This is a genomic window from Collinsella sp. LCP19S3_H3 (assembly GCF_052119145.1).
Classification (GTDB): Bacteria; Actinomycetota; Coriobacteriia; order Coriobacteriales; family Coriobacteriaceae; genus Collinsella.
Genome location: NZ_JBQKFW010000005.1, coordinates 115,344 through 165,768 on the forward strand (window position 1 = coordinate 115,344; position 50,425 = coordinate 165,768).

At 57.9% G+C, this 50,425-nt stretch carries 46 protein-coding genes and 1 pseudogene; 24 read left to right on the forward strand and 23 right to left on the reverse strand.

Features of this window, described 5'->3' with window-relative positions:
- Positions 1–364 precede the first annotated feature (364 nt).
- From ACTQZF_RS04160 to ACTQZF_RS04180, 5 genes are all read left to right on the forward strand, one after another.
- Positions 365–745: a GntR family transcriptional regulator gene (locus tag ACTQZF_RS04160; protein WP_370450620.1), complete on the forward strand. Its 381-nt coding sequence runs from the start codon at positions 365–367 to the stop codon at positions 743–745.
- A 23-nt stretch (positions 746–768) separates the two neighbouring features.
- A complete protein-coding gene (locus ACTQZF_RS04165) occupies positions 769–1,650 on the forward strand; it encodes an ABC transporter ATP-binding protein (protein ID WP_441554616.1) in 882 nt (293 codons plus the stop codon).
- Positions 1,647–2,345, forward strand: coding sequence for an ABC-2 transporter permease (locus ACTQZF_RS04170; protein ID WP_441554617.1), 699 nt, complete (start codon positions 1,647–1,649; stop codon positions 2,343–2,345). Before ACTQZF_RS04165 ends, ACTQZF_RS04170 begins: the two co-directional genes overlap by 4 nt.
- A gap of 450 nt (positions 2,346–2,795) precedes the next feature.
- Positions 2,796–3,671, forward strand: coding sequence for an EamA family transporter (locus ACTQZF_RS04175; protein ID WP_441554618.1), 876 nt, complete (start codon positions 2,796–2,798; stop codon positions 3,669–3,671).
- Positions 3,672–4,000: 329 nt separating this feature from the next.
- Complete coding sequence (locus tag ACTQZF_RS04180; protein ID WP_441554619.1) at positions 4,001–4,666, forward strand: SAM-dependent methyltransferase; 666 nt, start codon at positions 4,001–4,003, stop codon at positions 4,664–4,666.
- 83 nt (positions 4,667–4,749) lie between these two features.
- Here the strand turns inward: ACTQZF_RS04180 and ACTQZF_RS04185 are convergent, their stop codons facing one another.
- The 3 genes from ACTQZF_RS04185 to ACTQZF_RS04195 form a co-directional block, all read right to left on the reverse strand.
- Positions 4,750–6,054: a chloride channel protein gene (locus tag ACTQZF_RS04185; protein ID WP_441554620.1), complete on the reverse strand. Its 1,305-nt coding sequence runs from the start codon at positions 6,052–6,054 to the stop codon at positions 4,750–4,752.
- Positions 6,055–6,179: 125 nt separating this feature from the next.
- A complete protein-coding gene (locus ACTQZF_RS04190; RefSeq protein ID WP_427719368.1) occupies positions 6,180–6,713 on the reverse strand; it encodes a TIGR00730 family Rossman fold protein in 534 nt (177 codons plus the stop codon).
- 36 nt (positions 6,714–6,749) lie between these two features.
- Entirely contained in the window at positions 6,750–7,175 is a 426-nt protein-coding gene (locus ACTQZF_RS04195) for a potassium channel family protein (protein ID WP_154516963.1), read from the reverse strand.
- 255 nt (positions 7,176–7,430) lie between these two features.
- On the opposite strand from ACTQZF_RS04195, the gene ACTQZF_RS04200 reads away from it, so the two are divergent.
- Entirely contained in the window at positions 7,431–7,910 is a 480-nt protein-coding gene (locus tag ACTQZF_RS04200; protein WP_154516961.1) for a pyridoxamine 5'-phosphate oxidase family protein, read from the forward strand.
- Between the two features lie 96 nt (positions 7,911–8,006).
- Here ACTQZF_RS04200 and ACTQZF_RS04205 read toward each other — a convergent pair whose 3' ends face one another.
- Positions 8,007–9,218, reverse strand: a complete 1,212-nt coding sequence (locus ACTQZF_RS04205) for a MalY/PatB family protein (RefSeq protein ID WP_441554621.1) — start codon at positions 9,216–9,218, stop codon at positions 8,007–8,009.
- 112 nt (positions 9,219–9,330) lie between these two features.
- On the reverse strand, positions 9,331–10,068 hold the full coding sequence (tsaA, locus tag ACTQZF_RS04210) for a tRNA (N6-threonylcarbamoyladenosine(37)-N6)-methyltransferase TrmO (RefSeq protein ID WP_441041803.1): 738 nt from the start codon (positions 10,066–10,068) through the stop codon (positions 9,331–9,333).
- 141 nt (positions 10,069–10,209) lie between these two features.
- On the opposite strand from tsaA, the gene ACTQZF_RS04215 reads away from it, so the two are divergent.
- Positions 10,210–11,037 carry a TipAS antibiotic-recognition domain-containing protein gene (locus ACTQZF_RS04215; RefSeq protein ID WP_441041801.1) on the forward strand — a complete coding sequence of 276 codons (828 nt, stop codon included), beginning with the start codon at positions 10,210–10,212 and terminating at the stop codon, positions 11,035–11,037.
- 51 nt (positions 11,038–11,088) lie between these two features.
- Positions 11,089–11,334, forward strand: a complete 246-nt coding sequence (locus tag ACTQZF_RS04220) for a glutaredoxin family protein (RefSeq protein ID WP_441554622.1) — start codon at positions 11,089–11,091, stop codon at positions 11,332–11,334.
- 258 nt (positions 11,335–11,592) lie between these two features.
- Here the strand turns inward: ACTQZF_RS04220 and ACTQZF_RS04225 are convergent, their stop codons facing one another.
- On the reverse strand, positions 11,593–13,590 hold the full coding sequence (locus ACTQZF_RS04225; protein WP_441554623.1) for an InlB B-repeat-containing protein: 1,998 nt from the start codon (positions 13,588–13,590) through the stop codon (positions 11,593–11,595).
- Between the two features lie 264 nt (positions 13,591–13,854).
- On the reverse strand, positions 13,855–14,808 hold the full coding sequence (locus ACTQZF_RS04230) for a tRNA dihydrouridine synthase (RefSeq protein ID WP_441554624.1): 954 nt from the start codon (positions 14,806–14,808) through the stop codon (positions 13,855–13,857).
- A 264-nt stretch (positions 14,809–15,072) separates the two neighbouring features.
- On the opposite strand from ACTQZF_RS04230, the gene ACTQZF_RS04235 reads away from it, so the two are divergent.
- Positions 15,073–15,981, forward strand: coding sequence for a hypothetical protein (locus ACTQZF_RS04235; protein ID WP_441554625.1), 909 nt, complete (start codon positions 15,073–15,075; stop codon positions 15,979–15,981).
- Between the two features lie 273 nt (positions 15,982–16,254).
- Here the strand turns inward: ACTQZF_RS04235 and ACTQZF_RS04240 are convergent, their stop codons facing one another.
- Both ACTQZF_RS04240 and ACTQZF_RS04245 read right to left on the reverse strand, forming a co-directional pair.
- The gene (locus ACTQZF_RS04240; protein ID WP_441554626.1) at positions 16,255–19,509 is read right to left on the reverse strand and encodes an ABC transporter ATP-binding protein/permease; all 3,255 of its coding nucleotides are present in this window, start codon (positions 19,507–19,509) and stop codon (positions 16,255–16,257) included.
- Positions 19,510–19,719: 210 nt separating this feature from the next.
- Positions 19,720–19,890: a hypothetical protein gene (locus tag ACTQZF_RS04245; protein ID WP_195838573.1), complete on the reverse strand. Its 171-nt coding sequence runs from the start codon at positions 19,888–19,890 to the stop codon at positions 19,720–19,722.
- A gap of 159 nt (positions 19,891–20,049) precedes the next feature.
- On the opposite strand from ACTQZF_RS04245, the gene ACTQZF_RS04250 reads away from it, so the two are divergent.
- Together ACTQZF_RS04250 and ACTQZF_RS04255 are read left to right on the forward strand one after the other, a co-directional pair.
- A complete protein-coding gene (locus tag ACTQZF_RS04250) occupies positions 20,050–20,670 on the forward strand; it encodes a hypothetical protein (RefSeq protein ID WP_441554627.1) in 621 nt (206 codons plus the stop codon).
- 93 nt (positions 20,671–20,763) lie between these two features.
- Positions 20,764–21,660 (forward strand): tetratricopeptide repeat protein, encoded by an 897-nt coding sequence (locus ACTQZF_RS04255; RefSeq protein ID WP_441554628.1) that lies wholly within the window; start codon positions 20,764–20,766, stop codon positions 21,658–21,660.
- 68 nt (positions 21,661–21,728) lie between these two features.
- On the opposite strand, the gene ACTQZF_RS04260 is transcribed toward ACTQZF_RS04255, so the two are convergent.
- Entirely contained in the window at positions 21,729–22,061 is a 333-nt protein-coding gene (locus ACTQZF_RS04260; protein WP_427719385.1) for a hypothetical protein, read from the reverse strand.
- Between the two features lie 29 nt (positions 22,062–22,090).
- Positions 22,091–22,240 (reverse strand): hypothetical protein, encoded by a 150-nt coding sequence (locus ACTQZF_RS04265; protein ID WP_441554649.1) that lies wholly within the window; start codon positions 22,238–22,240, stop codon positions 22,091–22,093.
- Positions 22,241–22,400: 160 nt separating this feature from the next.
- On the opposite strand from ACTQZF_RS04265, the gene ACTQZF_RS04270 reads away from it, so the two are divergent.
- Positions 22,401–22,865, forward strand: a complete 465-nt coding sequence (locus ACTQZF_RS04270; RefSeq protein WP_441554629.1) for a response regulator transcription factor — start codon at positions 22,401–22,403, stop codon at positions 22,863–22,865.
- A 59-nt stretch (positions 22,866–22,924) separates the two neighbouring features.
- Positions 22,925–23,398, forward strand: a complete 474-nt coding sequence (locus ACTQZF_RS04275) for a flavodoxin family protein (protein WP_370450617.1) — start codon at positions 22,925–22,927, stop codon at positions 23,396–23,398.
- A gap of 102 nt (positions 23,399–23,500) precedes the next feature.
- Here the strand turns inward: ACTQZF_RS04275 and ACTQZF_RS04280 are convergent, their stop codons facing one another.
- The gene (locus ACTQZF_RS04280) at positions 23,501–24,121 is read right to left on the reverse strand and encodes a DUF5714 domain-containing protein (RefSeq protein WP_441554630.1); all 621 of its coding nucleotides are present in this window, start codon (positions 24,119–24,121) and stop codon (positions 23,501–23,503) included.
- A 279-nt stretch (positions 24,122–24,400) separates the two neighbouring features.
- Positions 24,401–25,381 carry a glutamine-hydrolyzing GMP synthase gene (gene guaA / locus ACTQZF_RS04285; RefSeq protein WP_427794284.1) on the reverse strand — a complete coding sequence of 327 codons (981 nt, stop codon included), beginning with the start codon at positions 25,379–25,381 and terminating at the stop codon, positions 24,401–24,403.
- A 297-nt stretch (positions 25,382–25,678) separates the two neighbouring features.
- Between guaA and ACTQZF_RS04290 the strand changes: the two genes are divergently transcribed.
- From ACTQZF_RS04290 to ACTQZF_RS04310, 5 genes are all read left to right on the forward strand, one after another.
- Complete coding sequence (locus ACTQZF_RS04290) at positions 25,679–26,683, forward strand: helix-turn-helix transcriptional regulator (RefSeq protein ID WP_441554631.1); 1,005 nt, start codon at positions 25,679–25,681, stop codon at positions 26,681–26,683.
- 154 nt (positions 26,684–26,837) lie between these two features.
- A complete protein-coding gene (locus ACTQZF_RS04295) occupies positions 26,838–31,205 on the forward strand; it encodes a hypothetical protein (protein WP_441554632.1) in 4,368 nt (1,455 codons plus the stop codon).
- Positions 31,206–31,459: 254 nt separating this feature from the next.
- On the forward strand, positions 31,460–33,457 hold the full coding sequence (locus tag ACTQZF_RS04300) for a DNA gyrase/topoisomerase IV subunit B (RefSeq protein WP_441554633.1): 1,998 nt from the start codon (positions 31,460–31,462) through the stop codon (positions 33,455–33,457).
- Positions 33,458–33,502: 45 nt separating this feature from the next.
- On the forward strand, positions 33,503–35,743 hold the full coding sequence (locus ACTQZF_RS04305) for a DNA gyrase subunit A (RefSeq protein WP_441016473.1): 2,241 nt from the start codon (positions 33,503–33,505) through the stop codon (positions 35,741–35,743).
- Positions 35,744–36,719: 976 nt separating this feature from the next.
- Positions 36,720–37,139, forward strand: a complete 420-nt coding sequence (locus ACTQZF_RS04310) for a YjdF family protein (protein WP_441554634.1) — start codon at positions 36,720–36,722, stop codon at positions 37,137–37,139.
- Here ACTQZF_RS04310 and ACTQZF_RS04315 read toward each other — a convergent pair.
- The gene (locus tag ACTQZF_RS04315) at positions 37,061–37,885 is read right to left on the reverse strand and encodes an ATP-binding protein (protein WP_441554635.1); all 825 of its coding nucleotides are present in this window, start codon (positions 37,883–37,885) and stop codon (positions 37,061–37,063) included. The genes ACTQZF_RS04310 and ACTQZF_RS04315 overlap by 79 nt on opposite strands.
- Between ACTQZF_RS04315 and ACTQZF_RS04320 the strand changes: the two genes are divergently transcribed.
- Together ACTQZF_RS04320 and ACTQZF_RS04325 are read left to right on the forward strand one after the other, a co-directional pair.
- On the forward strand, positions 37,880–38,092 hold the full coding sequence (locus tag ACTQZF_RS04320; protein WP_441554636.1) for a hypothetical protein: 213 nt from the start codon (positions 37,880–37,882) through the stop codon (positions 38,090–38,092). The two genes, ACTQZF_RS04315 and ACTQZF_RS04320, sit on opposite strands and share 6 nt — an antisense overlap.
- A gap of 217 nt (positions 38,093–38,309) precedes the next feature.
- Positions 38,310–38,888 carry a hypothetical protein gene (locus ACTQZF_RS04325; RefSeq protein ID WP_441554637.1) on the forward strand — a complete coding sequence of 193 codons (579 nt, stop codon included), beginning with the start codon at positions 38,310–38,312 and terminating at the stop codon, positions 38,886–38,888.
- On the opposite strand, the gene ACTQZF_RS04330 is transcribed toward ACTQZF_RS04325, so the two are convergent.
- Positions 38,854–39,123, reverse strand: a complete 270-nt coding sequence (locus ACTQZF_RS04330; RefSeq protein ID WP_427729255.1) for a hypothetical protein — start codon at positions 39,121–39,123, stop codon at positions 38,854–38,856. The two genes, ACTQZF_RS04325 and ACTQZF_RS04330, sit on opposite strands and share 35 nt — an antisense overlap.
- A 177-nt stretch (positions 39,124–39,300) precedes the next feature.
- Between ACTQZF_RS04330 and ACTQZF_RS04335 the strand changes: the two genes are divergently transcribed.
- Positions 39,301–40,092: a hypothetical protein gene (locus ACTQZF_RS04335; protein ID WP_441554638.1), complete on the forward strand. Its 792-nt coding sequence runs from the start codon at positions 39,301–39,303 to the stop codon at positions 40,090–40,092.
- 240 nt (positions 40,093–40,332) lie between these two features.
- Positions 40,333–40,746, forward strand: coding sequence for a helix-turn-helix domain-containing protein (locus ACTQZF_RS04340; RefSeq protein WP_441554639.1), 414 nt, complete (start codon positions 40,333–40,335; stop codon positions 40,744–40,746).
- Positions 40,747–40,932: 186 nt separating this feature from the next.
- Here ACTQZF_RS04340 and ACTQZF_RS04345 read toward each other — a convergent pair whose 3' ends face one another.
- On the reverse strand, positions 40,933–41,958 hold the full coding sequence (locus tag ACTQZF_RS04345) for an alpha/beta hydrolase (RefSeq protein WP_441554640.1): 1,026 nt from the start codon (positions 41,956–41,958) through the stop codon (positions 40,933–40,935).
- Between the two features lie 2 nt (positions 41,959–41,960).
- Positions 41,961–42,725: a carboxymuconolactone decarboxylase family protein gene (locus tag ACTQZF_RS04350; protein WP_441554641.1), complete on the reverse strand. Its 765-nt coding sequence runs from the start codon at positions 42,723–42,725 to the stop codon at positions 41,961–41,963.
- A 354-nt stretch (positions 42,726–43,079) separates the two neighbouring features.
- Here ACTQZF_RS04350 and ACTQZF_RS04355 point away from each other — a divergent pair, with 354 nt between their 5' ends.
- Positions 43,080–43,520, forward strand: a complete 441-nt coding sequence (locus ACTQZF_RS04355; RefSeq protein WP_441554642.1) for a MerR family transcriptional regulator — start codon at positions 43,080–43,082, stop codon at positions 43,518–43,520.
- Positions 43,521–43,604: 84 nt separating this feature from the next.
- Here the strand turns inward: ACTQZF_RS04355 and ACTQZF_RS04360 are convergent.
- From ACTQZF_RS04360 to ACTQZF_RS04375, 4 genes and pseudogenes are all read right to left on the reverse strand, one after another.
- A pseudogene (locus tag ACTQZF_RS04360) lies at positions 43,605–43,727 on the reverse strand (transposase-like zinc-binding domain-containing protein); the annotation flags it as partial.
- A 191-nt stretch (positions 43,728–43,918) separates the two neighbouring features.
- On the reverse strand, positions 43,919–45,301 hold the full coding sequence (locus ACTQZF_RS04365) for an MATE family efflux transporter (protein WP_441554643.1): 1,383 nt from the start codon (positions 45,299–45,301) through the stop codon (positions 43,919–43,921).
- A gap of 39 nt (positions 45,302–45,340) precedes the next feature.
- Entirely contained in the window at positions 45,341–46,969 is a 1,629-nt protein-coding gene (locus ACTQZF_RS04370) for an amidohydrolase (protein ID WP_441554644.1), read from the reverse strand.
- 305 nt (positions 46,970–47,274) lie between these two features.
- Complete coding sequence (locus ACTQZF_RS04375) at positions 47,275–48,267, reverse strand: helix-turn-helix transcriptional regulator (RefSeq protein WP_441554645.1); 993 nt, start codon at positions 48,265–48,267, stop codon at positions 47,275–47,277.
- A 90-nt stretch (positions 48,268–48,357) separates the two neighbouring features.
- On the opposite strand from ACTQZF_RS04375, the gene ACTQZF_RS04380 reads away from it, so the two are divergent.
- Positions 48,358–48,549, forward strand: a complete 192-nt coding sequence (locus ACTQZF_RS04380; RefSeq protein ID WP_441554646.1) for a hypothetical protein — start codon at positions 48,358–48,360, stop codon at positions 48,547–48,549.
- A 99-nt stretch (positions 48,550–48,648) separates the two neighbouring features.
- Here ACTQZF_RS04380 and ACTQZF_RS04385 read toward each other — a convergent pair whose 3' ends face one another.
- On the reverse strand, positions 48,649–50,040 hold the full coding sequence (locus ACTQZF_RS04385) for an APC family permease (RefSeq protein WP_441554647.1): 1,392 nt from the start codon (positions 50,038–50,040) through the stop codon (positions 48,649–48,651).
- Positions 50,030–50,269, reverse strand: a complete 240-nt coding sequence (locus ACTQZF_RS04390) for a hypothetical protein (RefSeq protein ID WP_441554648.1) — start codon at positions 50,267–50,269, stop codon at positions 50,030–50,032. Before ACTQZF_RS04390 ends, ACTQZF_RS04385 begins: the two co-directional genes overlap by 11 nt.
- Positions 50,270–50,425: the final 156 nt, after the last annotated feature.

The window sequence follows — 50,425 nt, forward strand, 5'->3', positions numbered from 1 at the left end:
TGTGTAGCAGTCGATGACGGCACTCCGCAGCAGTTTGTCTCGATCAGTAACATCTAGACGGTTTTTGAACCTCTACCTGTTACAGATTTAGACAAACAGGTGGGCGTCCCAGAAAGATCTCGATCTGTAACATCTAGCAGCCAAAAACTTCTCCAGTTGTTACAGATTGAGACAACCAGGTGGGGCCCACCAGCAAAATCTCAATCTGTAACAGGTAGCCGTCCAAATCGGTTCCAGATGTTACAGATTGAGATGAATGAACGAGCGGACAATCCCTATTTACCTCTTGCATAACTGTGCATAGTGTATATATACTGTGCTTACCGGTTATATACACGTGTAGCCCAACAGCTAAGGAGCCACTGTGGACATCATCCTATCCAATTCGAGCGACAAGCCCATCTACGAGCAGATAACCTCGCAAGTCAAAGCTCAGATCTTATCGGGCACGCTCGCTGCGGGAGCCAAACTCCCCAGCATCCGTGCACTCGCGAGCGACCTGGGTGTGAGCGTCATCACCACCAAGCGCGCCTACGCCGACCTAGAGCAACTCGGGTTTATCTGCACCGTGCAGGGCAAGGGCTGTTTTGTCGCCGAGGGCAACCAGGAGCTCTTGCGCGAAAACCAGCTATGCCATATCGAAGACCTGCTTGCGAAAGCGGCGAGCCAAGCCGAAGCCTTGGGCGTCACGCGCGACAAACTGCACGAAATGCTCGACCTGGTAGCCCCCGAAACCATGCAGTAGCCATCTGCAAGAAAGGCTATACCATGCAAAACTTGCTTGAACTCAAAGGCATCTCACGCGCTGTAAGCGACCGCTTTTCACTACGCGATGTCACGCTCGCCGTGGAGCCCGGCCAGATTGTTGGCTTTGTGGGCGCAAACGGCGCCGGCAAGACAACGACCATTCGCGCCGCGCTCGGGCTTATAAAGCTCGATGCCGGCGAGGTGCACCTGTTTGGGCAGTGCTGTGGCGCCGACGTACCCGGTGAAGTGCAGCGCTGCTTGCGCACCCGTATCGGCCTCGTGCTGGACACGTGTCCTTTCCCTTCCACACTCAAGGTGACCGAAGTTGAGGCACTCGTAAGCCCGGCGTACCCCACCTGGAGCCACGACACCTTCGCCAGCCTCATCGACCGATTTGGCCTTGATCCCAAGGCAAAGGTCAAGGACCTCTCCCGCGGCATGGGCATGAAGCTGCAGCTTGCCTGTGCGCTCAGTCACAAGGCCAAGCTGCTCGTTTTGGACGAAGCCACCGCGGGTCTTGATCCCATGGCACGCGAGGAGCTGCTCGATGAGCTGCTCGTCTTTGTTTCTGACGGCCAGCGCAGCGTGCTGCTCTCGAGTCACATTACGTCCGACCTCGATCGCGCTGCCGACCGCATCATTTGCATCGATAACGGCTCGATTGTGTTTGACCTGCCGCGCGAGGACATTACCGACCGCGCCGGCATCGCCCACTGTACCCAAGCGCAGGCCGCCGAGCTTATGGCTTGCGTCGAAGGCGCCCGTGCCGCCCACCACGCTTACAGCGTGGACGTGCTCGTGCCCAACCGTCGCGAAACGCTCGAGGCCTTCCCCGAGATTCCCTGCGATCGGGCAACCATTGACGATTATCTACGCCTCACGCTGAAAGGGGCTTCGAAATGAAACGCGCCTTTATGTCCGAGCTCGCCATCGTTCGCACGCTTGTCCCAAGCATAGCGGGCGTCGGCCTGTTCATATTCGTTGTGCTGACCCTCGCCAACACGTCAGGTGGCGACTCCGGCATGAGTGCCGGCGCCTGCGCGCTCAGCGCCATGTCGCCTATCATGGTCATGAGCTCGCTGGCAGGCTTCGACAATCAAAACGGATGGGAGCGTTATCGGGCAACGCTGCCCCTCACGCGCAAAGACATCATCTGCGCACGCTACCTGAGCATCGTTGTCTTCTCGGCCGTCATGACGTGCGCCGCCACGCTTTTGAGTATCGTCGCCATCCCGCTCTTCAACAGCGCGGGCATCCCTTCGACGGGACAGACGGTCTTTGAAATCGCAATCGCCTCGGCAGCATCGATGCTCATCTCCCTCATGATGGTGTTTTTGGCGCAGCCGCTGTTCTTTCGATTTGGACACATGGAGGCGCTGCGCCTATCCGTTGGCCTGTTTGCCCTGCTTGGATGCCTTGCCATGGCCACGTTGAGCTCCTCCAACCCCATCAGCAACTGGCTTATGTCGATTGCCGGGGCGAATCCCGATCCCACCGTCCTTGGCTGTCTGTGCGCAGGAACTGCAGTACTGGCGCTCGCACTATGTGTAATCAGCTGCGCTGTCAGCACCAAGGTTTATCGAGTACGCGATCTGTAATCGACGGCTAAAAAAGCTTAGGTGGTACCCCGCTTATTTTTTCAATGAAACGAGGCGGCATAGCGTCACCACCGCCCTTCACAGCAGGCCGTCTAGTTCTTGGCAACCAAAAAGACACCGTCAGCATATCGAAGGTGAATACTTTTCCGAGAAGTGAACGAGTAAAAACAGTGCCCTGTAGCATCGACATTTTTAAGGACTCAATTCCTGCGGTTTTTGTCTAAGAATCCTGCAGTTTTGTTCGAAAAAAGTGTGCATGTTCCAGGGGTCCAGATTTACTCGTTCACTTCGCGGAAAACCATTCACCTTCGATTCGAGCCTTAACCAAATGCCCTCTCGAACTATGGCCCCTGTCTCACCACAGCGATATCAAAGCTTCATGGCGGGACGGTATCATCGGACGAGCGCCGTAAATCTGGCGCGGTCGTTCTTTGGGGAGGCATTTCACCCGTGTCGTGGGTCGCAGCAGCATTTGTGTCGGCTTTCTTTGCCGGCGTCACATCAGTCCTGGCCAAATGCGGCATCAAGCAGACCGACTCCGATGTCGCGACGGCCATTCGCACCTGCGTGGTGCTCGTTTTCGCCTGGGCAATGGCGGGCATTTCTGGATCCATTGGAGCCATCGGCAGCATCGAACCCAGATCTTGGCACTTTCTCGTCCTCTCGGGACTCGCTACCGGTGCTTCGTGGATCTGTTACTTTAAGGCGTTGGGCATCGGAGACGTCAATAAGGTCGTACCGGTCGACAAGATGAGCACCGTACTCGCTGCACTGATCGCCATCGTGCTTTTTGGCGAGACGAGCAACCTTGCGGTTAAGCTCGTGGGAACCGCTGTCATCACCCTCGGTACGTTTTTAATGATCGAGAAGAAGCAGTTTGCCGGACCCGAGCGGCAGCAAGACCGGACCTGGCTCGCTTACGCCCTCGGCGCCGCCGTGTTCGCGGCGCTCACGTCCATCCTTGCCAAGGTTGGCATCGAAGGTGTCGAGTCCAACCTGGCCACGGCAATCCGTACCTGTGTGGTACTGGTTATGGCATGGGCAATCGTGGCAGCTAAAGGCAAGATGGGACAAGCCGTGCACGTAGACCGCTACGAACTCGTATTTCTCGCGGCATCGGGCATTGCGACTGGCGCATCGTGGCTGCTGTGCTACTACGCCATCGCCACAGGCCAGGTGAGCGTCGTGGTGCAGATCGACAAACTATCGATTGTCGTATCGGTACTATTTGCGCGCCTGGCATTCAACGAAAAACTCTCACGGCGCAGCGCCATCGGTCTCGCCTTCATCGTCCTGGGCACCGCCGCGCTCGCGATTTGGAAATAGCGCCGATGCCAAGCGAGATCTAGACGCTCGCAAATCCGTGACAAACGGCATATCCCGGCACGCCCGTGACGTTTTACAATATAAACGTCACGGGCCTCGGCTCAGTCTCGGTCATCCAAGGGGATGTCTTTTTGGTCATTGTTCTTTAGGGAACGGTCAATCGCATAGAACCACGAAAACGGCCGTCCAACGGCCGTGGTTTGTTGCGCCGTTCCGCCTCCGTCATCTGCCATTTTTGCACCTGATAGGAAAGAACAATGCAAACCCAGGAATCTCAATCCTTCCCAAAAGCAACTAGCTTCGGCGCGACACTCGTACGCTCTAAGATTATGGGCCCCAATCCCCTCAAGCTCTGCGAAGAGCTGCTTCGCGATGTGCATATCCCCTGCGGCGTCCGCATTTGCGACCTTGGATCGGGCACCGGTATCACCAGCGCCCTACTCGCCCGCGAATACGGGTTTGACACCTACGCTGTCGATCTGTGGAGCGACCCCGTCGAAAACCGTGCGTTCTTCGATTCGCTCGGTATCTCGCGCGACACGATTCACCCTGTTAAGGCAGACGCCTCGCAGGGGCTGCCGTTTGAGCACGACTATTTTGATGCGGTCGTAAGTATCGACTCGTACAACTACTACGGCCGTGACCCACACTATCTGGGTGAGCGCCTACTCCCCTACGTAAAGCAAGGCGGGATGCTCTACTTAAGCATCCCCGGCATGGTTCGCGACTGCCACGACAACCTGCCCGTTTGCCTGCTCAAATCCTGGACACCCGAGCAGCTCGACTATATGCACGACATAGCCTGGTGGCGCGCCATGATCGAGCCGACCCCCGGCGTCGAGATTGTCTCGATGCAGCCTATGCTCTGCACGGATGAAGCATGGAAAGACTGGCTCGCCTGCGACAACGAGTACGCAGCAGGCGACCGCGCTGCCGTTGAAGCCGGCGCACTCGAATACCTCAACACCATCGCCATTGTGCTGAGGAAGCTCTAAACATTAGCCGCGCGAGGCCGTAAACAAATGGCCTCGCGCGGCTTCTTCAAAACGAGTTCTGAACAAACGCAAAGCGCAATATGCTACTTGCGCAGCGGCTTGGGCAGCGGAATGCCGGCGGCGATGGCTGCGGCGATGATCATGCAGACGATGCCCTTGAGCGGGAAGCACATGAGCAGCAGGCCCACAACCATGACAGGCTGGCGCATGACGGCGCCCATCGTCGATGCCGTGCAGACGGCGACGCAAAAGACCGGATCGGCGCCGGTGAGGATGGCAAGGCCATAGCCCAGGCTTACGCCCGAGAAGATAACCGGGGAGAAGTGACCGCCACGCCAGCCCATATTGATGAGGGCGGGGGTCAGCATAGCCTTGACAAGACCGGTCGCGATAAGCACGCCGGCGGGAATGGTCAGATAGGTTTCCATGAGCACATCGGCCTGGGTCTCGCCGGCAAACATGGTGTAGGGCAGGAGCGTGCCACAGATGGCGAGCGCCAGACCGGCCATCATGGCCTTGACGACAGGACGCTCCCCTATTGCATGGGACAGCGCCTCGCTCGCGTGCTCGGAGACAAAGTACAGCCAGCCGCAAACGGTGCCGAGCAACGCCAGCGGAATGAGCCAGGCAAGCTCCAGGTTGCCCACCTCGGCGGACTCGAACCTGGGCATGCCCATGCCGCCGCCCACGAGCTGGCCAAGCAACAGGTAAGTGCCCAGACCGCCGGCAATCGCAATGCCATAGACCACGGTCTTTTGCGCCTTGGGCAGCTTGATGGTGATCTCGTCGGACGCGGACTCATCGTCGGCATCTTCGCCCTGGCCGTCGGCGCTACCGGCGAGCGGCGCCACAAAGCCAAAGACAGGCGCGGTAAAGAGCGCCGTCAGGGCAGCCTGGGTACCCAGCAGCGTGAGCTCCCTAAACTCGGCGCCAAAGCGACGCATGCGGTCGCCGACCCAGCTGCACAGGCCCGCGATAACGCCGGTCAGGCCGGCCTCCGGTCCAATACTTCCGCCAAACAGCAGCGGCAGCAATGCCGCAAGCGAAAGCTTGCCCAGATTGTCGTACGGGTAGCGCCCATCTTGCTTGACCTTAGCCATCACCTGATTGAGGTTATCGGTCTTGGTGTCTGTCATCTTTTCGTACAGACCGATTAACAGGCCGCCCAGCAGGCAAACAAAAAACGGGTACGGCAGAAAGCCAAACGGGCCGCTGGCGAGCTCGGGCGAAGCGACGCCCAGTGCGTGCGGAATCTCGGTCCATAGATAGTCGATGCCGTGCTCCATCACAAAAAAGAACAGCCAGACCGCGGCACCTGCGAACGCACCGGTCACGGCAACGCTAACTAAAAACAGCGCGCGGTTTGTGGGTTTAGCGAGCTTATCCATCGGGTCCTCCCGCGGTCAAAGTCGACATAGATACGTTTTATTGTAGAGCGAGTGTGGCCCAGACGAGCCAACCGTCTGCGCTGCAAACGGAGCCACCGGGGGCCGCAGCGGGACAGGCTCAAGGCTTATCCGTTGATAATTGATGCGATTTCGTACAGATCCTCGGCAAAGTAAATGCCTTGCTGGCGCCGTGGGCTTGATAAACCCTTATCAATCATATGTCCGAGCAGCGCCTTGAGGTCGTTGTAGTAACCGTCCAGGTTATACAGGATGCACGGAGCACTCAGGTGCCCCAACGACACCGCGGACATAACCTCGGCAATCTCCTCGAGCGTGCCCGTCCCACCGGGAAAGGCAATGAACGCATCGCCGAGCTCGATCATCTTTGCCTTACGCTCCGCCATATCGCTCGTCACGATGAGGTCGTCGATACCGTCATGTTGAAACTCGGCCTCGATAAAAAAGCTCGGCTCCACACCCGTCACGTGCCCGCCGGCATTAAGCACGCTATCGGCGAGCGCACCCATCAGGCCCGATTTGGATCCGCCGTACACGAGCGCGTGCCCGTTGGCGCCAATCCAGTTGCCCAGCTCCTGCACCGCAGGCAGAAACGCCGGGTCATTGCCGATACTGGCACCCAGATACACGGTGATATTCAAATTCAGTCCCCCTCATGGTGACGCGCGGCGCCCGTTTTAGCGCTGGCGCCGGCGATATTCGCGCACGCGGCGCGACAGATCGGCGAGCTCGTCACGATCGAGCTCTTCCAAATGCTCAAGATCATCCATAAAGCGCGCCATAGTGTCCTTTTGATGCATCTTGATGAGCATATTGCAGTAGCTCACCGCCACGCCCGTGAGCATGGCAATGTAAAAAATGCTGATAACGCTTAGGACGACCGTGATGACACGGGCGACCGGCGTCTCGGCCGGAATGTCGCCAAAGCCGATCGTCGATACGGTCTCAAAGCTAAACCAAAGGCCATCGCCAAACGTAAGAGTTGTTGGCTCAGAGAGCCAAACAGCCATTGAACACAGAAGATAAAAGACAAGAAAAAGGCCCGTGATGCGCACGAAACCGGCTTGACGCAACACATCGGCCAGCGTCCTCAGCTTTTTCATCGAGACCCCCTTTTTTCAGGACAAGCAATCGCTTTTGGTCGGCATTGTCCCACGCCTCCCCCGCAAACGGAACCAGCCATCGAGAATGCCCCTAGACGACGAGTTGTGAGGGACAATCCTTCCACAACAAAAAGTGCGTTTCAATCTGCGACAAATAGGATGTTCCCGTCGGCCTCGCAGCCTGAACTAGTATCTTGATATAGACATACCACCCACCGCCGTGCACGCAGCACGCGGAAAGAAAGGAAACCCACGATGTTTAGACCTCTTCGTAGAAAGAAGCGTGCTATCACCGATCAAGAGGCACGAGAGCTACTTGTTAATTGCAAACGCGGCATTTTTGCCGTCAACGGAGACGACGGCTATCCTTACGCCATTCCCGTTAACTACTACTTTGACCCCGAGCACGACAAAATTTACTTTCATGGAGCCAAGGCGGGGCATAAGGTCGATGCACTCAAACGCAGCGACAAAGTCTGCTTTACCGTCTATGGCAACGATTGGTACAAAGACGACGACTGGGCACCCTATGTTCAGAGCACTGTGGTTTTCGGCCGTTGCCGCCTCGTGAACGATGACCCGGCGTTTGTCGAAGACAAAGTCCGACAGTTTGCCCTCAAGTACTATCCTTCTGCCGAAGAGGTCGAAGAGGAGATCAAGCAAAGTATCAGGGGCGTCCAGCTGTATGAAATTACGGTTGAACACCTTTGCGGCAAGCAAATTCAAGAAAAGTAGCAAACGTGGAAAACGCGCTCGCAACCCTCTGCGCCCTATGCGCCCACGCACGTTGACGACACGGGCGCAAGCCGCAGTACCCGAATCGTGCGACCCCTATGCCCCAAAAACGTAACGGTCTAGGCGGTCGCACGCTTCCCTTGCGCGCGAAAGCGGCAGCGCCAGATTCACGCGAATGTGGCAGGGGCCATGGAACGGACGTCCATCCTGATACCCCACGCCCACGCGTGTCCCCTCGTCGAGCAACCACTGAATATCACGGCCATGCTCGCGGCACCACTCGGTGCAGTCCAGAAACACCATGTACGTGCCCTGCGGACGCGAATAGGACACGCCCTCAAAATGCTCGTCCACGTAATCGCAGAAGTACTCGATATTGTCGGCAAGCACCTGGTTGAGTTCGTCCACCCACTCGTAGCCCTGCGGTTGGTAGGCACCGATAAGCGCATGCATCGAAAGGACATTCATCTCGTTGTAATGGGTCTTGTTAGACACAGCGCACATGCGGTCGCGCAGCGTCTCGTTGTAGACAATGTGGTAGCTGCCGACCAGACCCGCCAGGTTAAACGTCTTGCTCGGCGCATAGAGGGCAACCGTGCGCATGCGGGCATCCTCGCTCACCGACTGCGTCGGGATGTGCTTGTGTCCCGGCAGAATGATATCGGACCAAATCTCGTCCGAGATCACCACGCAATCGTGCTCGCGATAAATGTCCATGGCGCGCTCGATCTCGTCGCGCTCCCATACGCGGCCGCAGGGATTGTGCGGTGAGCAGAACACTGCGGCATGGATGTGGTTTTGGGCGAGTTTGCGCTCCATGTCCTCAAAGTCCATGCGCCACACGCTCTGGTCGTCGAGCTGAAGCGGGCTGTGGACAATGCGATAGCCCGCGGCCTCGATGGACTTGGTGAAGCCGATGTAGGTGGGGCTGTGGACCAACACCGCATCGCCCGGCTGGACATACGCGCGCAGCGTCGACACGACACCGCCCAGCACGCCGTTTTCGTAGCCGATATGCTCAGGCGCCAGGCCCTCGACGCCATTACGGCGGCTCTGCCATTCGATGATACGGTCGAAGTACTCGGAACGCGGATTGAAGTAACCAAACATGGGGTGCTGGGCGCGCTGAACGATGTGCTCCTGGACTGTAGGCACCGTGGCGAAGTTCATGTCCGCCACCCACATGGGAATGCGGTCGAAGCCCTCGTCGGGTGCGTTCGGAGCCATACCGGGGATCTCACCCCAAGAGTCAACGGCGATGGAGTCCATGCCGTGGCGGTCGATGATTGAAGTGAAGTCGTATTTCATGCTGAGCCCCCGTGCAGAGCGGAATGATTCGGTAAGCGTTATTGTCCACCAGCGTAGGCGATTTTGGCATGGGGTTTGGCGCTTAATTTGATGGGTGCGGACGAATGGCTGGCTAGTCTCGCGCGTCGTTGATTGCGGTTACCGTCAACCTGGCCCCGTCAACCGTAAACGATATGTCGAGTCCGGCGTAAGCCAAGTGGTAAACGCGGTTTGGCTCGTGCTTGCTGCCCGCGCGGCGCGGATCTTGGCGAAGAACCTCGACCAGGCCGGGGAGCTTTGCGGGCGGGACCATGTCTTGAAGCGCTTGCGGGAACTCAACATCGAGCTTTTGCCACGGAGCACCCTCAATCCAGCCGCCGGTCGCATCCGGGTGGCAGTCCGCAAACGGGATGTAGGGCTTAATGTCGTAGATGGGCGTGCCGTCACGCAGGTCGGCCCCCAGTATATGGATGATGGGGCCGTCGTCGGTGCGCTCAACGCGGCTGAGCTTGACGCAGGTAAGACCGATGGGATTGGGGCGAAACGGGCTGCGTGTGGCATACACGCCCACGCGCTCGGCTCCACCCAGACGCGGCGGGCGCACAGTCTTCGACCACTTGACGTTGGTGCCGGACCTGTCCTGCGTCTTGGCATCGGCAGCTATATCCTTAGCTGTGCCGCCGGGCGTTCCGTTTTCGAAGCGCCACAGCAGCCATAGGTGAGAGAAGGAGTCCAGACCCTCAACTGCTGCGTTGGAGGCAAATTCCGGCTCAAAGACGATGCGTCCCTGCAGGTGGGGCGCCAAAAAGCTGTTGCGCGGAATGCCGAACTTCTGCGGCAGGTCGGTATGTATGTGTGCGATAGGTTCCATGCCGGTCATTGTACGGCATGGAGGTGTGGGGTGCAGCGCGCAATTCTTCGCCGCGGTCTCCCGTCGTGCAACCAACGGTTGCTTGGAAGGGCGCCGGCCGCCGCGTATGCTTAAGCCATCAACCAGCAGAAAGGAGTCGCTATGGCCTTTGCAGAAAAGCTCATTGCCATTCGCCGCGCCCATCACCTTACCCAAGAGCAGCTCGCCGCCAAGCTCTTCGTCACACGCCAAGCCGTCAGCCGTTGGGAACGCGGCGAAGTCACCCCGGGCATCGACATGATGAAGCTCATTGCCGCCGTAACCGGAGAACCGCTGTCCCACCTGCTCGAAATGCCCGAGCACTATTGCCAGAGCTGCGGCATGATACTCACACCCGACGACTGCGGCACCGATGCTGTGGGCACCACAACCGACCATTACTGCAAGTGGTGCTACGACCACGGCCAGTACACCTACGACACCACCATGGAGGCGATGATCGAGGATTGTGCCCCGCGGCTGGCGCAAAACACCGGCATGTCGCTCGACGAAGCCGTCTCGCTCATGGGCGCCGTCCTGCCGCAACTGGAGCGCTGGCGCTCCGTGCAGGAAAACGAGGAGCGCTACGGTGCCGAGGCGCGGGCGCGCTATGGCGACGAGGCGATCGACGCAGCAAACGAAGCACTGCTGGACATGGACCCCGAGACATGGAACGACATGAAGGAACTTGAACGCGCTATTCTGGGCCAGCTTTCGATTGCCATGGGCGACGGCGATGCGGATGGAAGCGAGGCCCGCAAACTTGTCGCGATGCACCGTCGATGGATTGGCCTTAACTGGGGGCACAAGCCCCAAGACGAAGCATACCTGGGCCTCGTCCACGGCTATCTTGCTGACCAGCGCTTTATCGACTACTACGACAAGCCCTGCGGCACCGGAGCCACGGCGTTTCTGGTACAGGCCATCGAGTCATCGTCAGCTCATGCATAGACCGCGGCGGCTTTGGGTATTTCAATCAAAACCTCAACCGATTGGAGACCTATGGCTACTAATCATGAGCTCACGCTGTACGTTATGACCGGCTGCCCGTATTGTATGAAGGTCAAGCGTTTCCTTGCCGATAACGGTGTGACCATCCCTGAGCGCAACATCTCGACCGACCCCGATGCCGAGCAGACGCTCATCGCCGACGGCGGAAAACACCAGGTTCCCTGTCTGTTCATCGACGGCAAACCACTCTACGAATCGAGCGACATCATCGCATGGGTACAGGAGAACCTGCTCTAGCACGCACATTGCAACCGGCCCACCCCAACCCATACGGCACAAACATGTACACCAGCATCCAAAGTCGACACTTTTCGACATCTTTGGATGCTGGTGTACAGCTTTTTTGCATGAGCCCGGCACAGGTGATCCGTTTTTCTCCGCCCTGAGGGGTCAAACGAAAAGGCGTGGGTGGCTCGCTCTAGCCACCCACGCCCTAAATTGAACAAATGCGCTTAGCGATGTAGCCCACCGTCAGCGTGACCTGCCAACCATCAACTACCTATTGGAATTGGCCCTGCGACGAATCGCCTCGCCAAAGCCGAGCACCGCAGTGCCAACACCGGCGAGAGCGGCAGTCATCACGGCGCTGCTTTTATCACCGGTCGAAGGGAGTGACTTGGTGCTCTTGGTCTTCTTGGCAATCTCCGTCTTGGATTTATCAATCGGCTGAACAGGCTTCTTCGTCCACTTACCGTAGAGCGTCATCGAACCCATCAGCGAATCGCCGTCGTTCCACAGGACCGTGCAGCCCTCGTCGGTATACCAACCATCGAACGTCCAACCATCGACAGCCTTCTGCTCCTTGGCGGCATACGCAGAACCAACCTCAAGGCCCTTATCGGCATCGGGGAACTTTGCCTTCTCGGGGACTTCGCCGACATACTGGTAATCGACGCTCACCAGGCCATGGGCAGCCTTGAATGCAACAGGGGCTTCTTTTGCCTCGTAAGTACCAGGTTGAGCAGCCTCTACATATTTGGCCTCGCCATGGGCGGACCAGCGAGAGTCCTTCCCGTCAACGTACCAGCCGTCGATCGTGTGATCGCAGTCATCAAGGATCCAGTCAGCGCCAACATTGCCAAACTCAGTGACGCCAGCACCGGTGCTGTAGATGTCATCGCCGGCGTTCGCGGCGTGGTTGTTGTAGATAACAACCGACGGATCGAGCTTCATAGTGCCCACGTTATAGACGCCGCCACCCATGTCGGCGCCAATGCCGTCCTTGTTGCAGGCGCCAGTGCCGTTATTGGTAATGGTCGCGGAGCCGATGATCAGGTTGCAGGCCTTTTGAGCAGTGTAGATACCGGAACCAGCGTTGTTCGTAACGGTGACGTTCGCGCCCTTCTCAATCACGCTTGCGTATTTGCCGTTGCCCTGGAAGAAAATGCCGCCGTTGGTATTCGCGGCGAATCCCTTTGTACCGTTTCCCTCGACGTCAACCAGGCAAGAAGAATCAACGTTAAGCACGCGAGTCCAGATGCCACTATATCCGTTGTTGTTCGCGTGGAGCTTCGAACCGTTGCTCATATCGATGCGCCAGGCGGAAATACCCCAGGCGCCGCTGTTCTCGAACGTAACGTCAGAGCCGTTCTTGATAGTGTAGTACGTGCCGTTCGAGCCGTTGCCCTTGCTGTTAAGAACCTTGACCGTCGACGAATCGATAGTGGCATAGAACGTGCCCGTAAAGCCGGAGCGGTTGCGGTCGGAGATATAGGTGGAACCACCTTCAATATTCACGTTGTAGCCACCGTCACCACCATCCCACTCAAGAGCGTCCTGCTTGTAGTTCGCAATGGTTAGGTTGGAGCCATTCTTCAGGTTAAGCTTGTTGTTGCTGCCGAAATAAATGGCATGCGTGTTGTCAGCGGTTCCCGCACCGTCCATGGTGAGCGTAGCGCCGTCGAGCGTAAGGGAAGCGCCCTTGCTTGCGCTCACAGACATCCAATTCCACTCGGTGGTATACGGGGTGGAGCGGATGCCGTTCATAGTCACGGTAACGTTCTTGAACGTCAGCGCCTTACCCCAAAGGGCAATGCCCTTGTCGGTGAAGTTCAGCGCGTGGCCATTGCCGTCGATGGTGAGGTCCTTTCTCAGCTCGAGACCAGCGGTCTTGGCATCGGCAAGGAGCTTGATGGTCGCGCCGTCAGTTTTCTTGGCGGCATCAAGCGCTTCATCAAAGGTCGCGTACTGGGTCCCGTTAAACTCTGCGACAGAAGCACCGTTCCTTGCGCCCGCAGAAGCACTTGCGGCAACAGGAGCCGAGGAGGGAGTGGTCGCAGCAGATTCGGCAGAAGAGGCGACAGGCGTGCCAGATTCGTTCGCAGACGCGGCATCGACTTGGGGCTTGGCAACCGTGCTCACCGAAGACGCCTCAACGGCAGGCTCGGAAACAGAAGCAAAACCGCCATCCGCAAAAGCCTGAGGCGCAAGAAAGCAGAGGGATGTCATAAGCCCTGCTGTTACCGCAAGAACGGCATGGGAGCGTTTTTTCATGGAATGCCTTTCCTTTCGTATCGAGCCCGACAGAACGCCGGCACAGCTTTCTTACGCCACTATTCTTATGGCATAAGCGAAATGTTCTTTATGGTATAGCTCAAGCTTGTATAGCTCAATCGTTATCGCATTGCAAACATTTTAAATAGTCATAACATCATCACATTTTGGCAAGTTTCTTGCACAACTTTTGGTGCCAGTCCCAAGCCTCTGGGAGTTGGCACCAACAAGACGATTTGCTTCCCTCGTCCCCCTACAGATCAGTTATCCGTGGAAACGAGCGGTAGGCGCAAGTGGCTGCTCGCGAAAGACGCGCTCGACGGCGGCGCGGTATTCGTCGACCTTTTTAGTCTTGCGTACGAGTTTGTGAACGGTAGCAGGATCGGCGAAGGCGCATTTAGCGTAGAACCACCACTCCTTCATGCGAAAGACCGCGTTGCCGCCAATCTCTTCTGCATATGCCGCAAACAGCGTGTCGTGGAAGCGCTGCAGTTCGGCTGCCGTGGCAGCAGGGCCGCCCTTGACCATGCGAGCCAGCGCGGGGTTCGCAAGCAAGCCACGCCCCAGCATCACATGGCGTGTACCGGGATAGGCCTCCACCAGCGCCTCCATGTCCTCAAGATCAAAAATATCGCCGTTGTATGCCACCGGAAACGGTGCCCGCTCCAACGTCTCGCCATAAAACCCTTTGCGCGGCGAGCCCGTATAGCGATCCTTCTGTACGCGCGGATGCACGATCAGTTCTGCCAACGGCATGCGACAGTACAGATCGAGCACGCGCTCATATTCGTCGTCGCTCTCCAGCCCCAGCCTGGTTTTTACCGATACCGGCAACGGCGATCGCTCGCACACATCAAGCAAGAACACCTCGAGCTCATCCAAGTTGCGCAAAAAGCCCGATCCTTTACCCTTGGCAACAACCGTACCCGAGGGGCAGCCAAGGTTGAGATTAACCTCGCGGTAGCCCATGTCGGCGAGCACGCGCGCCGCCCACACAAACTCATCCGCGTTCTTGGACATCAGCTGAGGCACCACGTTAAGCCCTTGGTTGTTAGCCGGATCGATTTCCTTAAACGCCTTGCCGCCAAAGCGGTTGCCCACCCGCGGCGGCGGCAAAAACGGCGTGTAATAGCAGTCGAGCGCACCGAAGCACTCCGCATGCACGCGACGGAACACATGCCCGGTAATCCCCTCCATGGGGGCCAACGATAGAATCATCAACATCTACTCTCAAATCAATGCGGCAAAGGGACTGCCCCTTTGTCACATGCATTATGCCTTGTCCCCAAGGCGGCCCACAAGGCGGAGGCGGTTGCTTGACACCAACCAGCCCTCCGACCATCCCTGTGCAACGAAGGTGAATGGCGCCCGCAAACAGCAAGCAGGGCCGCCCCACAGCAGCTCCCTCACTCGCCACTTTTTCCTTGTCCAAAAGAGGACGTTCGCGATCAATCGATCACCAACAGCACGCTGCTGACCGCCATGTCTGAACAACAGACACCCTCCACTCATATACTCAAGAGCGTATGCGCATCGCCCTCGAAAAACGATGAGAGTCGAGGCCGCATGCAGCTGCTCACCGAGCAAGAAAAGAAACGCATCCAGCGGTACTGCACGTACCCCAAGATCGCAGCGACCGCACTCGTCATGTCGTTCGTAGCATGCCTGTTGATGTTGCCGCTCCAAATGATCAACGATATCGCGTTCCACCAAAAGGAATTCCAACCCGCGGGCATATATACCGCCATTGCACTCACCGCAATCGAACTCATCATCTTTTGCTATTGCGCTCTTGCGCCACGCTTTGGAATGCAGGGCAAACAGTGGAAGGAGCTACAGAGCAGGCTTGCGGTAGCCCAAACCAACAAAGACCGCTCCGCGGAGGTCGCCGGCGTGCTCGCCGCGCAAGATGCCTTGGAGCCCGTGTGCAAACGCGTCGCGGCAGACGACCCATACGAGTCGTATCACGACTACGGCTACCGCATTATCGGCTATCTGCGTGATAATGACCTCGGCGCTCAAGCAGCCTATGTCTACCTTTCTTTCGATGCAGATGGCATGCTCACGGACGTCGATTACACCAGTCAGATCGACCCCGAGGCAAGCCTTGCAGACAACCTCGCCTGCACCGAGCAGGATATCGCGACACTATGCGCCCCGCTCAACGGGTTGGACATTTCCGTTGCCACACCGGGCCTCCTCACGCCATGCAGCCTGTCGGATGAATTTAAACAGGCATTTTTAGCCGGATCCCTATATGAAGAAATCAGCATCAAGACGGAGGACGAATCTATCAAGTCGTACTACACCTTTGGCACCGAGCCCAAAGAAGAGTTCGACAAGTACACCCATCCGGTAATTAGCCTCATGCTCTCCGCAGAGGAGGACTAGCAACTTACGCTCTAATTGACGCTCGCAAACGCCGTCTATATCTCAAGGTCTAATACTTTTCCCGAGAAGTGAACGGCTATATTTGGACCCCCGAAGCATCGACATTTTTAGACGCCAAACCCGCAGGATTTGGCTGGCAAAACCGCAGGAAACCGCCTTCAATAAGTGTTGATGCTTCGGGGGTCCATTTTGACTCGTTCACTTCTCGGGAAAAGTATTAGACCTCGATTTACATGTCACTCAATGTGACAAAAGGACAGTCCATTTGTCACATTATTCGGAGCGCAGTGCTTCCACGGGGTCTTTTTTGGATGCACTGCGGGCCGGCAGCAGGCCGGCAACGACCGTCAGCAGCACCGAAATTGCAATGAGCGCCAGCGCATCCTGCACGGGCAGGCTCATCAGATTGGGGACCTGTTTGACCGCAAGCGCCCAAGCATTAACCGGAAAACTCACGAGCACCACAACGACAATGGCAAAGACACCGGCGATGAGGCCCTCGATAAAGGTCTCGGCGTTGAACACGTTTGCCACGTTGCGCTTCGACGCGCCGATCGCGCGCAGGATGCCAATCTCCTTTTTGCGCTCCAGCACGCTGATGTAGGTGATGATGCCGATCATGATGGAGCTCACGACCAGGCTGATGCTCACGAACGCGATGAGCACTAAGCTGATGGTATTCACGATATCAGTCACCGAGCCCATGATGATGCCCATGTAGTCGGTGTACGAAATTGCCTGTTCATCATGGCCAGCAGCTTTGACCTGCTTGTTGTACGCATCGATATGGTCGAGTACGCGCTCCTTGGCCTCAAAGTCGCGCGGGAAAATCTTGACCGAGATGGGGTCTGCCTCATCCGCGTAGCCCAACGTGGTCAGATTGTTGTCGTAGGTGAGCTTCGACGCCTTGGCATAGCTCATCATGAGCGAGCTCAGGTCCTCGGCGTCCATGTTGAAGTGGATGGCACGAGCAAAGGCACTCGCATCCACGCGCATGGCGCTCGCCAGGTTGGCAAAACTCGAAGACATCTGCGTCACCATCTGCTCCATGAGCCCTGCCGCGCCGGCCTTGAGCTGGGTCGACAGGATCGTTGCCACCTGCTCGCTGATCGCCTTCATCACCTGATCCATAGCCTGCTGCAGATACGGAGCCAACTGATTTTGGACATAGTCGGTCATCGCCTGTTGCAGGCGCTCGGCCAGGGCATCGCCGCCGAGCGCCTTGAGCTGCGCCAGGCACTGCTGCGCCACAACATCGTTCTCGAGATACGCCGAGAATGCGGCAGCAAGCTTTGACGCGTCTTTGAGATCTTCGGGTGACAGCGCCCTAAACTGATCAGACTGCAAAAAGCCCTCAAATAGTTGGTTGGCAAGCGTTCCCACCTGTTGCATTTGCTCGGGCGTGAGCTCCAGACCGTCAAAGATGCCCGAGAAATCGGGGGTCGGCGCTTTGGCCATGATGTCGCTTAAGTCGATGTCTTTGCCAACGCCCGAAAGATCAATATCCAGGCCCGACAAATCGATGCCCGAAAGATCCATGCCACCGGCAGCACCCGAGAGTGCAGACGCATCGAACGAGAACGCGCTCTTGAGCGCCGCCTCGTCCACGCTGAACATACTGCCCAGATCCACGCCTTGCTTGGCCTCGCCTTGCAGTTCGTCGAAAGTTTTGCCCGTAAAGACATCCGTCTCGGGATGGGCAAGTTGCTCTTGCACGATCTGCGAATCGGCGGCGCGCTCCATAAGCTGGCGAGTCAATGCATGCGTATAGGCAATGCCCGGAGACAACGCGCTCGCATTGGCCGTCTCGTTAGGTCGCACCACGCCCACAATGTGCACGTCAATACCGTCGGCAACCTTGGCCGTCATAAAGTCGGCGTCGCCGGACATGTCAGTCCACATGCCGGTCTCTTCGTTTTTGCGATAAGCATCGGCCGGCGACAACACCTTAAACGTCGTGGACAGCGCATCGTCGTAAGTAAAGTCGGCGCCGCTCTCAGGCGTCTCAATCTTACCGTCGGCGGCCATGGCACTGTTCACCAGGTCGTTGAGCTCATCGATATCCAGCGCACCGATGCTGTAAAGCGTATAGTCGCCCACCGTTCCACGGCTCGAAAGCACCATTACGGCTTCGTGAGCAGACGTAGGCCAATGGCCGGCGACGACATCGTACTGGCTGTCGAGCAGACTCTGATCGTCGATCATCTCGTTAAAGACCGAGGTTCCCATGGAGTCCATGCTCACCGTTGCCGCCGAGCTCGCACCACCGCTCATGGCCTCGGTCATAGCGTTGGGCACCAGCCGGACAGGCTTCTCATCGCCCTTGCCGGCACGATAGACAACCGGCGTCACGCCGTAACCGTACTGGATGGCGTTGACCTCTTTGTCGATACCGTCGCCGCCGCCGTCAAGCCATGCCTTAAAGCTCGTCATATCGTTGGACTTAACACTTGCGAACATATCCTTTACGGCCGTGACCACGGGAATCTTTTTGGTTCCCTGAGCCTTGCCGTCGGTGCCGTCGTCGGACGAACCCTCGTTCTTGGACGTATCGTCATCCGTGGCCCCCTGTTCGCCCATCATGGACGACAGGTCGTAATCCTGCTTGGAAATGGTAAGCGGGTAGCTCGAAAGCGTATCCTCCTCGACCTTTTTGATGTAGCCGTTTACGCCATTGGACAGCGCCAAAATCGCCGCGATGCCAATAATGCCAATCGAGCCCGCAAAGGCCGTCATGGCCGTACGGCCCTTCTTGGTCATAAGGTTTCGGGCAGAAAGCCCCAGCGCCGTCACAAAGCTCATCGAGGTTTTGCGCGTAGGCTTGGCCTCGCGGCGCGTGGCGTCAGCGACATCGAAAGGATCAGAATCGTCGGTAATCTTGCCGTCCGCCAGGTTGACGATGCGCGTGGCGTACTCGTACGCCAGATCGGGATTATGCGTGACCATGATAACCAGACGGTCGCGCGCGACGTCCTTGAGCAAGTCCATGACCTGCACGGACGTTGTGGAATCCAAGGCGCCGGTCGGCTCGTCTGCCAGCACAATCTCGGGATCATTAATCAGGGCGCGGGCGATGGCCACGCGCTGCATCTGTCCACCCGAAAGCTGACTCGGGCGCTTGTTCACGTGCTCGCCCAGACCAACGGCCTCGAGCGCCTTGCGCGCACGCTGGCGGCGCTCGGCGTGCCCCACGCCCGTGAGCGCAAGCGCCAGCTCCACGTTTTCCAAAATGGTCTGATGTGGAATGAGGTTATAGCTTTGGAACACAAAGCCGATGCGGTTGTTGCGATAGGCATCCCAATCGCGATCGTGAAAGTCCTTGGTCGAAATACCGTCGATCAGCAGGTCACCCGAGTCAAAGTGGTCGAGTCCGCCGATAACGTTGAGCATCGTGGTCTTACCCGAACCCGAGGGCCCCAGAATGGCCACGAACTCGTTATCCCGAAAAGACAGGCTCACGCTGTCGAGCGCCACCTGCGTAAACGACTGCGTAACGTACCTTTTGCAAATTCCTTTGAGCTCCAGCATGGACGGCAACCTCTCCTGCGCAGGCACCTTGCCCGCTCTCCCCCGCCGTTCGTATTCGACGCGTTTGTCCTACTCTATCCCCATTTTTTACCAGCGCAAGTGAGGAATGTAACGAAGCGCGCCAAAAAACGAGCAGGACGGCACATCGCGTGACGTACCATCCCGCGCATACCGCCGATAATGTGACAAAGGAACTGTCACTTTGTCACATTAGTCAATTGTGAGTGCATCCCCTGGAGCGATATCCGAAACCTCGCTGCCCAGCGCCAGCACGCCGTGCCAGCCTTCCTGTAAGCCACCTTTCTCGAGGATAAGATCCGAGCTGTCGATCGTACTGACGGCGGGCAGTGGTTTGCCAAGAATCGCGTTGGAAACATCCACCACTTCAAGAGTCCCGTGGCGGCGCGGTTGATGAGAACCTTTGCCGAATGGCGCAAGCCGCCGTGATAATCAAAAAGATGTCCACACGGATTGATATGCTCGCCGATAAAGAGCAGCCATGCCGCAATCTTCTCCGCGGCAACAATACGGAAGGCGACCATGAACGATTGCGGCCAAACAGGCACGCCTAAGGACAGCGCCAGTGCGAAGGATTATAAAAGTGCCCTCGATTACATGCTGTCCGGGCTGAATACCTATGTACGAGACACCGATCTTTCACCTCAGGTCGCCGCGCTCTACAAGCCCGGCACAATCTTTCGCAGCAAGAACCCCGCTGACATATCGTCCCACATTGGCGGCATGAGCACATCGCATCGTCTTCTCATCCTGTTGAACCGCATCATCGATCTAACCGAATTGGAGCAAGACGCCGATCGAGGACACTGTGCGACCCCGTCGGAGTCTCGTTTTTTAGTGCTCGATGCGTACGAATACCACGGAAAGACACAAATTACGCTGCTGCATCTTTTGGACGACGAATGCTGGCGTTACTTTATCGATGCGGTGCCGGCAGCACCCGAACTTGAAATTGATGTCATACGCATCAATTTCAGTGCCGTATGCGAACAGCAGCCCATCAGCGATTTAGCATCCGAAGAATGGCTCGATTGTTGCTCAGACCCCATCGGCGTAAACCCCCAAGGAGAACTGTATTCACCCGAGCCTAAGCCTGCGGAGGCACTTTGGCCCGTCTTTGTGGGTGAGCTTGAAAAGCGGTAAGCGCTCTGACCTGCCGTACAGCGAAATGGAAATTCCGCGGTCTCCATCACTTGATACGATACAAAACAGTAGACAATCCGAAAGGAGCAAACGATGGACCTTAATCCCAACAACGCATATGGAGTCGAAAAGGAAGACGTCGCGCGCATGGCAGAACTTGCCGGCATGGAGTTTGTCGACCATGGCGAGGACGAATACAACGAGGGTTTTCCTTCCGAAGATCTTATCTATGGGCCCGAGCAGGAAAAAGACCTCCTCGCCGAGATGGCAAACGTTGCATTCTCCACGCCTGGCGATGATTATGCCCAGTATATCTGCGAAAACAGAGAGCGCGTCTACCGTGCGGCCCGTATGTCTTCAGCAGTTAGGGAAATGCTCGTCTTGGGCTACAGGCTGGGAGTTTCGTCCGGCAGCGGAGCCTGTATGAACGATTTAGGCGCCCTCTACTATATGGGAGACCTTGTTGAGCAGGACTACGCCAAGGCCGCGGAACTCTACGAAATGGCGGCCGATGCAGGTTGCTTCCAGAGCATCATCAACCTCGGCTATATCTACGAGTACGGAAGGACTGGCAAGCCCGACCATGCCAAAGCCTATCAGTGGTATTCGCTTGCCGCAGCGCTTGCGCCCTCCAGCGAGGCGGTGTACAAACTCGGCGACATGTTCAGCCGCGGTCGCGCCGTGCCGCAAGATAGGTCAAAAGCATACCGCCTGTACGAACGCAGTCTTGAGCTTGCCCGCGACGATGCAGAGTTCGCCCAGCCCGCCATTCGCATAGCCTCTATGCTCATTGACCCCGACGCCCCCTCTTGTGGCATCGACCGTAATCCCCTGCGCGCGTTGGCGCTCTATCAACGCGCCGAAATCGGTCTGCGCATCGACATCGCCAATGGCATGACATATTACGCCAAGCGTCTCCGCGAGGCCATCGAAGGTCAGGAGAAGGCTCGTGAGCTCGTCGAGATGGACAATTTTGTGATTGACCGCTAAGTGCCACTTTCGCGCGTCTTATCAACATCAATGATCTGATCCTGCCATGGAGTCCCTCCATGGCAGGATCAGATGTTTACCTTGGCGCCGTCGATGGTCTTGAGCAGGAAATCGCCGTAATTGCTGCCGTCCTCAATCATCGGCATATCTTTATTGGCGGCAAGAAACACCTTTTCCCACAGTGCGCTATCGCTCGAAAGGATATCGTTCTCCTTTTGCATGAGCTTCGCATACAGCTCGGCGGCCTCGTCGGCATTGGTCGGCTCCTGCGCGATGAGCTCCGCGATCTTAGGGTCGGAGCTCGTAGATTCGCTCGCGTTGCCACCGGGCGCCGAACATGCCACAAGACACAAGGCCAGCACCGGCACCATAAACAAGGCCGCAATCTTAGAAAGCTTCATGGTCATTCCTCCGTTTTGTCGAAGCTTGTTTACTTTTTATCGGCGGTCAAAGGGAGCTTTGCTGCCGACACATCCAGGCCATAGCGATAGCTGATGGCATCGACGGGATAGGCCCCGATGTACTTTCCGCACCGGATACATTCGGCATGATTGGACGCGCGGACCACATCGATGTCCATCTGACAAACCTTTGAACACTTGCCGCACGAGACACATTTGCATGCGTCAACCCGAATCCCCAGTAGGGACACCTTATTCATGAGCGCATAGAATGCGCCGAGTGAACAAATCCATTTGCAGAAGGGGCGGTAGAACAAAACGCTCAGCTCTACCACGGCAATGAGAACGACAAGTTTCCAGATAAAGAGCCACCCCAGCGCAGATCAAATACCGGCGTTGGCAATGGCCAGCGGAATGGCGCCCTCGAGCACACCCTGCGGACAGACGTATTTGCCCGACTGCGAGACCAAGGTACTGATTCTGTCCGCGCGTGGTGAAGTATCCGTTAAAGTCTCCGGACTCGATGCCGGCGCCAACGATTACCTCACCAAGCCGTTTCATCTGGACGAGCTTGCGGCAAGGATCCGCAGCCTTACCCTCAGACGCTTTACACAAAGCGACATAGTTTTACCCTGCGGAAAGCTCAGCTTTGACACCAAGGCGCGCATCGCTTCCGTGGACAGTGAGGCTCTATCTCTTACGCGCAAGGAAACGGGAATCATGGAATACCTGATGCTTAATCAGGGGCGTCCGGTAAGCCAAGAGGAGCTTAACGAGCACGTTGCGCGGGAATGTGACGAATAACTGCCCCTTTCGCGCACACAAAAGCAAGGGGCCCCTGCGCACAGAACCAACGCCATGCCGTGCGCGCGGTGCTGCCCGGTATGAGGGCCCGCCGCTCCGGCCACGTGTTCAACGTGAGCAGCTTGGGCGCTTACAACGTCGGACCGCTCTCGGGCGTGTACTGTGCCACCAAGCGCGCGGTAAAGGCGATCTCCGAGACGCTCGCCCAGGAGCTCGTGGTGGGTACGCCGGTCTACTTTGCAGGGGCAAACGGCGCGTTGCTCGCGCTGCTCGACCGCGCGTTTTACGCCGCGAGCGTGCACGGAAGACGGTTCGCCGGCAAGCCGGCATGCGCGGTGACGACGCTTTGGCGGGCGGGGTCCACCTCAACACTGGATGAACTGAACCGCTGCTTTACATTCAGTGGCATGCCAGTGGCCTCGTCGACCTACTGGAACATGATGTTTAACAGCGGCGACGACCCCTTTGGCGAGGACATGCTGCGCCAGCTCGGGGAAAACATGGCCCATCTGGTGAGGACGACAAGGGTCTAATGCCCCGATAATCCCATCTACATTTGATTAACTTAGCGGACGCCTACTCGACAGCGGGTGTCCGTTGCATATGGGCGCCAACTTGTGGCGCCGCAAGGTCGGTCATTCTGGCTTCGTCGCTTGTGCCTTCAATCTCTCCTCAGCGCTCAGCATCGCAGGATGATACGGACACTTTTCGCCCATGCACACTGTATTGACCGCATAGCTATCGCAGGCTGGCGTCTTCTCCCATGCTTTAAGCTGTGGTCCGCCGAGCGCGTTAAAAAACGAAACGGCCTCACGAATCGCCACGCGCGCATCTCGCTTGCAGCACCGTGGGCTTCCCGAGCGCGCGATGGCGGCAAGCAGCTCCGAAACCATAAGCTGCCCCTCCTGCCAGCCTTCACTGCGCAGCGGCGCATTGCCGCGCACGATTGCATATGCCATGCCCGCAGACGCAGCTGCCCCGCACACGCCCCAACGGGCACACGTCGCCCCCGGCACGCAATCCGACCGAGACATCAAATCGGCAAGATCGTCTTTGAGCATCGCATCTCGCTCCCCAGATGCTTCGGCGTTGCGCCAGCACGCAAGCAGCACCGCGCCCACAATAAAATGGTGGATGGGGCCAAAAGCCACGCAGCGCTCATCTGCCATAACCTCTTCCAAAAGAGCCGCGGGCGCCACCGACACACTGGCCATGAGCATCTCAACAATCCAGCCTGTTTGTTCGTCTTTTGCCATGCGGCATCCTCCTCTAAAACAAATTGTGCGCACACTCCATTATGGCCTTCTTCTGCCCGGCGCGCTCAATGCGAAACAACCTACTTCGCTCGTGCCGCCAACAAGCCCTGCTAGTTCTCGTCGCAAACCAGCCCTGCTCAGGAGCAACACCAGAGGCGATGGCAAGCACGATGGACAGTGGCAACACCACGACGGCAGCTCTTTTCGAAAAAGAAGGCCCCGCGCAATCGCGCGAGGCCTCCCCATTCATGGAACTATGATCAAAGCAGCCCAAAAAGCTTACTCCCACTCAACGGTGCCGACGGGCTTGGGCGTGAGGTCGTAGCACACACGGCAGATGCCGGGAACCTCGGCTGTGACGCGAGCGGTAATACGCTTGAGCAGTGCCCAGTCGAGCTCAGGCACCTCGGCGGTCATCACGTCGACGGTGTTGATGCAGCGGATGATGCAGGGCCAGTCGTAGGCGCGCTTGCCCTCGCGCACTCCGGTGGCACGGAAGTCGGGCACCACGGCGAAGTACTGCCAGATGGTCAGACCTGCCTTGTCGATCTCCTCGCGCACGATGGCGTCGGCTTCGCGCAGCGCCTCAAGACGGTCGCGGGTAATGGCGCCAAGGCAGCGGACGCCCAGGCCGGGACCGGGGAACGGCTGACGCTCGACCATGTTCTCGGGCAGACCGAGCTCGCGGCCCACGACGCGGACCTCGTCCTTGTACAGCAGCTTGACGGGCTCGCAAAGCTCAAACTGCAGGTCCTCGGGCAGGCCACCCACGTTGTGGTGGGCCTTCACGCCATCCTGGGACTCCAGGATGTCGGGGTAGATGGTGCCCTGGGCGAGGAAGCTGACCTCGTCGCCAACCTTGCGGGCCTCCTCCTCGAACACGCGAATGAACTCGGCGCCGATGATTTTGCGCTTGGCCTCGGGCTCCTCGACGTCCACGAGCTTATCCAAGAAGCGATCGGTCGCGTCCACATAGACCAGGTTGGCGTCCATCTGGTTCTTGAAGACGTCGACGACTTGCTCGCTCTCGCCCTTACGCATCAGGCCGTGATTCACGTGCACGCAGATAAGCTGCTTGCCGATGGCCTTGATGAGCAGGGCCGCGACAACCGAACTGTCGACACCACCGGAAAGGGCCAGCAGGACCTTCTTGTCGCCGATCTGCTCGCGGATTGCAGCGACCTGCTCATCGATGAACACCTGGGCAAGTTCGGAAGTGGTGATACGCACCATGTCGTCGGGACGCTTGTTGGAATCCATGCAAAGCTCCTTTTCGGTTCGATGGGAATGCGTCACACGTATGCAAACGCACCGTCATATGACCTCATTATATGCAGAACAAGATGTGTTTCCCATCGCTGCGACAAAGCTTTTTGCAGGGGTGGCAATTTTTCCTACTGTCGAGGTCAGCTAGGCTTCGGTAGCCACCTTGGCAGCATCGCCAATAGACTCTTCCTTTATACGTTCTGCGCAATCGTATGCCATACCCGCAAATTCCAGTCCCGAGTAACAGGAGTACAATTGCTGCTATTGTTGCCAGCTGTTGGGAGATGGAAGATGGACTGCGATGGCTACCCTTGCGTTCCCATGCCGTTGATGTGCACCGCCTTTGTGCCGGGGCAGATTGACGCTGCGGTTGCAGGCATTTCCGACCCCGATTCGCGCGCCATTGCCACGGCAGAAGCGCTGTACTTTCGCGGACAGGCCACCCTCGCTGCCAAGACGGCGCGCCCCTATCTTGACGCCACCGACCCCGCACTGCGCTATTCCGCATGCTTTATCTGCGGATACGCCAGTCTGTCGCTCAACCGTATCGCCGATGCCCGCCGGTGCCTTACTGGCATCCTCGATACGCCGGCCGACGAGGAATCGCCTGCCGTCCACGCCATGCACATCCTGTTCGCCTCGGCCGCGAGCGTCCTGCTGCACTTGCCTTCGCCGTATTCCGCCGAAGAGTTTTATCCGCTTGCGTCGCATTTGCCCGAAGGCCTGCGCCTGTTCGCCAGCTACGTGATGGCGCACGCCTTGTATCTGCGCGGCGAATACGGCCGCAGCCTGGGCATGGTGGAAAATGCCCTGATCATGAAACAGGGAAGCTATCCCATCTCGGAACTGTTCCTGCACCTGGCGGCTTCCATGGCATGCATGAGCCTCAAGGACATCGACGCCGCAAAGGCACATTTCGGAGCCGCTTGGGACATTGCGCGCCCCGACGGCCTCATCGAGCTCATTGGCGAGCACCACGGCCTTTTACAGGGGCTCATCGATGCGTGCCTAAAAGCGCAATACCCTGACGATTTCGCACGAATCATCGAGGTTACGTATCGATTCAGCTACGGCTGGCGGCGCATCCACAACCCCGATTCGGGCGAGGACGTGGCCGACGATTTAACGACCACGGAGTTCACCATGGCCATGCTCGCCTGCCGCGGATGGACCAACGCCGAAATCGCACGCCACATGGAAGTATCGCCGGGCACTGTTAAAAACCGCCTATCAGGAGTGTATGCCAAGCTTGGTATCGGAACTCGCGCCGAGCTGGTCGCGCATATGTTGCGTTAGCGACCGGGCTGCCAAGCGCATCGAACGCGTTCCGGAACCCGGCGCTTCGCTCGATCAATTTGGACATTTTGACCCTTGAACGGCACTACCGCCACGGGGCACCTTCTCGCAAAATAGGATTATTTCCTCCGTTATTTGCGGGATGGGAGCCAAAATGCTTGATCGTCGTTCGCTACTTATCGCCGGAGCATCCTCGCTGGCAGGCATCATGCTGCCTCGCGTGCCGAGCAGCGCAAACGCCTTCATACTGCCATTCGCCCCCACCGAGGCCTATGCCGACGAAGAAGACCCCTTCAAGGTGCTCGTTCTCTCGCGCACCATGTTTGGTGTGGTCGTGGTCGACGTCGCCAACAAGAATATGCCCATCAAGGGAGCCCAGGTCACGCTCGCGTCGCGTTATGCCGCGGGCAAGCAGATCTCCGCCACTACCGACGACGAGGGCACGGCCATCTTTGAGGTCGCGCCGCTTTCGGAAGGCTACGTGGACCAGGCAACGCTTCTCGACGCGTACGACTTTAACGGTGGCATCTCCATCAGCATGGCGGGCTACCGTGATGTCGAGATCCCCCTCACGCGCATCCAGGGCGGCACCGCCATTACCGCGCCCACACGTCCGCTTTCCGACGGTGAGCCGTACTTTCGCCAGCTTACGTTCGACGAGTGGGACATCCAGTACGCCGACGCCACGTTCATGGCACTGCCGAAGGACGACGCCGGAAACGACCAACCCGACACGCACGCCTTTACCGTGCAGGCACATCTGCCACAGGGTGGACAGGCAACGCTGTGCATCAACAAGGTAATGCCCGCCACGAGCAGCTCATCCGAAACCGTCACGCAAATTGGCCAAGTCAAGGCCAGTGCATCGGGTTCGGATAATCTGGCAACGTTCACACTCGAAGACACGTTCCTCGATGCAGCTTCGGGCCTTCTGGAGGAAGGATGCAAGCTGCGCTTTGTCCTCGACTATCAGGGCAAGACCTATACACTCTCCTCCCCCATGGCCGTTGTCACCGCGCCGGCCGCAAAGGCAGAATCGGGCTCGACCACTATCGTCCCCACCACCATGGACCAAGAGATTACTCCGTTTGATTTCCCGGCGGCGTTTCCCGGCATCGGCGGCAATAAGTTCACGTGCTGGATGCCCTCGTTCCCCATTTTGTTCGATTTCTCTTTTGCCGGATACGTGCTGTTTGGCGGAGGATACAAACCGGTCGGCTACATAAACGATTCGGGCAATCCGGATCCGGAGTACTGGAAGAAGTCACCGCGCGAGTCGGGCGCCAAGCAGGCAAACCGCTACCTCGACGAGATGGAGGGGAAGTGGAATCAGTACAAAAGTATGAGTGCCGGTTCGGGCACCGATCCAAGGAACACTAAGCTGCTTCGTCACCACTGCACGCCGCGTTTTACGATGGATATCGCCACACAGCTGTACGGATCGCTCGCCTACGACTGGGTGGGCAAAACCTGGGGTGACAACAACGACCCCGCATTTGGCAATATTAAGGCCCTCTTCCAGGTAAGAACCGACCTCAATTGGACCGAGCAGTTTACCCTAGGACCGGTGCCGTTTTTCCTAAACGTCAACCCCTGGGTGCTGGCGAAGCTGGCGCTCGCCGTGGGTGCCCACACGCACGGCAGCGGCGCGGCGTTTTTTAAAAACATTTCGCTCGACTATTCAAACACCTCGGGTTCGTTCACCATCCAGATTGGGCTTGCCGTCACCTTTGGCGCCGGCGTTGCAGGCGTCGCGTCGTCTGCCGTGCGCGGCGCCGCATCCCTCACGCTGTTCATTGGGTACGAGAAGGCAGATGGACACCAGCTTCCGCGACTGCGCGTAGGTGCAGACGTCGATGTCGATGTGATACTCCAGTTCGTAATGTTCAAGTGGACCACCAAGGCTTGGTCGGGGTCGTGGCCCACACTCCTCGATTCGTGGAATATGTCGGTGAACAATGGCAACCAGTATGTGCTCCAGCGCTCTGAGCTCGCATTGGGTGGAGATACGCCTTACACGTTGGATGCCCGCTTCGGCACGGCCGGCAACGCCGAGGCAGGCGGCGTGCCGCAATTTATCGCATCGGCCACCATCGTCACCAACGCCGAGCTGCTCGCACGCGCCGAGGTTAAGGCCACTGCCGTAAACGTCGCGCCTGTCGTGCGCGATTGGGATCAAGCGGTCACGCGCATTGAGCTCGAGGCGGATGCAGAAAGCGACGACACGGGACAGATCGAGCATTTCGTCCATACACTGATAGAGAACGACGAAAAAGCCGCGCCGATGTATGAGTACACCTATATCGGGCAGGCGACGAACGCCGTTGCGGACCCCAACGCCAATTCTGCTGGTGTATCGGAGGACGAGCGTGGCGGCATAAAACCCTCGAGCGACAACGTGCTGTTTGCTGGCGTGCTCAGCGAAGCTCACATGAAGCTGGCAATGATTGCCGGCGTAGAATGCCAGTTCCGTATCGCCTCGGTGCGCTACGGCGACAATGGCCGCTCGCGCCTGGTGGTGCACACAAAGGCAAACGGCACGTGGTCCGCTCCCACTCCCGTGGACTTTCCCCTTGGGTTTGGCGAGGGCGACGTGGAGCGCGACGGCATATTCGATTACGATTTCGACGTGGTGGAATATACGGACGGAAGAGGAAACCAGGACGCCTACGTGCTGCTGATCTCGGGCGAGCGCCCCGCCGGTGACAACACCCTTTTCGATACGGCAAGCACAGCCGGCATACTGTCCGTCGTGCGCCTGCGCATAAGTAATAGCGAAGTTCGCGTGGTGTCGCATACGTCGTGGCGCAGCATCTCGCGCGGCCGCCTTCAGGAGGATGGCTACCATTGTCTGCAGTGCCCGCGTATCACGGTGGGCAAGACGCTCGTCGACGGGCGCCTGTCGGGTGCCTACCTCCACCGCCGCGGAACCACCGCAGAAAAGGCGCTCGGCAGCGAGGCCGAGGTTGCGCTGGAATGCTTTACCTTGTGGTCGGATGATTTGGGCGACAGTCTCACGTTCCGTCAGGTCCTCCGCTTTCCGCAAGCACCGTCGAGTATCGAGCTGGGCAAGCCCGAGAATATCAACGGCAAAATGGTGGTGTCCGTTGCGTACGAGACCGCAGACGGTTGCGGCTGCGCATCGTACGCCGTGATCGGCCAGTCCATTGCGTGCTGGGACGTTATGTCACCAGACGCCACGGTACCTCATGCGGTGCCATGGCCACAACATTCGGGCTTTTTGGCAACCGTCAACGAGCAACTGCAGCATATTACTTGGACGCGAGGCGCATCGGCATTTGCAACGCAGCCCGTGGGTGCCGCAGGCTGTGGCCCGGCATCGTTTAGCGTAAGCAACAACGGCAGGTGCGTGCTCTATGTAGAGAACACCGATGGCAAGGTGGGACAAACCTACGACGAAGAAGGCAACCCGGTAGCAGTGATGGGCAAGCACTTCCGCATCTTCGCCAGCACCTTGGCAGGCGATCTGTTCACGGAGCCGTTCGTGATGTGCGAGCTGGACCATCCCGTCGATCAGATAACGACATTTTTGACGTCGGGAGGCATGCTCTCCGCACTCGCCACGCACATTGTGAGCGCGGAGAAGAGCGAGGCAGAGCTGCACGGCATCGAAGTGCCCTTGGTGGCGTGTGCCACTCCGACGGGCGCGGTCGCTACCTCGGGCGCGGTGGTACCCGGAGCAGCAGGCGAATCCTTCATGGTCACGGTGCGAAACGACGGCAACACCTTGCTGACCGCCGGCACGATCGATCTGTACCGAGAGGGCTCCAGCCAGCCGTTCTCCAGCGCATCCATCGGATTCGGACTGAACGCACGCATGGTTTCGATCTACGATCCAGAGCTTGCCGAGGATGCTTCGGCCAAAGACATGGCACACGTGAAGTACGCGCTCGAGACGCTGGGCGCACGTTTTGCAACGCACCCGCTGGTAGCCGACAACGGCAACGCCGTGCTGGCACCGGGTTGCACGGCACAGTTCCGCATGAGCTTCGCCATCCCCGAGAGTTGGAGCGACGAAGTGGGCAAACGCGTAACGCTGTATGCGAAGGCGCATAATCTGGTGGCGCTCGATCCCGTAACGCTCGAGGAAATTCGGCCGGGTGCAAACTCGGCGCTGGGTGCCGTACTGCACGAGCTTCATGTGCCCGACGCGGCATGCGAACGCTCCGAAGTTCAGGTCGGCTTATGCGACAGCGCGGATACGACGGGGCTTCACGATGCACCGATGACGGCGGACGACGGTGGCGGCTCGAGTGGCGGCGGTACTGACAAGGGCGGCGGCTCCGGCGGAAGCAGCTCCAGCAGCGGCAAGGACCACAACAATAGCAAGCGCCCCGGAAAAGCGGGCGCGCTTGCGGGCACGGGCGATACATGCGCTCCCCTTACGGCAGCCGCTGCAGCACTCGCCGCGGCAGGCGCCGGCCTCGTCGCCTACAGCGCCCGCCGCACGGCGCTCGAAGCCGATACCGCCAATGAGGTCAATTCGGATAGGCCCCGCTAGCTCCTAGTTACTTTTGTGAGAGACGCCGACTCGGCTCATTCGTCATCGCTATGCGGGCATTACAACTTCGGTTCGCTATTCAAACTTACTCGTACAATACCGACTCGGTTTTGTGCGAGCAAACGAATCCCCATCGAACTCCGAACGATTGTTCGATGGATTTCGTGTTGGTTGGAATCGCCCAAGGGCTGGGCTATGCTACCTTGACTATCTATATGACTAAAACGCGGCAAAGGAGCATCGAGAGAGCGAGCATGGCAAAGAACACCGCAAACTATGGTAACGACAGTATTCGTCAGCTCAAGGACGAGGAGCGCGTACGCCTGCGCCCCGCCGTCATCTTTGGCTCGGACGGGCTCGACGGCTGCGCGCATGCCGCCTTCGAGATCCTGTCCAACGCCGTTGACGAGGCGCGCCAGGGCTACGGCAAGCTCATCACCCTTACCGCCTTTCGCGATGGCTCCATTCAGGTAGAGGACAACGGCCGCGGCTGCCCGCTTGACTGGAACCCCTCCGAGAAGCGCTTTAACTGGGAGCTCGTCTTTTGCGAGCTTTACGCCGGCGGTAAGTACAACAACAACCAGGGCGGCGACTACGACTTCTCGCTCGGCACCAACGGCCTGGGCTCGTGCGCAACCCAGTACGCCTCCGAATACATGGACGTCACGGTTTGGCGCGACGGCAACAAGTACTCCCTGCACTTTAAGAAGGGCAAGGTCGTCGGCGCCAAAAAGAAGGCACTCGAGATTGAGCCCAGCGACGAGGACCGCACCGGTACCACTATCAAGTGGCGCCCCGATCTTGAGGTCTTTACCTCCATCAGCATCCCCCACGATTGGTATCGCGAGACCATGCGCCGCCAGGCCGTGGTCAACGCCAACGTGACCTTCCGGCTGCGCATCGAGGGCGACGACGGCGAGTTTTCCGAAGAGGACTTCTGCTATCCCAAGGGCATCGAGGACTACGTGCTCGAAAAGGTCGGTGCCGACTACCTTACCGAGCCCTTCTTTATCGAGGCCGACCGTCGCGGTCGCGATCGCGAGGATCTGCCCGATTACAACGTAAAAATCACTGCTTGCATGTGCTTCTCGCGCACTTTCACGATGCAGGAGTACTACCACAACTCCTCCTGGCTCGAGAACGGTGGCTCACCCGAAAAGGCGGCCCGCAGTGCCCTCACCAGCGCCATCGATGCCTACATTAAGCAACAGGGCAAATACAACAAAAACGAGAGCGGCATTAAGTGGCAGGACGTCCAGGACTGCCTGGTGCTGGTGACCAACTGCTTCTCCACCCAAACGTCCTACGAAAACCAGACTAAGAAGGCCATCAACAACCGCTTTATCCAGCAGGCCATGACGGCATTCTTTAAGGAGCGCCTCTCGACCTACTTGATCGAGAACAAAGATGCCGCCAACAAGATCATGGAGCAGGTGCTCATCAACAAGCGCTCGCGCGAGAATGCCGAGAAGACGCGCCAGAGCATCAAGACCAACCTGCAGCAGAAGACCGACATGGCCAACCGCGTGCAGAAATTCATCGACTGCCGCTCCAAGGACAAGAGCCGCCGCGAGATCTACATCGTAGAGGGCGACTCGGCAGCAGGCGCCATTCGCACCTCGCGCGATGCCGAGTTCCAGGGCGTTATGCCCGTCCGCGGCAAGATCCTCAACTGCCTAAAGGAGGACTATCCGCGCATCTTTAAGTCCGACATCATCATGGACCTCATGCGCGTGCTGGGCTGCGGCGTGGAGATCAAGGACAAGCGCATCAAGAACCTCGGTGCCTTCGACCTGGACAACCTCAACTGGAACAAGGTCATCATCTGTACGGACGCCGACGTCGACGGTTATCACATTCGTACGCTCGTGCTCACCATGCTCTATCGCCTGGTGCCCACGCTTATCGACGAAGGCTACGTGTATATCGCCGAGTCGCCGCTCTACGAGATCAACTGCAAAGAAAAGACCTACTTTGCCTACACCGAGCTCGAGAAGAACGGCATTCTTAAGGAGATCGGCGACCAGAAGTGCTCCATCAACCGCTCCAAGGGTCTTGGTGAGAACGACCCGGACATGATGTGGCTCACCACCATGAACCCCGAGACGCGTCGTCTGATCAAGGTGGAGTCCGAAGACGTCACCAAGATGGAGACCATGTTCAACCTTCTGCTGGGCAGCGACGAGGCGGGCCGCAAGCGCCATATCTCGGAGCACGGCAAGGAATACCTGGACCAGCTGGACCTGCAGTAGCAGCAAATCGATAACGACGGCCCATAAGAAGTTCAAGAGGAAATCGTGGCAAAGAAGAAGACGAAGAACCAGCCAAAGAAAAAGCAGGTCAACGCCGAGAACGTCATCGGCCTGCACTCCGAGGTCACCAATCAGCCGATCACGCAGACGCTCGAGGTCAACTACATGCCCTACGCCATGAGCGTCAACGTCTCGCGTGCGTTCCCCGAGATCGACGGTTTTAAGCCCTCGCACCGCAAGCTGCTCTACACCATGTACAAGATGGGCTTGCTCAAAGGTGAGCGCCAGAAGAGCGCCAACATCGTGGGTCAAACCATGAAGCTCAACCCGCACGGCGACGCCGCAATCTACGAGACGATGGTGCGCTTGGCCACTGGCAACGAGGCGCTGCTCGCGCCGTTCGTTGAGTCGAAGGGCAACTTTGGCAAGTACTATTCGGGCGACCTGAGCTACGCCGCCTCGCGTTACACCGAGGCCAAGCTCTCCCCCATCAGTGCCGAGATCTTCAAAGACATCGACAAGGACCCGGTCGACTTTGTCGACAGCTACGACGGTGCCATGAAGGAGCCGCGCCTGTTGCCCACCACGTTCCCCAACATCCTTGTGTCGGCCAACAAGGGCATCGGTGTCGCCATGGCGTCTGACATCTGCGGCTTCAACCTCAACGAGGTCTGCACCGCCACCATGCACTACCTGCAGGATCCCAACTGCGATCTGCTCGAGTACATGCCCATGCCCGACTTCTCGACCGGTGGTGAGATTATCTACCGCCGCGAGGAGATGGAAAAGATTATCGAGACCGGCCTTGGCAGCTTCCAGATCCGCTCCCGCTGGCGCTGGATTCCCGAAGAGCGCATTATCGAGGTCTACGAGATCCCCTACACCACCAAGACCGATGTCATCATCGATCGCATCGTCAAGCTCTCCAAAGAGGGCAAGGTCAAGGAGATCGCTGACATCCGCGACGAGACTGACCTCTCGGGCCTGCGTATCGCCATCGATCTTAAGCGCGGTGTCGACCCCGACAAGCTCATGGCCAAGCTCTATCGCTCGACTACGCTGCAGGATTCGTTCTCATGCAACTTTAACGTGCTGGTCGATGGCTATCCCCGCGTTATGGGCGTACGCCAGATCCTGCACGAGTGGGTCAAGTGGCGTATTGAGTCCACGCGTCGCCGCATTAACTTTGATTTGGGCAAAAAGTCCGAGCGCCTGCACCTGCTGCACGGTCTTGAGGCGATCTTGCTCGACATCGACAAGGCGATCGCCATCATCCGTGGCACCAAGCTCGAGGCCGAGGTCGTGCCCAACCTTATGAAGGGTTTCGACATCGACGAGACCCAGGCCGAGTTTGTTGCCGAGCTTAAGCTCCGCAACATCAACGAGGAGTACATCCTCAACCGCACCAAAGACATCGCTAAGCTCGAGGGTGAGATTGCCGAGCTAGAGGAAATCCTCTCCAGCGAAGAGAACATCAAGAAGGTCATCAGCGACGAGCTGGCTGCGGTCAACAAGAAGTACGTGATGCCGCGCCGCACGGGCAGGATTGAGCCCCATGAGGTTATCGAGGTAAGCCTGGAGCCCGAGGTCGAGGAGTACCCGGTGACCATCATGCTCTCGCGCGATGGCTACCTTAAGAAGATGACGGACCGCGTACTCAAGAAGGCTGCGACGCTCAAATACAAAGACGGCGACAAACCCTTTATCGAGTTCCCGTCCTCCAACACCCACGAGCTGCTGGTCTTTACCAACAAGAGCCAGGTGTACAAGTGCAAGGTTGCGGCGTTTGAGGACACCAAGTCGGCCCAGCTGGGCTCGTACCTGCCCACCGACCTCGAGATGGAACCCGACGAGAGCGTCATCTGGGTCATCGACCCCGAGGACTACAAGGCCGACGTGCTGTTCGTCTTTGAGAACGGTCGCGTGGTGCGCGTCGCGCTTTCTGGATACGTTACCAAGACCAACCGCAAGCGTCTCAAGAACGCCATCTACGGCGGCAGCAAGTTGCTGTATGCCCAGGTGCTCAAGGAGGATCGCGACATCGCGCTGGTCTCGAGCGACTACCGCTTGATGAACTTCAACACGTCGCTGCTCAAGACCAAGACGACCACCAACACGCAGGGCGTCCAGGCCTTTACCGCCAAGAAGGGTCGCTCGGTCACCACCGTCGGCACGACCGAGGAAATCCTTGGCGCCGGCGTCTCGGCCGAGAAGTTCACTGCGCAGAGCCTCCCCTCCGCCGGTGCCCTCATGAAAGAAAACGACATGCCGAGTTTGTTTGACTAGGACGACGGCAGAGCCGCCATAAACTCTCAAAACAGTGGGGCCCGGAGCGCAGTAAATGCCGCGCTCCGGGCCCCATGCATTACAGCAGCATCATCCCTATAGACAAAATGTCGCATAAAGAGGAACAGACATAAGCCCATCATTCATTCCAAAGGGCACGGCGGACAGCCTTTAGAGGTTCGATATCGACGAAAACGCCCGCTTTGAAACTCAAGTGCCTTTTCGTGTGCGAGCCGCCAGCTGCAATAGGAAGCGAATCAACGCAGGCGCCTTTCAAGCAGTTTGCAAAACTGCAGGTCGCAGGCCTTCATTGCTAGTAGGGGAAATGAGTAGTCTCAGGTGGCTTGCCCATGAGTTAGCGAGCAGGTTGGGGCTTTGTTGTTGGCGCAATCACTTCGTGCGCACTCGAAAGGTCTGTTTAACAAAAGACTAATCGGATGCGACTGGCCGCCCATACGGCGACGACGTTTCCCGTGCGAGCACAAACGGCCCTGCGTGCCCTATCGAGCGATATCCCCGTATGACGCTCAGAACTCCTGCTCGCCGAGCAGTCACCTCGCGAGATCCAGCACGAGAACGCCCTCCCGGGTATAAGGCCCGCGCCTCGTGCGGGCGATGAGGACCTTCGTGAATGCATCCCTGATGGACAGAAGCGACGAGAGCCCCTTCTCGAGCATCGACTCAGAGCTAACGACGTCTCTTGCTTAAACTCTCCTTCGCGGTTTCGAAACTCAAGGTCTTTTAAAGTTTCGAAACCGAGAAGACGATATGCGCAAGGGCGCGTCGGGTGGTAAGCCCCAACCATGTCATGTCGCCAGCGATGAAGGGCACGTCTGCGCGTGCTACAATCCAACTACCAGAGATAAAAACACAGTCCCCGTCGGGTAGTCGTGGGCGTGCGGGGGTCCGCATCAGTAACCTGCCTCCTTGGTTGTCCCTTCTCTGCATGGTCATCTACATAAAGGAGGAACCAACCATGCAGATCAGTGTGTCGTCCACCCTGACCGTATATCACGACGGCCAATTCTGGGTCGGGCTGACGGAGCATGTCGAGGACGGCAGATACGGCGTCGCCCGCATCGTCTTCGGCGCGGAGCCGTCCGATGAGGAGATCCTGCAATTCGTTGTCGGCAAATGGGAGAAGCTCTCGTTCTTCGGCGACAAGGCCACTGAGACAAGCAAGCCCGCGAAGAACCCCAAGCGGCGCGCTCGCGAGGCAGCGAAAGCCCTTAAACGGCCCGCGGTGAGCACCAAGGCACAACAGGCGCTCGCGGCACAGCGGGAAGCGATGAAGCGGGAGTCGGCTCAAGCAAGAAGTCAGCGTCGCGCGGATGAGGCGGAGGCGCGCTTCGAGCAGCGGAAGTTGAAGCGCAAGCAGAAGCATCGTGGGCATTGATTGCCATTTGCAGCAAGGCATTCCAGCTTTCCAATGCGTCCAACGCTGACCTTGTAACCCCGCACGCGAGCGTAGCGATAGACGATGTTCTCGAGGACAGGCCCGTAGTTGATGCGGTTGTCTGTATTGAGGACGAAGTAGAAGCTCAGGTCTGCCAGGTAGTACTTCTGCTCACCCCTTAGCGATTTTCGCGACTTAAGGTCAAAGCGGGCACACTTGCTGACGACCTCCGCGTCCTCGAAGGTTTGGAGGTATCGCGCAAGCGTCTCGCGTTTGATTTTCACGCCCCGCTTGCTCTCGAGGTCGGACTGGATGTTACTAAGCGACATGGTGGCGCCGCAGTTGTTGATGACGTATTCGCGCACCTGGTTGAACACGGAGACGTTCTTGATCTTCACGTGCCTACGGACGTCCTTTTCGAAGATCTCTTGGATTACCGCCGTGACGTAAGCGCGCTTGTCGGCGAGCCCGGGGTAATCCATCGCTTTCGGGAAGCCCCCTTCGAGGATGTAGGCATCGAATTCCGCGACCGGGTTCGGGCTCACGGGCAGTCCCAAGAAGCGCTTCATCTGGCAATACTCGCCAAAGTCCAGCGTCTGCATCTCGAATTCGATGTAGCACCCGGTTAGCTTCGTAGCCAGTTCGCCCGAGAGCAGGTAGGAGTTCGACCCGGTGATGAAGATGGAGAAGCCACCTTCGGTGCGGAACCCGTTAAGCACGTCCTCGAAACCCTCGACGTTTTGCACCTCGTCGATGAAGAGGCACTTCGTCCCCGAGACAGCGAGCAGGGGCCCGATGAGGGCCCCGGGGCGCACCTTGAACCTCTTCCTGCCCTATGCGTCGAGCGCATCGGCGACGCCGCGCGCATTTTGGAGGCCCAGAACGAGGTCCTCTACGCTGAGGAGTGGAAGTTATCAGAGATTCCTGTAGTCGGAACCATGCAGGCCGACTGAGGGGCGGTCGCGATTCACCCTTTCACGTGCTTCAACGCCTCCTGCGCTTTATGTGGCCGTGAGATAATGAGTGGCGAAAAGGAGTGCGAGCATCTGCGGGCTATTATGCGAGGTGTCGGCGGTATCGCAAGCGGAATCGCCGACGGTTCTTTCATGCCTCAACTAGAAAGAGTCAGATCCGCGAGTAACCGCAGGCAAACCGAGAAAGGCGGGATGAATGAACGACAAGGATCTCGGCCTGCCAAGGCCGAAGAAATACGAGGGTGAGCAGTTCACTGTCGAAGATTACAAGACGGAAGAATACGCGGAGGCGCGGACGCTCGAGGAGGCCATCGCTATCCGGGGTGCTAAGGCGTTCCTCAGGGATGTGACTCCGGACGATTTCCTGGACGACGCTCCGCTGGGCGTCAAGAAGATCGGAATAGCGGACCTTTGGTCCGAATCCACCTGGGAGGAAGGCGAAACCGAGCGCGACGTGGACCTCGAGAGGTCGGCGGCCTCTCTCAAGGAGGGCGACCTTCTCGAGGTGCGTCCGTGCTCGGAGGACATCAGCGAATGGGGCTACAGGTTCCACCTGGCCGATGGATCCACAGTTCCCTACGAGCCCTACCACGATTACGACGACCAGCTATTCCAGAAAGCTCTCGAAAACCTTAACGGCGGCGAATGGCTCGCATGCCGCGTCAGAGAAGTATCCTGCTTCGGAGAAGACGGCATCGAAGACGATCCCGAGTTCTGCTGGCGAGTCTACTCATGCAAGGTCACGGTGTGTCGCGGCGGCTCGACGAGGGCGTAGCCCAGGTTAGCGCCGAGGCATCCCGAAGAGATCGTCTGGGCCCTTTCTTGCGCGTTGCGCGCTTTCCGGACAGTGGCACCTCGCCGAACCCGTTGAAGATCTCCATGACCAGGGCGAGCTGCCTTTGGAGGTCCGCATCAAGCTCATCGGCGTCGCACACGGCGAGGAGCCGCTCCGAAAGCCCTTTCATGGAATCGCGCAGCACCCGCTGCGTCCGCGCAACCGGCTGTTCCATCTTGGACCTCCTGTCTATTCGTACGAATATGCACGCTGATAATCCCGAGAATAATCGTACGTATCCGTACTTCAATAGAATCGCGTACAAACTCGTACACTGATAGAATGACGCCAATTAAATACGCATGAGGGCAAGTGCACATACGCAGCAGGAAACCAAAGAACGGAGGGGCCGGTGCGTGGATTCGATAATGACGTGTTCAGCTTCAGCATAGGCGGGTTTTTTCAGGGGCACTCCTCCTTTGAGATCAGCAAAGACGGAGAGGCTTACTCTTTCCGCCACAGCCAGTCGCATCTTTTGGAGCAGGGAGAGAACCAGGGGATATTGGACAAGACGCAAGTCGATGCGCTCATGGCATTCCTCTGCGATCTTGGCACCGACGATTGGTTCACCTACTACGATTCACCGGTGCTCGACGGCGAACAATGGAGCCTCTTCGATGGGCACGGCTCGCACGGGGGCTCTAATGCATATCCCAAAGGTTTCGAAAAGCTATTGAAGTATTTGGCAGACGAATTCGGCTGCGAGGAGATGAGACCGGAGACCGGAGAAACCTACGATGGCCCGACCGAGACGGAAGGCCTCGCGATGCTGGCTTTTTACAATCTGCCGAGTGCCGAAGGGGTCGGCCAAGGGCTCGAAGACGGTAAGGCTGACGGCGATCACAAGAAGTGGCCGCAAGCCATAAGGGATGCAAAGCGCGATTTTCTGCATGATGTATACGCCTTCGCGGAAGCATATCCCGAATACAAGTGCTATGGCGATATTCTGGCGCAGCATGGGTTGGAACTCGATATCGAACAGATCGTAGACCAGGACGTTTCCAAAGCAGATGCGAAGCTAGTCGTGGCCTCGATGATTGCAATCGCGAGATCCGATCGCTGGTGCGAGTGCGACGATTTCGGAAGATGCGTCGAGAACGGCACTTTCGCGCTTTGGACAAAAAGACTTCGCGAGCTTTTGTAAAGGCTCACAGAAGGCTTGGATTTGTCCCCAATCCCCTACGGTAGATAATGCGGGCCCATGGCGTCCGTAGGTAACAAGTAGCCACTGTAGGCAGCTGCACCATCCTGGTTTAACCGCTCATTCATAAAGTTTGGCACAATCGTGTGCACAGATCCCTCCATGCACATTCGTGCCGTCAATGGAATCGCGTACATTTGCGTACGCTGATAAAATGACGCCAATGAATCTACAGGAGGGCACATGGCGACAGGCGACAACATTCGGCGGCACCGCAAGGCGAAGGGGCTGACGCAGGCCCAGCTCGCCGATGCTGTGGGGCTCACCGAGGGCGCGATCAGGCACTACGAGAGCGGCATACGCGCGGTGAAGTCCGAATTGCTGGAGGAGATCGCGAAGGAGCTCGAGGTCTCCGTAGGCGCGCTCAAGGACTACGGAGTCGAGACGTCACGCGACCTCATGGCCCTGCTGCTGCAGCTGGAAGAGAGCTACGGCCTCGTGCCCAGCGAGGACGGCATGGGCCTGGCGGTCGACCCCAAGGCGCCGTATGCCCCAAAGCTCTCGCAGTCAATCAAGTCCAGGGCGAAAAAGCGCAAAGAGCTCGAGCACGGCGAAGTCGACGAGACCGCTTACGCCGACTGGAAGGCCTCTTTCTGACATTTCCTCAGGTAAATTAATGCTTTCTTGCGAACAGCCTCCTGTTTTTTCGGAGGCTGTTCCATTATTCCCGTATGAAATCGGCGCCCAGGAAGAACCGTTAGGGGAATAATTGCATGCTCGAATACGGCAAGGTTCGCGGCGTCATTCGACGGCATTCGGGGTTACCGAACCTGCGGAAACCGATTATCGCGTTTTATTATTCCCGTTTGCTGACCTGGGCAAATGCAATTGACGAGGGCTTGTATCTACTTCCTCAAAGAATGCCTTCAGCTTTCCAAACGGAATGATGTCCATCTGATCGTAAAGGTCGGTGTGGCTGGCACCGGGGATAATGAGCAATTCCTTGTTGTCCCCGGTCAGCTTGCCGTACGCGGCTTCGCTGAAATAGCGGGAGTGCGCCTTCTCGCCATGCACCAGCAATACAGCAGAGCGGATTTCGCTGCTATATTGCAAAATCGGCATATTCAAAAACGACAGCGAGGACGTCACATTCCAGCCGCCGTTGGAGTTCAAGCTGCGGGGATGGTAGCCTCGCGGAGTCTTGTAGTAGGCGTAATAGTCCGCCACAAACTGCGGCGCGTCCTCCGGCAGCGGATCGGCCACGCCGCCCGCCAGCGCATAGCTGCCGTTTTTATAGTCCTCGGTGCGCTGCGCGTTCAGCGCTTTCCGCTTTTCAAAGCGCGCCTGCTCGGAATCCTCGGCGTCAAAATAGCCGTTTGCGGTCACGCGGGTCATGTCGTACATGGTCATAGCCGCGGCAGCTTTGATACGGGTGTCGATGGCCGCCGCATTGACTGCCATGCCGCCCCATCCGCAGATACCGATGATGCCGATGCGCTCCGGATCGACGCTTTCCTGCACAGAAAGGAAGTCCACCGCTGCGCAGAAGTCCTCTGTGTTGATGTCCGGCGATGCTACATAGCGAGGCGTGCCGCCGCTCTCGCCGGTATAGGACGGGTCGAAAGCGATTGCGAAAAAGCCCAGCTCCGCCATCTTCTGCGCGTACAGACCGGAGGACTGCTCCTTCACCGCGCCAAACGGACCGCTGACGGCTATAGCGGGCAGCTTGCCTTCCGCGTTCTTCGGCACGTAGACGTCGGCAGCCAGCGCGATGCCGTATCGGTTGTGGAAGGTCGCCTTGCTGTGTTCAACCTTGTCGTTTTTGGGGAAGACCTTGTCCCATTCCTGCGTCAGTTTCAGCTGCTCCATGCCTAAGCCTCCTTGTCGGTCGCTTTAAGGTATTGCTCGTCGTCCACAGGCTCCAGCCATTCGCTAGAGGCCTCCTCGCCCGGAACCTCCACCGCGAGATGGGAGAACCAGCTGTCGGACGCGGCTCCGTGCCAGTGCTTTACGCCCGCGGGAATATTTACCACGTCGCCAGGGCGCAGCTCCTGTGCCGGTTTGCCCCATTCCTGGTAACGCCCTCGACCGGCCACGCAGACGAGGATCTGTCCCCCACCGCTCTTGGCGTGATGGATGTGCCAGTTGTTGCGGCAGCCGGGCTCGAACGTCACGTTGTAGACGCCGACCTGCTCGGTGGAAAGGGGCGCGAGGTAGCTTTGTCCGATAAAGTACTTCGCAAATGCGTCGTTGGGGGCACCGACGGGAAAGGCCATCTCGTTTTGATGCCTAGCTCTTGCGTCGGCGGCATCGCTATCCGCCCAGACCTCCTTCGCCATGCGGAAGGCCGCCCACGCCTTGGGCCATCCCGCGTAAAACGCCGCGTGCGTAAGGATTTCCGTTATCTCCGCCCTGGTCACCCCGTTGTTCTTTGCGGACATCAGATGATATTGGAACGAAGAGTCCGTCAGTCCCTGCGCCATCAGGGCCACCACCGTCACCACGCTGCGGTCTCGAAGGGAGAGCCCGTCTTCTCGGCTCCACACCTCGCCGAACAGTACGTCGTCATTGAGCTGTGCAAATTTGGGGGCAAAGCCCCCCAGGGCATCTCTGCCCGCTGTCTGCTTAATCGTCATGTTTGATTCCTCCTGTCGATGGTTTTGAGTGCAAAACTGCTTCCGCGCAGTTGAGCCGCGCCTAGACTCCCATGCCCATTCGGCGCGCTTGCTCAAGTGCGGGATGTCCGGCGATTTCGCCCACGCCGTTCACGCCGCCGGCGAAAACCGTTCCGGCAAGCGTGCGCCTTTGGCGAAAGCATCCGCCAGCGTCTCGGAATTGTCATTCTTTCGAGGACTTGAAGAGACCATCAAAACCGTTTTGCTCATTACGGAATACCCCTTGAACTCGCGATTCATATTGACGAGAATGAAGGTAATACCTAAACCTGACTTTAGGTCAAGGAATGAATTCGAGATTTGTCCGGAGGGACCATGCACACAATCGGACAGGTAGCGGAGATGTTCGGTCTGCCCGTTTCCACGCTGCGGTATTACGACAAGCAGGGATTGTTCCCAGGGCTGGAGCGGGCGTCCGGCATTCGCCGATTCGGCGATACGGAACTCGAGGAGCTTCGAGTCATCGAATGCCTGAAGAAGGCGGGGATGGAGATCAAGGACATCCGGCTGTTCATGGAATGGTGCGCGGAGGGCCCATCGACATATCCCAAGCGCAAGGCCATGTTCGAGGAGCGAAAGGCCCACATGGAGTCGGAGATCGAGGAGATGCACCGCGCGCTGGACATGTTGAAGTTCAAATGCTGGTACTACGAGCAGGCGATTCAGGATGGCGGCGAGCATAGGGTGAAAGCGCTGATTCCCGACAATTTGCCAGAGGAGATCAAAGGTGCCTACGAGAACGCCCACGCTCGATAATGCCATCTGCCTGAAATGGTCCGCGGTCAAGCAACGTGATCGAGGGAGGGGTGAACAGCGTCCCCGCCGACACCTCGTCGCGGTGTCGTCGCACCTCACCGTCGTCGACGCGCCGCGGGCCGTGCGCCTCCACCGCTGGGACCCCGATGAGGTCCTGCCGTTGCGCTTGGCCCGACCGCCGCAGTAAGGGCAATAGCCGGCCTTCATGGACACCTCCTCCGAAAGGGTATTTAACGGTTCCGGAAAAGGTTATCTACCTGCGGTAACGATAGGCAACCGGACACACATTCTGTCCGAGCGGTTAAAAGCGGGCACGGAATTTAAACGGCTGAAAAAGGGGCATCGGCCTGCGCCGATACCCCCAACGTGGACACACATTATGTCATATAAGCCCTAGACTACGCCATGAACCCATTCAGGCGCTTTTGTTCCTTTGCAGCAAGTGCGATGGAAACCAGGCCGGTAATGGCATCGGCTGCAACCAAGGCAATCCAAACGCCCTGCGCACCCATCATACCGCCAAGCAAGTACATGAGCGGCACGGAACAAATCACGTAACGGAGCAGGCCGCAGAACGTAGCGACGCCGACCTTTTCGACCGCCTGATAGTATATGGACATGGTCATCGCAAGGTACCCAAGCGCGACGGCCAGGACTACGATACGTGTAGCGCTGGCAGCGACCTCGACAAGTGCCGGGTCGGAACCCGCGAAGAACGCACAGACCGGCGTTGCAGCCGCCCACAGGACAGCAGTGACCATAAGCAGCACACCAATCTGATACTTGAGTGTGCAGGAGAGCGTCTCCTTGAGTCGAGCCCAGGCCTTGGCGCCGGCATTGAAAGCAGCGATGGGCTGCAGACCATAGGAGAAGCACTGGGCGACCATCATGGTGATGTAGAGAATGTAGCCGTTGATTACGCCGAAGGCAGCGATGTAGAGCGAACCCATGTCACCGCCAAGCGTGCCGAGCAGCGAGTTGGCAACGGTATTGAAGACAAATGTCGCACCCTGGACCAGGAAGAACGGGAAGCCGATCTTAACGATCTGCCCGCAGATACCCATGTCGAGTTTGAGATCGACCAGGTTGATCTGGAGCTGAGACTTCTTGCCACCAACATACCAGAAGATGCCGATGGCCCAGATACCAATGGACAGGCCATAGTACACGCCGGCACCCATGACGCCGAGCTTGAGTACGAAAGTCGAGAGCGCAAGCCAGCAAATGGCAACGATGGCAGATACGGTCATGAGATTTGCCGAGACCTGGACCTTCTCATCGACGCGCATAACGGCGGTGACCATCTGGCCGATGACTGTGAGCGGCAATAGCACGGCGAACGTGCGCACGCCGGCGACCGTGTCAGCCATGATATCGGGCGTTGCGCCAAAGAATGCACAGATGGGCTCGGTGAGGGCTGCCATCACGACGGCGAGCAGGACCGAAACAATCGTCGTGAGCCAGAAACCCTGGCTAAATGCCTTACTCGCCCCCTTGATGTCGCCGGCGCCGAGCAGGTTGCCCACGACGGCCGGTACGCCCGTACCGAAGAGGTTGCCGAAGGCCAGATTGATGTACTCGACAGACATGATGATCGAGACGCAAGCAAGACCGTGAGAGCCCAGGCCCCAGCCCATCACGAGACCCTCGAGCACGACCATAATGATCTGCGCGAGCATGCCCTGACCGGTCACAATTGTGTAGCGGCGCACGAGTTCTGGAATCGGCTTTGAGGCGAGCTCGTGCTCCTCCCCAACGACAGCGGCTGTTTCTTCTGCCATGGTTCTCCCCTTTCCTTGAGAGATTGAAAGACTGTGGGGCTACTTCTCGTAGACGACCTTACCGGCGACCACCGTAAGCTCAGCTGTGGCGCCGAGAACGTCTGCCGGCTCGCAGGTAAAGAGATTGCGGTCGAGTACGCAGATGTCGGCTTGCTTGCCGCAGGCGAGTGTGCCGATGCGGTCCTCAGCATGCATAGCATAGGCGCCGCCGTAGGTGTATGCGCGCAGGGCCTCGGCCATAGTGATTCGCTCCTCAGGGAACCAACCCTCAGGATTAGATCCATCCTCGAGCATACGATAGACCGCTCCATAGACTTCCTCCATAGGCTCAAGCCCCACGACCGGGAAGTCGGAGCCCAGATGCACGCAGGCACCGCTCGCAAGCAAGCTATGAATTGGCCACGAGAGCGCCGCGCGCTCGGGACCAACGGCGTCGTCCTTTGCCAAGTCGGCCATATCAAGCAGCATATGCCATGGCTGCATAGCCGGACAAACGCCGAGTTCCGCATAGCGCGGCAAATCCTCAGGTTGAACAGTCTCGTTGTGCTCCATGGAGTGACGACAGCCCATAAGACCGTAACGCTTCTCACCCTCCTCGAAGCAGTCGAGGATAAAGCGTACGGAACGATCGCCTATGGCATGGATGCGCGTGTCGACACCCCACTCAAGCGCTTTAAGGATGGCTTTGCGCACGCGCTCTGGTTCCTCAGCCGGCTCGCCACAGGTCTCGGGAGCATTAGCATAGGGCTCGAGCATCCAAGCAGTATGATCGGAGCACACGCCGTCAATGAACTGCTTAAAGCCATGCCACTCGACTTGCGTGCCCGGGAAGTCGTATTTCGCCCGAATCTCCTCGAGCGTCATGGTCTCGTTCTCAAAAAGGTCTGTGTACATGAACACGCGCAACGGATGTTCGCCCTTGCGGTTGAGTTCCGCGAGGAATTTATAGGGGTTATCCATGCTCACAAAAGTGGGGTTAACCATGCCGACTGTCGTAATACCGAGAGCGTTGGCGCGATGCGCGGTCTTTGCTAAGGAAGCACTAGCCACCTCGGGGGCAGGATTGTATACCTCATCCATGAAAAGGGCTCCCGCGTTGTTCGAGAAGACCCCAGTGGGGTTGCCAGCTTCATCCCTAAGAATCTTGCCGCCTGATGGGTCTGGCGTTTCAGCAGTAACGCCGATTTTCTCGATTGCGCAGGTGTTGGCACTAAACGTGTGCATGTCAACCTGCTGCAAAAAGACCGGACGGTCCGAAATGTACTCATCGATCATTGCCGCCGTAGGCATCTCGGGCACGTCCCACTGGAACTGGATAACCTGACAGCCCACGATCCACTCGTTGTTCGGGTGGTCTTCGGCAAACGCCTGCACGCGTTCCATACACTGCTCGAAGCTTGTGCAATCGATGAGATTGACGGAGAAATCGGGATCGGACAAAAAGGCGCCCTGGACATAGTGAGTGTGCGAATCGATGATGCCAGGCATGACGAGCTTATCGCCATAGTCGCGCACCTCGGTATCGGACCCGATAAAAGCGTCGAGGTACTTATCTTCGCCGCACGCAACAATTCTGTCACCCGCGATAGCAACGCCGCCCTTGAACGGTGCCAGCCCGTCACCAGTGAACACAGCATTACTTTTGATGACTAAATCCGCTTTGTCCATATGAGCCTCCTCAGACGTTACAGGACAATGGATAAGCGCCACAATACGTCGCGCCCAATCGGTGAGGGAGCATTTGCCGCCCCCCGTGACACGTGCCTACAGGCAGTTGGGCGTCTGTCCAGCGCCCTACGCCCCGCGTCAACACCCATTGACGCACCTCCAGCACAAGCTGACAAGATGGAGCCGAGCGAACGGACGGATTAAGCAGGTTTACACGTCTGAACAGGTATTTTATTGTCTAAGTTTATTGTCGCTTCTTTACGCCGAGCGGTCTGCGATACACCATCAGCCGGACCGCTCCAGCCTCACGAGCGCCAGAATGCCTCAATCAAGTCGTCACGCGCCTTGACTTCGCTCTTTACATAGATGCGATGCAGGTGAGCCTTGACGGTACCCGGACTAATCACAAGTTCATTAGCAATCTTTTGGACATCGAGTCCACGCAATACGAGTGTAAGCACTTCCTGTTCGCGCTTTGAAAGCCCATACTCGTCCGAGAATATCACAACTCGCGAGACAAGGTCCTCCCGTGCATCACGGCGCTCTGTCGCTACCTCTTCATCGGCACGAGGATGACGCGAGAACGCACGTAAGATATGGCTGAACTGTTTAAATAGCTGAACGGCTGCAGCCACAAACAATAAATTCTCTGAGATATTCCGCTCGCTCAGATACCATAAAAAGGCGCTCACCATCACGTTGTCAACGTCAGGCGTGCAGAATAGGATCATATAGGTATCCTCGATAACCACCATCACGGTAAGCACGCAGGCTATGCGAAAGAACGTCCGAGAGCGCTCAAGATCGAGCCGCTCAGCTCTATTCTCCGTCTTGCGATAGCGGGCGTAAGCATATACCAAGCAGAATGCCATTCCCAAATCGCGCGCAAGCCAAAAAAGATATTGCTGAATCTGGCCCGCAAAGCCAGTACGAGGCACCAGAGCAAGCTGAAGCACGGCGATCGGTACGACATATGCGGCAACTCGCTTAACGGTCACCTCGTCGTGCAAGCGAAACATTACCCAAAGCCATACGCACGCAAGAATCGCCACGCCCAGCGCACAGCGCAGCAACGGGTGTTGAAGCGGCTCATTAAACGTCACCGTATAGTCATATTTGAGCCGGTTGTACTCATCAAAGAAGATCACCGACATATCGATGATATAGAGAAGGAAACCCGCGGCCGCCGCCAAACAATCGCGTCGACGAGTCATGAGCCATATTACGAGCGCAGTTGATGCCGTCACCAATCCAACGCCCATGACAAGAATCGTGTAGATAAAAAATGCGAAGCTCATACGACCCTCATTCCCCGCACAACCCACTTGATTCCATAATACGGTTGTGGTAAAAAAATCCAACGAATGCCAAGATCGAAAGGAAATACCATGGTGCCAATTGCACCGTTCAAGATTATTGTCGCGCCTGCCGCCAAGGCCATCGCCAAAATCGGTTCAACCATGACCTACGATAACGTTCTTTGCATCGTTGATGAGCGCAACGACAGCTGCCCTTACCTGGGACACGTCCCCTACTTTGCGCCTAAGCTCACCTCTTCACTCGACCAGCGCAACCATTAGCATAACCTTCACGATTGCCGTAGTAATCCTCGCAACAATTTATTAACTTGGAAGCAGCCCCGGTTTTAGCCCCGTGCCGGTGGGCCAAGCCCCTCACGGTTAGCGTTTTCTATACACGCCAACGCCGGGATTATCGACGCTGCGGCCGCGGCGCGATATGAGGCGTGAGACCTCGCCCAACAGCACACCGATTACCACGCCCACGAGAATCGGCAACTTTGCCATCTCGGCGGGTGAGCTGTTGAGCGGCACAATCGTGGCGACAATCGAAAGCACAAGCTCCACCACGGGAATCGCAAGTGCCACCGCGAGCACCTTGCCCTCGAAGGGCGCGCGGAACACGCGCGGGCGATCGTCGTATCTGCGCAGGCGCCAAAACGCCGGGAACATCGGAATATAGCTCATAAGCAGGAAGACGACGTTCATCGAGAAGAAAACCCAAAAGACGTCGGAGCCCTCGCCCAGCGGAATCTGAAGCAGTAGTACCAGGCTGGCAAAACAACCGTTAATGAGTGCCGAGCCATTGGGCATGCCGGTCCTCTTGGACACCAGCGCAAAGGGACGCGGCATATTGCCGTGACGCGCGGCATAGCTCGCCACGTTGTTGACGCCAAAGCTCCAGCAGATCATGTTGGCGAACAGCGTCACCAAAAAGGCCGCGCCCACGACCATCGTCAGCGGATGGCTGCGCCCCAACATGGCGGCGACCGCGTCCACAATGCCCGAATCGAGCGAAAGCCGCTCGGTGGGAACCGCGGCCCCGATGCCGATGCCGCAGATAATGTAGATTGCCGCAATGGCGACGCCACCGGCGATAACCGCCTTGGGGATATCACGCGACGGGTTTTTCATCGTGCTGGCAAAGGTCGCGACCACTTCGAAGCCCATAAAGTTGAACAGGATGATCGATAGGTACGTCAACGAATCGGTGTCGCCCAAATCTGGAATGAAGGTCTTAGACGACATGTCGTTGGCAAAGCCGTTATCGCAGGCAAACCAGATGCCGACGATTCCCACCACGGCGGTAATGAGCACCTTGATGACGGCACCGCCGTCCATGACCCAATCGGCCTCGGCCACCGGGTGCATCGCCATGACCGTGACGCCCCACACGAAGGCAAGCTCGATGGCAATCCGGGCCCCGAGCGAAAATTCGATGCCCCATACCGCATTGATGACACTGGGGAACATACAGGCGATACTGGCAACCCACAGCGGGAAGTTGACCCAGTAGCACCAGGAGCAGCAGGCGCCCCAACGGTCGCCCAAGCCCAGGCGAACCCAATCGTACAGGCCGCCCTCGGAATCGAACGCCGTACCGAGCTCGGCCACCACCAGGCCATAGGGAAGCAAAAACGTGATGATGAGGAAGGCCCACCAGAAGAACTGCACGTTACCCATGGCGGATGCCGGAGCGGCCGCCTCGATGGTAAATACGACGCATATAACCGAGAGGATGACCTCGAACAGGGAGAACTTTTTACCTGCCATGGCACGCTCCCCCTACAGCAAAAAAGATGGCATCTGCACCGAAGGCGCAGCCCAAGGCAGGGTTGCGGGCCGCGTCACCGGTGCAGGTGCCATCCCAAGGAGAAGAAGGGATGCAATTGTTGGACCAACGCTCGCGGAACAGGCGCATGTAGATGACGATACGCTGGTACATGGACACTCCGATCAAGACGGCCGCGTATACGACCGGGAACTTTCGGCAATTGGACACGCGCCTGACCTGGGATATCCAAGCGAACAATTGGCCTAACCCGCAATAGGTCCCAGGCCAGGCGGGTATCCAATCGAAGGGGAGGGGCGCTCCGGTGCGGAGGCAGCGGAGCGCCCGGGGAAAGCCCGGCCGGCCGGCCAGGCGGCCCCGTTCGCC

Bases quoted from the DNA above. Each gene is read 5' to 3' on its own strand.
- ACTQZF_RS04165 (WP_441554616.1), top strand. From the start codon at position 769: ATGCAAAACTTGCTTGAACTCAAAGGCATCTCACGCGCTGTAAGCGAC.
- ACTQZF_RS04170 (WP_441554617.1), top strand. From the start codon at position 1,647: ATGAAACGCGCCTTTATGTCCGAGCTCGCCATCGTTCGCACGCTTGTC.
- ACTQZF_RS04180 (WP_441554619.1), top strand. From the start codon at position 4,001: ATGGGCCCCAATCCCCTCAAGCTCTGCGAAGAGCTGCTTCGCGATGTG.
- ACTQZF_RS04185 (WP_441554620.1), bottom strand. From the start codon at position 6,054: ATGGATAAGCTCGCTAAACCCACAAACCGCGCGCTGTTTTTAGTTAGC.
- ACTQZF_RS04195 (WP_154516963.1), bottom strand. From the start codon at position 7,175: ATGAAAAAGCTGAGGACGCTGGCCGATGTGTTGCGTCAAGCCGGTTTC.
- ACTQZF_RS04200 (WP_154516961.1), top strand. From the start codon at position 7,431: ATGTTTAGACCTCTTCGTAGAAAGAAGCGTGCTATCACCGATCAAGAG.
- ACTQZF_RS04205 (WP_441554621.1), bottom strand. From the start codon at position 9,218: ATGAAATACGACTTCACTTCAATCATCGACCGCCACGGCATGGACTCC.
- tsaA (WP_441041803.1), bottom strand. From the start codon at position 10,068: ATGGAACCTATCGCACACATACATACCGACCTGCCGCAGAAGTTCGGC.
- ACTQZF_RS04215 (WP_441041801.1), top strand. From the start codon at position 10,210: ATGGCCTTTGCAGAAAAGCTCATTGCCATTCGCCGCGCCCATCACCTT.
- ACTQZF_RS04220 (WP_441554622.1), top strand. From the start codon at position 11,089: ATGGCTACTAATCATGAGCTCACGCTGTACGTTATGACCGGCTGCCCG.
- ACTQZF_RS04225 (WP_441554623.1), bottom strand. From the start codon at position 13,590: ATGAAAAAACGCTCCCATGCCGTTCTTGCGGTAACAGCAGGGCTTATG.
- ACTQZF_RS04230 (WP_441554624.1), bottom strand. From the start codon at position 14,808: ATGATTCTATCGTTGGCCCCCATGGAGGGGATTACCGGGCATGTGTTC.
- ACTQZF_RS04235 (WP_441554625.1), top strand. From the start codon at position 15,073: ATGTCTGAACAACAGACACCCTCCACTCATATACTCAAGAGCGTATGC.
- ACTQZF_RS04240 (WP_441554626.1), bottom strand. From the start codon at position 19,509: ATGCTGGAGCTCAAAGGAATTTGCAAAAGGTACGTTACGCAGTCGTTT.
- ACTQZF_RS04250 (WP_441554627.1), top strand. From the start codon at position 20,050: ATGAACGATTGCGGCCAAACAGGCACGCCTAAGGACAGCGCCAGTGCG.
- ACTQZF_RS04255 (WP_441554628.1), top strand. From the start codon at position 20,764: ATGGACCTTAATCCCAACAACGCATATGGAGTCGAAAAGGAAGACGTC.
- ACTQZF_RS04260 (WP_427719385.1), bottom strand. From the start codon at position 22,061: ATGAAGCTTTCTAAGATTGCGGCCTTGTTTATGGTGCCGGTGCTGGCC.
- ACTQZF_RS04265 (WP_441554649.1), bottom strand. From the start codon at position 22,240: ATGGACATCGATGTGGTCCGCGCGTCCAATCATGCCGAATGTATCCGG.
- ACTQZF_RS04270 (WP_441554629.1), top strand. From the start codon at position 22,401: ATGAGAACGACAAGTTTCCAGATAAAGAGCCACCCCAGCGCAGATCAA.
- ACTQZF_RS04280 (WP_441554630.1), bottom strand. From the start codon at position 24,121: ATGGCAAAAGACGAACAAACAGGCTGGATTGTTGAGATGCTCATGGCC.
- guaA (WP_427794284.1), bottom strand. From the start codon at position 25,381: ATGGATTCCAACAAGCGTCCCGACGACATGGTGCGTATCACCACTTCC.
- ACTQZF_RS04290 (WP_441554631.1), top strand. From the start codon at position 25,679: ATGGACTGCGATGGCTACCCTTGCGTTCCCATGCCGTTGATGTGCACC.
- ACTQZF_RS04295 (WP_441554632.1), top strand. From the start codon at position 26,838: ATGCTTGATCGTCGTTCGCTACTTATCGCCGGAGCATCCTCGCTGGCA.
- ACTQZF_RS04300 (WP_441554633.1), top strand. From the start codon at position 31,460: ATGGCAAAGAACACCGCAAACTATGGTAACGACAGTATTCGTCAGCTC.
- ACTQZF_RS04310 (WP_441554634.1), top strand. From the start codon at position 36,720: ATGCAGATCAGTGTGTCGTCCACCCTGACCGTATATCACGACGGCCAA.
- ACTQZF_RS04325 (WP_441554637.1), top strand. From the start codon at position 38,310: ATGAACGACAAGGATCTCGGCCTGCCAAGGCCGAAGAAATACGAGGGT.
- ACTQZF_RS04330 (WP_427729255.1), bottom strand. From the start codon at position 39,123: ATGGAACAGCCGGTTGCGCGGACGCAGCGGGTGCTGCGCGATTCCATG.
- ACTQZF_RS04340 (WP_441554639.1), top strand. From the start codon at position 40,333: ATGGCGACAGGCGACAACATTCGGCGGCACCGCAAGGCGAAGGGGCTG.
- ACTQZF_RS04345 (WP_441554640.1), bottom strand. From the start codon at position 41,958: ATGGAGCAGCTGAAACTGACGCAGGAATGGGACAAGGTCTTCCCCAAA.
- ACTQZF_RS04350 (WP_441554641.1), bottom strand. From the start codon at position 42,725: ATGACGATTAAGCAGACAGCGGGCAGAGATGCCCTGGGGGGCTTTGCC.
- ACTQZF_RS04355 (WP_441554642.1), top strand. From the start codon at position 43,080: ATGCACACAATCGGACAGGTAGCGGAGATGTTCGGTCTGCCCGTTTCC.
- ACTQZF_RS04365 (WP_441554643.1), bottom strand. From the start codon at position 45,301: ATGGCAGAAGAAACAGCCGCTGTCGTTGGGGAGGAGCACGAGCTCGCC.
- ACTQZF_RS04370 (WP_441554644.1), bottom strand. From the start codon at position 46,969: ATGGACAAAGCGGATTTAGTCATCAAAAGTAATGCTGTGTTCACTGGT.
- ACTQZF_RS04375 (WP_441554645.1), bottom strand. From the start codon at position 48,267: ATGAGCTTCGCATTTTTTATCTACACGATTCTTGTCATGGGCGTTGGA.
- ACTQZF_RS04380 (WP_441554646.1), top strand. From the start codon at position 48,358: ATGGTGCCAATTGCACCGTTCAAGATTATTGTCGCGCCTGCCGCCAAG.
- ACTQZF_RS04385 (WP_441554647.1), bottom strand. From the start codon at position 50,040: ATGGCAGGTAAAAAGTTCTCCCTGTTCGAGGTCATCCTCTCGGTTATA.